The 54,761-nt window shown below is 65.9% G+C and carries 59 protein-coding genes (2 of these 59 cut by a window edge); 31 read left to right on the top strand and 28 right to left on the bottom strand.

What is annotated here, in order from left to right; genetic code table 11:
* On the bottom strand, window positions 1-672 hold the 5' portion of the coding sequence (tpiA, locus tag AN936_RS07460) for a triose-phosphate isomerase (RefSeq protein WP_054587591.1). The gene continues 78 nt to the left of window position 1, outside the view; the window shows 672 of its 750 coding nt (coding positions 1-672); it begins with the start codon at window positions 670-672; its stop codon lies off the left edge, out of view.
* Window positions 673-849: 177 nt separating this feature from the next.
* On the opposite strand from tpiA, the gene AN936_RS07455 reads away from it, so the two are divergent.
* The 8 genes from AN936_RS07455 (at window position 850) to lexA (ending at window position 9,096) form a co-directional block, all read left to right on the top strand.
* Complete coding sequence (locus AN936_RS07455) at window positions 850-2,790, top strand: peptidylprolyl isomerase (protein WP_054587590.1); 1,941 nt, start codon at window positions 850-852, stop codon at window positions 2,788-2,790.
* Between the two features lie 13 nt (window positions 2,791-2,803).
* Entirely contained in the window at window positions 2,804-4,315 is a 1,512-nt protein-coding gene (locus tag AN936_RS07450; protein WP_173585684.1) for an anthranilate synthase component I family protein, read from the top strand.
* Between the two features lie 6 nt (window positions 4,316-4,321).
* Window positions 4,322-4,912 carry an anthranilate synthase component II gene (locus AN936_RS07445; RefSeq protein ID WP_054587588.1) on the top strand — a complete coding sequence of 197 codons (591 nt, stop codon included), beginning with the start codon at window positions 4,322-4,324 and terminating at the stop codon, window positions 4,910-4,912.
* Entirely contained in the window at window positions 4,909-5,907 is a 999-nt protein-coding gene (gene trpD, locus AN936_RS07440; protein WP_054587587.1) for an anthranilate phosphoribosyltransferase, read from the top strand. The genes AN936_RS07445 and trpD overlap by 4 nt, the downstream gene beginning before the upstream one ends.
* The gene (gene trpC / locus AN936_RS07435; protein WP_054587586.1) at window positions 5,904-6,698 is read left to right on the top strand and encodes an indole-3-glycerol phosphate synthase TrpC; all 795 of its coding nucleotides are present in this window, start codon (window positions 5,904-5,906) and stop codon (window positions 6,696-6,698) included. Before trpD ends, trpC begins: the two co-directional genes overlap by 4 nt.
* Complete coding sequence (gene moaC / locus AN936_RS07430; protein WP_054587585.1) at window positions 6,695-7,165, top strand: cyclic pyranopterin monophosphate synthase MoaC; 471 nt, start codon at window positions 6,695-6,697, stop codon at window positions 7,163-7,165. Before trpC ends, moaC begins: the two co-directional genes overlap by 4 nt.
* Window positions 7,162-8,352 (top strand): molybdopterin molybdotransferase MoeA, encoded by a 1,191-nt coding sequence (locus AN936_RS07425; protein ID WP_054587584.1) that lies wholly within the window; start codon window positions 7,162-7,164, stop codon window positions 8,350-8,352. The genes moaC and AN936_RS07425 overlap by 4 nt, the downstream gene beginning before the upstream one ends.
* Window positions 8,353-8,418: 66 nt before the next feature.
* On the top strand, window positions 8,419-9,096 hold the full coding sequence (lexA, locus tag AN936_RS07420; RefSeq protein ID WP_054587583.1) for a transcriptional repressor LexA: 678 nt from the start codon (window positions 8,419-8,421) through the stop codon (window positions 9,094-9,096).
* On the opposite strand, the gene AN936_RS07415 is transcribed toward lexA, so the two are convergent.
* On the bottom strand, window positions 9,050-11,209 hold the full coding sequence (locus tag AN936_RS07415; protein ID WP_054587582.1) for a ComEC/Rec2 family competence protein: 2,160 nt from the start codon (window positions 11,207-11,209) through the stop codon (window positions 9,050-9,052). The two genes, lexA and AN936_RS07415, sit on opposite strands and share 47 nt — an antisense overlap.
* A gap of 68 nt (window positions 11,210-11,277) precedes the next feature.
* Between AN936_RS07415 and gltX the strand changes: the two genes are divergently transcribed.
* Together gltX and AN936_RS07405 are read left to right on the top strand one after the other, a co-directional pair.
* Window positions 11,278-12,732, top strand: a complete 1,455-nt coding sequence (gltX, locus tag AN936_RS07410; RefSeq protein ID WP_054587581.1) for a glutamate--tRNA ligase — start codon at window positions 11,278-11,280, stop codon at window positions 12,730-12,732.
* A 36-nt stretch (window positions 12,733-12,768) separates the two neighbouring features.
* Window positions 12,769-14,052: a citrate synthase gene (locus AN936_RS07405; RefSeq protein WP_054587580.1), complete on the top strand. Its 1,284-nt coding sequence runs from the start codon at window positions 12,769-12,771 to the stop codon at window positions 14,050-14,052.
* A gap of 58 nt (window positions 14,053-14,110) precedes the next feature.
* Here the strand turns inward: AN936_RS07405 and AN936_RS07400 are convergent, their stop codons facing one another.
* Genes AN936_RS07400 through AN936_RS07390 form a run of 3 tightly spaced genes read right to left on the bottom strand, consistent with a single transcriptional unit; the run spans window position 14,111 to window position 17,694 of the window.
* Window positions 14,111-15,484, bottom strand: a complete 1,374-nt coding sequence (locus tag AN936_RS07400) for a sensor histidine kinase (RefSeq protein ID WP_054587579.1) — start codon at window positions 15,482-15,484, stop codon at window positions 14,111-14,113.
* The gene (locus tag AN936_RS07395) at window positions 15,481-16,422 is read right to left on the bottom strand and encodes a hypothetical protein (protein WP_054587578.1); all 942 of its coding nucleotides are present in this window, start codon (window positions 16,420-16,422) and stop codon (window positions 15,481-15,483) included. The genes AN936_RS07400 and AN936_RS07395 overlap by 4 nt, the downstream gene beginning before the upstream one ends.
* Window positions 16,423-16,482: 60 nt before the next feature.
* Window positions 16,483-17,694 carry a hypothetical protein gene (locus AN936_RS07390; protein WP_054590155.1) on the bottom strand — a complete coding sequence of 404 codons (1,212 nt, stop codon included), beginning with the start codon at window positions 17,692-17,694 and terminating at the stop codon, window positions 16,483-16,485.
* Between the two features lie 360 nt (window positions 17,695-18,054).
* On the opposite strand from AN936_RS07390, the gene gyrA reads away from it, so the two are divergent.
* Together gyrA and AN936_RS07380 are read left to right on the top strand one after the other, a co-directional pair.
* Window positions 18,055-20,769, top strand: coding sequence for a DNA gyrase subunit A (gene gyrA / locus AN936_RS07385; RefSeq protein ID WP_149037621.1), 2,715 nt, complete (start codon window positions 18,055-18,057; stop codon window positions 20,767-20,769).
* Entirely contained in the window at window positions 20,766-21,074 is a 309-nt protein-coding gene (locus tag AN936_RS07380) for a DUF952 domain-containing protein (protein WP_054587576.1), read from the top strand. Before gyrA ends, AN936_RS07380 begins: the two co-directional genes overlap by 4 nt.
* 12 nt (window positions 21,075-21,086) lie before the next feature.
* Here the strand turns inward: AN936_RS07380 and AN936_RS07375 are convergent, their stop codons facing one another.
* From AN936_RS07375 to AN936_RS07365, 3 genes are all read right to left on the bottom strand, one after another.
* Entirely contained in the window at window positions 21,087-21,875 is a 789-nt protein-coding gene (locus AN936_RS07375; RefSeq protein ID WP_054587575.1) for a hypothetical protein, read from the bottom strand.
* A gap of 53 nt (window positions 21,876-21,928) precedes the next feature.
* Window positions 21,929-22,489, bottom strand: coding sequence for a peroxiredoxin (locus AN936_RS07370; RefSeq protein WP_054587574.1), 561 nt, complete (start codon window positions 22,487-22,489; stop codon window positions 21,929-21,931).
* A gap of 146 nt (window positions 22,490-22,635) precedes the next feature.
* Window positions 22,636-23,019 carry a glycine zipper 2TM domain-containing protein gene (locus AN936_RS07365; protein WP_054587573.1) on the bottom strand — a complete coding sequence of 128 codons (384 nt, stop codon included), beginning with the start codon at window positions 23,017-23,019 and terminating at the stop codon, window positions 22,636-22,638.
* A gap of 164 nt (window positions 23,020-23,183) precedes the next feature.
* Here AN936_RS07365 and AN936_RS07360 point away from each other — a divergent pair, with 164 nt between their 5' ends.
* Together AN936_RS07360 and AN936_RS07355 are read left to right on the top strand one after the other, a co-directional pair.
* Entirely contained in the window at window positions 23,184-24,026 is an 843-nt protein-coding gene (locus AN936_RS07360; protein WP_054587572.1) for a TauD/TfdA dioxygenase family protein, read from the top strand.
* Between the two features lie 220 nt (window positions 24,027-24,246).
* Complete coding sequence (locus AN936_RS07355; protein ID WP_054587571.1) at window positions 24,247-24,708, top strand: host attachment family protein; 462 nt, start codon at window positions 24,247-24,249, stop codon at window positions 24,706-24,708.
* Here the strand turns inward: AN936_RS07355 and AN936_RS07350 are convergent, their stop codons facing one another.
* A complete protein-coding gene (locus AN936_RS07350) occupies window positions 24,709-25,380 on the bottom strand; it encodes a lysoplasmalogenase family protein (RefSeq protein ID WP_054587570.1) in 672 nt (223 codons plus the stop codon).
* A gap of 73 nt (window positions 25,381-25,453) precedes the next feature.
* Here AN936_RS07350 and trmFO point away from each other — a divergent pair, with 73 nt between their 5' ends.
* A complete protein-coding gene (gene trmFO, locus AN936_RS07345) occupies window positions 25,454-26,803 on the top strand; it encodes a methylenetetrahydrofolate--tRNA-(uracil(54)-C(5))-methyltransferase (FADH(2)-oxidizing) TrmFO (RefSeq protein ID WP_149037772.1) in 1,350 nt (449 codons plus the stop codon).
* Between the two features lie 64 nt (window positions 26,804-26,867).
* Here the strand turns inward: trmFO and AN936_RS07340 are convergent, their stop codons facing one another.
* Window positions 26,868-27,335, bottom strand: coding sequence for an EF-hand domain-containing protein (locus tag AN936_RS07340; protein ID WP_054590154.1), 468 nt, complete (start codon window positions 27,333-27,335; stop codon window positions 26,868-26,870).
* Between the two features lie 136 nt (window positions 27,336-27,471).
* Between AN936_RS07340 and AN936_RS07335 the strand changes: the two genes are divergently transcribed.
* Window positions 27,472-28,377: a hydrogen peroxide-inducible genes activator gene (locus AN936_RS07335; protein ID WP_054587568.1), complete on the top strand. Its 906-nt coding sequence runs from the start codon at window positions 27,472-27,474 to the stop codon at window positions 28,375-28,377.
* On the opposite strand, the gene AN936_RS07330 is transcribed toward AN936_RS07335, so the two are convergent.
* From AN936_RS07330 to pgsA, 3 genes are read right to left on the bottom strand one after another with little or no spacing between them, the layout of a single operon-like run.
* Window positions 28,378-28,818 (bottom strand): molybdenum cofactor biosynthesis protein MoaE, encoded by a 441-nt coding sequence (locus AN936_RS07330; protein ID WP_054587567.1) that lies wholly within the window; start codon window positions 28,816-28,818, stop codon window positions 28,378-28,380.
* Window positions 28,815-29,072: a molybdopterin converting factor subunit 1 gene (gene moaD / locus AN936_RS07325; protein ID WP_054587566.1), complete on the bottom strand. Its 258-nt coding sequence runs from the start codon at window positions 29,070-29,072 to the stop codon at window positions 28,815-28,817. Before moaD ends, AN936_RS07330 begins: the two co-directional genes overlap by 4 nt.
* 3 nt (window positions 29,073-29,075) lie before the next feature.
* On the bottom strand, window positions 29,076-29,648 hold the full coding sequence (gene pgsA, locus AN936_RS07320; RefSeq protein ID WP_054587565.1) for a CDP-diacylglycerol--glycerol-3-phosphate 3-phosphatidyltransferase: 573 nt from the start codon (window positions 29,646-29,648) through the stop codon (window positions 29,076-29,078).
* Between the two features lie 147 nt (window positions 29,649-29,795).
* Between pgsA and AN936_RS07315 the strand changes: the two genes are divergently transcribed.
* Entirely contained in the window at window positions 29,796-31,067 is a 1,272-nt protein-coding gene (locus tag AN936_RS07315) for an MFS transporter (protein WP_054587564.1), read from the top strand.
* Between the two features lie 9 nt (window positions 31,068-31,076).
* Here AN936_RS07315 and AN936_RS07310 read toward each other — a convergent pair whose 3' ends face one another.
* The 3 genes from AN936_RS07310 to nadC all read right to left on the bottom strand — a co-directional run bounded on the left by AN936_RS07310 (window position 31,077) and on the right by nadC (window position 32,939).
* Entirely contained in the window at window positions 31,077-31,301 is a 225-nt protein-coding gene (locus tag AN936_RS07310; protein WP_054587563.1) for a hypothetical protein, read from the bottom strand.
* An 83-nt stretch (window positions 31,302-31,384) separates the two neighbouring features.
* A complete protein-coding gene (locus AN936_RS07305; RefSeq protein ID WP_234715772.1) occupies window positions 31,385-31,972 on the bottom strand; it encodes a ribonuclease T2 family protein in 588 nt (195 codons plus the stop codon).
* Between the two features lie 118 nt (window positions 31,973-32,090).
* On the bottom strand, window positions 32,091-32,939 hold the full coding sequence (gene nadC / locus AN936_RS07300; RefSeq protein WP_054587561.1) for a carboxylating nicotinate-nucleotide diphosphorylase: 849 nt from the start codon (window positions 32,937-32,939) through the stop codon (window positions 32,091-32,093).
* 106 nt (window positions 32,940-33,045) lie between these two features.
* Between nadC and AN936_RS07295 the strand changes: the two genes are divergently transcribed.
* Window positions 33,046-34,170 (top strand): NAD(P)H-dependent flavin oxidoreductase, encoded by a 1,125-nt coding sequence (locus AN936_RS07295; protein WP_054587560.1) that lies wholly within the window; start codon window positions 33,046-33,048, stop codon window positions 34,168-34,170.
* 35 nt (window positions 34,171-34,205) lie between these two features.
* On the opposite strand, the gene AN936_RS07290 is transcribed toward AN936_RS07295, so the two are convergent.
* Entirely contained in the window at window positions 34,206-34,655 is a 450-nt protein-coding gene (locus tag AN936_RS07290; RefSeq protein ID WP_054587559.1) for a peptidylprolyl isomerase, read from the bottom strand.
* A gap of 179 nt (window positions 34,656-34,834) precedes the next feature.
* Between AN936_RS07290 and mgtE the strand changes: the two genes are divergently transcribed.
* Both mgtE and AN936_RS07280 read left to right on the top strand, forming a co-directional pair.
* Window positions 34,835-36,292, top strand: a complete 1,458-nt coding sequence (gene mgtE, locus AN936_RS07285; protein WP_173585646.1) for a magnesium transporter — start codon at window positions 34,835-34,837, stop codon at window positions 36,290-36,292.
* Window positions 36,293-36,520: 228 nt separating this feature from the next.
* Window positions 36,521-36,649 carry an entericidin A/B family lipoprotein gene (locus AN936_RS07280; protein ID WP_054587558.1) on the top strand — a complete coding sequence of 43 codons (129 nt, stop codon included), beginning with the start codon at window positions 36,521-36,523 and terminating at the stop codon, window positions 36,647-36,649.
* A 20-nt stretch (window positions 36,650-36,669) separates the two neighbouring features.
* On the opposite strand, the gene tatC is transcribed toward AN936_RS07280, so the two are convergent.
* From tatC to AN936_RS07235, 9 genes are all read right to left on the bottom strand, one after another.
* Window positions 36,670-37,425 (bottom strand): twin-arginine translocase subunit TatC, encoded by a 756-nt coding sequence (gene tatC, locus AN936_RS07275; protein ID WP_054590152.1) that lies wholly within the window; start codon window positions 37,423-37,425, stop codon window positions 36,670-36,672.
* Window positions 37,426-37,472: 47 nt separating this feature from the next.
* The gene (gene tatB, locus AN936_RS07270; protein WP_054587557.1) at window positions 37,473-37,871 is read right to left on the bottom strand and encodes a Sec-independent protein translocase protein TatB; all 399 of its coding nucleotides are present in this window, start codon (window positions 37,869-37,871) and stop codon (window positions 37,473-37,475) included.
* A 32-nt stretch (window positions 37,872-37,903) separates the two neighbouring features.
* Entirely contained in the window at window positions 37,904-38,134 is a 231-nt protein-coding gene (locus tag AN936_RS07265) for a twin-arginine translocase TatA/TatE family subunit (RefSeq protein ID WP_054587556.1), read from the bottom strand.
* A 25-nt stretch (window positions 38,135-38,159) separates the two neighbouring features.
* The gene (gene scpB / locus AN936_RS07260) at window positions 38,160-38,759 is read right to left on the bottom strand and encodes an SMC-Scp complex subunit ScpB (protein ID WP_054587555.1); all 600 of its coding nucleotides are present in this window, start codon (window positions 38,757-38,759) and stop codon (window positions 38,160-38,162) included.
* A complete protein-coding gene (locus AN936_RS07255) occupies window positions 38,756-39,523 on the bottom strand; it encodes a segregation and condensation protein A (protein WP_054587554.1) in 768 nt (255 codons plus the stop codon). Before AN936_RS07255 ends, scpB begins: the two co-directional genes overlap by 4 nt.
* Entirely contained in the window at window positions 39,523-40,530 is a 1,008-nt protein-coding gene (gene nagZ, locus AN936_RS07250) for a beta-N-acetylhexosaminidase (protein WP_054587553.1), read from the bottom strand. The genes AN936_RS07255 and nagZ overlap by 1 nt, the downstream gene beginning before the upstream one ends.
* A gap of 108 nt (window positions 40,531-40,638) precedes the next feature.
* On the bottom strand, window positions 40,639-41,418 hold the full coding sequence (locus AN936_RS07245; RefSeq protein ID WP_054587552.1) for an SPOR domain-containing protein: 780 nt from the start codon (window positions 41,416-41,418) through the stop codon (window positions 40,639-40,641).
* Window positions 41,418-43,145 (bottom strand): arginine--tRNA ligase, encoded by a 1,728-nt coding sequence (argS, locus tag AN936_RS07240; RefSeq protein WP_054587551.1) that lies wholly within the window; start codon window positions 43,143-43,145, stop codon window positions 41,418-41,420. The genes AN936_RS07245 and argS overlap by 1 nt, the downstream gene beginning before the upstream one ends.
* Window positions 43,146-43,284: 139 nt before the next feature.
* Window positions 43,285-43,896, bottom strand: coding sequence for a hypothetical protein (locus AN936_RS07235; protein ID WP_234715771.1), 612 nt, complete (start codon window positions 43,894-43,896; stop codon window positions 43,285-43,287).
* Between AN936_RS07235 and AN936_RS25040 the strand changes: the two genes are divergently transcribed.
* From AN936_RS25040 to rnhA, 4 genes are read left to right on the top strand one after another with little or no spacing between them, the layout of a single operon-like run.
* On the top strand, window positions 43,895-44,107 hold the full coding sequence (locus tag AN936_RS25040) for a hypothetical protein (protein WP_162491087.1): 213 nt from the start codon (window positions 43,895-43,897) through the stop codon (window positions 44,105-44,107). The two genes, AN936_RS07235 and AN936_RS25040, sit on opposite strands and share 2 nt — an antisense overlap.
* 11 nt (window positions 44,108-44,118) lie before the next feature.
* Entirely contained in the window at window positions 44,119-45,105 is a 987-nt protein-coding gene (ispH, locus tag AN936_RS07230) for a 4-hydroxy-3-methylbut-2-enyl diphosphate reductase (protein WP_054587549.1), read from the top strand.
* Window positions 45,105-46,064, top strand: a complete 960-nt coding sequence (gene thrB / locus AN936_RS07225) for a homoserine kinase (RefSeq protein ID WP_054587548.1) — start codon at window positions 45,105-45,107, stop codon at window positions 46,062-46,064. Before ispH ends, thrB begins: the two co-directional genes overlap by 1 nt.
* On the top strand, window positions 46,061-46,519 hold the full coding sequence (gene rnhA / locus AN936_RS07220) for a ribonuclease HI (RefSeq protein WP_054587547.1): 459 nt from the start codon (window positions 46,061-46,063) through the stop codon (window positions 46,517-46,519). Before thrB ends, rnhA begins: the two co-directional genes overlap by 4 nt.
* Before the next feature lie 17 nt (window positions 46,520-46,536).
* On the opposite strand, the gene AN936_RS24070 is transcribed toward rnhA, so the two are convergent.
* Window positions 46,537-46,713 carry a YegP family protein gene (locus tag AN936_RS24070; protein ID WP_084758231.1) on the bottom strand — a complete coding sequence of 59 codons (177 nt, stop codon included), beginning with the start codon at window positions 46,711-46,713 and terminating at the stop codon, window positions 46,537-46,539.
* Between the two features lie 75 nt (window positions 46,714-46,788).
* The gene (locus tag AN936_RS07215; RefSeq protein ID WP_054590151.1) at window positions 46,789-47,919 is read right to left on the bottom strand and encodes an NAD(P)/FAD-dependent oxidoreductase; all 1,131 of its coding nucleotides are present in this window, start codon (window positions 47,917-47,919) and stop codon (window positions 46,789-46,791) included.
* Between the two features lie 95 nt (window positions 47,920-48,014).
* On the opposite strand from AN936_RS07215, the gene AN936_RS07210 reads away from it, so the two are divergent.
* The 7 genes from AN936_RS07210 to AN936_RS07180 all read left to right on the top strand — a co-directional run.
* Window positions 48,015-48,503 (top strand): A24 family peptidase, encoded by a 489-nt coding sequence (locus tag AN936_RS07210; protein ID WP_054587546.1) that lies wholly within the window; start codon window positions 48,015-48,017, stop codon window positions 48,501-48,503.
* Between the two features lie 48 nt (window positions 48,504-48,551).
* Entirely contained in the window at window positions 48,552-49,592 is a 1,041-nt protein-coding gene (gene cpaB / locus AN936_RS07205; RefSeq protein WP_054587545.1) for a Flp pilus assembly protein CpaB, read from the top strand.
* 1 nt (window position 49,593) lies between these two features.
* On the top strand, window positions 49,594-51,081 hold the full coding sequence (locus tag AN936_RS07200; RefSeq protein WP_054587544.1) for a type II and III secretion system protein family protein: 1,488 nt from the start codon (window positions 49,594-49,596) through the stop codon (window positions 51,079-51,081).
* Window positions 51,082-51,106: 25 nt separating this feature from the next.
* Window positions 51,107-51,760, top strand: coding sequence for a CpaD family pilus assembly protein (locus AN936_RS07195; protein WP_054587543.1), 654 nt, complete (start codon window positions 51,107-51,109; stop codon window positions 51,758-51,760).
* Window positions 51,757-53,031 carry a pilus assembly protein CpaE gene (locus tag AN936_RS07190; protein ID WP_054587542.1) on the top strand — a complete coding sequence of 425 codons (1,275 nt, stop codon included), beginning with the start codon at window positions 51,757-51,759 and terminating at the stop codon, window positions 53,029-53,031. Before AN936_RS07195 ends, AN936_RS07190 begins: the two co-directional genes overlap by 4 nt.
* Before the next feature lie 66 nt (window positions 53,032-53,097).
* The gene (locus AN936_RS07185) at window positions 53,098-54,069 is read left to right on the top strand and encodes a type II secretion system F family protein (protein WP_054587541.1); all 972 of its coding nucleotides are present in this window, start codon (window positions 53,098-53,100) and stop codon (window positions 54,067-54,069) included.
* Window positions 54,070-54,082: 13 nt separating this feature from the next.
* Window positions 54,083-54,761: the 5' portion of a type II secretion system F family protein gene (locus AN936_RS07180; RefSeq protein WP_054587540.1), read on the top strand. Its footprint extends 365 nt past the window's final position; 679 of the gene's 1,044 nt are visible here — the first part of the coding sequence; it begins with the start codon at window positions 54,083-54,085; the stop codon falls past the right edge of the window.

Below are 54,761 nucleotides of genomic sequence, written 5' to 3'. Positions count from 1 at the left end.
GTCGACATCGGCCGCGCCGAGCAGTTCGGCGGCGTTCTCGCCATTGACCGAGCCGCCATAAAGCAGGCGCATTTCCTGTGCCGCGTCACCGAAACGCGCCGCCAGCGCCCCGCGGATCGCGCCGTGCATCGCCTCGACGTCGCCGACGGTCGGGACAAGCCCGGTGCCGATCGCCCAGATCGGCTCATAGGCGATTGCGAGCCGGTCGGCGTCGAACGCGTCGGGAACCGAGCCCGCGATCTGCGCCAGCACATGGTCGATGGCCCCGCCCGATTCGCGGACCTCGCGCGGTTCGCCGACACACAGGATGACAGCCAGCCCCGCAGCCAGCGCAGCTTCGGCCTTGGCGCGCACATCCTCGTCGCTTTCGCCGAATCCGTCGCGCCGTTCGCTATGGCCGACGATGGTCAGGCTGGCGCCCGCATCGACCAGCATCGGCGCCGCGACCGATCCGGTGAAAGCGCCCGACGCGGCGCTGTGGCAGTCCTGCCCGCCGACTGCCGCGCCGGGTACCGCCGCGACCATGGCGCCGATCAGCGTGAACGGCGGACAGATGGCGACATCGACGCCGTCGTGCGCCTTTGCTGCGGCGAAAATCGCCTGCGCCTCGCCGATCGCGGCCGCCAGCCCGTTCATCTTCCAGTTGCCGACCACATATTTGCGCCGCGCCATCGTGCCGCTCCTTGCTTGGATCAAATGTGCCTCGCGCCCTAGCGGTCATCGTGGGGGAGTGGCAAGCGGGGTCGGCGCCTGCGAAAACCCCCTTTCCCGCCTTGATGCCGCGCCGCCTCCCGCCTAAAGCAACGCGCAACCGCGCCCCGTGCGCCCCGCCGAAAGAACGCCCGCTTCATGATCACCGCCATTCGCCGCCTCTTCGGATCCACCGTCGGCAAAGCCATCGCGCTCGGCTTCGTCGTCCTCGTCGGCGTCGCCTTCGCGCTCGGCGATGTGACCGGCAACTCGACCTTCGGCGGACTCGGCGGCGCCAATGTCGCCAAGGTCGGCGACACCGAAATCGGCGTCGGCGAACTGCGCGCGCGCGTTCAACAGGCGTATAACCGGGCGCGGCAGGACCAGCCGGGACTGACGCGCGAGGCCTTCGTCGAATCGGGCGCGCTCGACGGCATATTGAAGCAGTTGATCAACGACGCTGCGGTCCGCCAGCTTGCACGCGACCTCGGTTTCGGGGTCAGCAAGCGGCTGATCGACGCACAGATCGCCGATGCCTTCTCGGGCGTGTCGGGCAGCTTCGACCAGAAGCGCTACGAAGCCTATCTTGCCGAGAGCGGCCTCAACGAGAACCAGATTCGCGGCGAAATCGAAACGTTGCTGCTCAGCCAGCAACTCGCGAAACCGATCGGGGGAATCCCCGCCGTCGCCCCGGGCATGGCCAAACCCTATGCGGTGCTGCCGCTCGAACAGCGGCACGGACAGGCGACCTTCATCCCCGCCAGCCCCTTTGCGCCGACCGCCGATCCGGGCGACGCCGTGCTGCAGAAATATCTTGCACAGCATAAGGCGCGCTTCACCGTCCCCGAGCGGCGCGTCATCCAATATGCGCTGTTCGATCGCAGCGCGGTGCCGGTTCCCGCGGTGACCGAGGCCGAAATCGCCAAGGTCTACAAGGACAACGCCGCCAATTTCGCTGCGACCGAGACGCGGCGCTTCGCGCAGGTGATCGTCCCCGACCAAGCCGCCGCCAATGCCCTCGTGGCCAAGGTCCGCGGCGGCACCCCGCTCGCCGCCGCCGCGCAGGCCGCCGGTCTTTCGGCCTCGACGACGGGCGAGCTGACCCAGACCGCCTATGCCGCGACGACCACGGCGGCAGCGGCGAAAGCCGCCTTTGCCGCGAAGCGCGGCGATGTCCTCGGTCCGACGCAGACCGGCCTTGGCTGGGCAATCGCGCGGGTCGAGAGCGTTACCGCCAATCCGGCGCGCAGCCTTGCCGACGCGACCCCCGAAATCCGCACCGAACTCGAAAAGAACAAGGCGAACGAGGCGATCGTCGATTATTATAACGCGATCCAGGACGCCGTGAACGGCGGCGCGTCGATCGAGGAAGTCGCCGCCGACCGCAAGCTCCAGCTCGTCGAAACCCCGGCGCTGCTGCCGAGCGGCCGCGCCCCGGCGCAGCCCGCCTTCACCCTGCCGCCCGAAATGGCGCCGATGATCGCCCAGGCCTTCCTCGGCAGCGGCGAAGGCGAAGGCGAAATCGCGACGCTGGTCGAGAATGAGAAATTCGCCGTCTTTGCGGTGAAATCGATCACCGCTGCGGCGCCGCCGCCCTTCGCGCAGATCCGCGGCGACCTGCTCGCCGACTGGCGCTTTGCCGAGGGGCAAAAGGTGGCGCGCGACAAGGCCCGTGGCATCGTCAAGGCGGTCGAAGGCGGAAAATCACTCGCCGAGGCGGTGAGTGCCGCCGGCCCGAACATCGGCAATGTCCAGACGATCGGCGGCCGCCGCGGCGACCTCGACCGCGATGGCAAGGGCGCACCGCCCGAACTCGCGCTGTTGTTCTCGATGGCCAAGGGCACGGTCAAGACGCTCGAAATCCCGGGCAACCGCGGCTGGATGGTGATCGCGCTCAACGAAGTGAACCGGCCCGACATCAAGTCGGTCGACCCGCGCGCCGCCGCCTATATCGCGCGCCCGCTCGGCGCCGCTTTCGGCAACGAACTCGTCGAACAGCTCGTCGCCGAGGCGAAGCGCCGCGCCGGGGTGACGATCAACAAGCAACTGGTCGACCAGCTCCGCCGCGAACTTACCGGCACGGCGCCGGTCGCCGAATAAGGCGGCGCGGGTGCTGGAGGGCAGAGCCGCCGCGCTCGAAGCGCTGGCGCAGGGCCGCGGCGCGGTCGTGTGGCAGCGGCTGATCGCCGATATCGAAACGCCGGTATCGGCGGCGATCAAGCTCATCGAACCGGGGCGCGGCGACTGGGTGCTCGAATCGGTCGAGGGCGGCGAAACCCGCGGCCGCTACAGCATGATCGGCCTCGACCCCGACCTGCTGCTCGAAGCGCGCGGCGACACGGCGCGGATCAACCGCGACTGGCGCCGCGACAAGGAGGCGTTCGAGCCGGTCGCGGCCGGCGCGCTGCAGGCACTGCGCGACCTCGTTGCCGAATGCCGCTTCGACGTGCCCGAAGGCTTGCCGAAGGCGCTGACCACTCTCGTCGGCTTCTTCGCCTATGAAACCATCGGCCTCGTGGAGCGCATCCCGCGGGCGCCCGGCGCCGGGCTCGGCCTGCCCGACATGGTCTTCGTGCGCCCGACGACGATCCTCGTCTTCGACCGCCTCGCCGACGAACTTTTCCTGATCGCGCCGCTCTGGCCCGATCCGGCGGCGCCGATCGACCGGATGATCGATGCCGCACAGGAACGGCTCGACGATATCGCGGCGCGGCTGGCCAGCGCCAGCGCGCACGCCGACCGCGCGGCGACGGATGCCGTGCCCGGCGACATCGTTCCGATACCCGCGACGACGCCCGGCGACTATGCCGCCATGGTCGCCACTGCGAAGGATTATATCGCCGCGGGCGATATCTTTCAGGTCGTGCTGTCGCAGCGCTTTTCGACGCCGTTCGATTTGCCGCCCTTCGATCTTTACCGCGCGCTGCGGCGGATCAATCCTTCGCCCTTCCTCTATTTCCTCGACCTGCCGGGCTTTGCGCTGATCGGTTCGTCGCCCGAGATTCTTGTCCGCGTGCGCGACGGCGAAATCACCATCCGGCCTATCGCCGGCACCCGCCCGCGCGGCAAGACCAGCGCCGAGGATCTCGAAAACCGCGAATCGCTGCTCGCCGATCCCAAGGAACGCGCCGAGCATCTGATGCTGCTCGACCTCGGCCGCAACGACGTCGGCCGCGCCGCCACCGGCGGCAGCGTCGTCGTGACCGACAGCTATACGGTCGAATTCTACAGCCACGTCATGCACATCGTCTCGAACGTCATCGGCCGCATCGCGGCGGGCAAGGACGCGATCGACGCGCTGTTCGCGGGCTTCCCGGCCGGAACGGTCAGCGGCGCGCCCAAGGTTCGCGCCTGCCAGATCATCGCCGAACTCGAAGCCGACGCGCGCGGCCCTTATGCCGGCGGCGTCGGCTATTTCGCCCCCGACGGCAATATGGATAGCTGCATCGTGCTGCGCACCGCGATCGTCAAGGACGGCGAAATGCACGTCCAGGCCGGCGCCGGCATCGTCGCCGACAGCGAGGCAGCCTATGAACAGCGCGAATGCGAAGCCAAAGCCGGCGCGCTGTTTGCTGCGGCGCGCGAGGCGGTGCGGCTTGCCGGAACACCGGGATACGGGCAGTAAAAGACCATGATCCTCGTCATCGACAATTACGACAGCTTCACCTTCAACCTCGTTCATTATCTGATCGAGCTGGGGGCAGAGGTGCGCGTCGAGCGGAACGACGCGCTGACCGCCGCGGCCGCATTGGCCAGCGGCGCCGATGCGATCCTGATCTCGCCCGGCCCATGCACGCCCAATGAGGCGGGGATCAGCCTCGATCTCGTCGCCGCCTGCGCCGACGCCGCGCGGCCGCTGCTCGGCGTCTGCCTCGGCCATCAGGCGATCGGCCAGCATTTCGGCGGCACCGTCCAGCGCGGTCACCTGATGCACGGCAAGACGTCGCCGGTCTGCCACGACGGCAGCGGGCTGTTCACCGGCCTGCCCTCGCCGCTCACCGCGACGCGCTATCACAGCCTCGAGGTCGTCGACATCCCGGCCAGCCTCGTCATCAATGCGACGAGCGACGATGGCGCCATCATGGGCTTCCGCCACACCGACCTCCCGATCCACGGCGTCCAGTTCCACCCCGAAAGCATCGCGACCGAACATGGCCATGCGATGCTCGCCAATTTCCTGAGGATCGCAGGACTGCCGGTCGGCGAGCGGCAGGCGGCATGAGCCGCTTCGGTCCCTTTCCCGATCCTTCGGCGCTGCTCGATCACGACGAAGCGGCCGATGCCTTCGCGACGATGCTCGATGGCGGCGCGACCGACGAACAGGTGACCGAATTTCTGATCGCCCTCTCCGATCGCGGCGAAACCATGGTCGAAATCGCCGCCGCCGCGCAGGCGATGCGCAACCGGCTGATCCCCGTCGCAGCGCCCGCCGGCGCGATCGACGTTTGCGGCACCGGCGGCGACGGCCATCATACGCTCAACGTCTCGACCGCCGTGTCGATTGTTGTTGCCGCATGCGAAGTTCCCGTCGCAAAGCACGGAAATCGGGCCGCTTCCTCGAAGTCCGGCGCCGCCGATACGCTGGAAGCGCTTGGCCTCGACATGGAGCGCGCCGACCGGCAGGCCGAGGCGCAACTCGCCGATCTCGGCATCTGTTTCCTCTTCGCCGGGACGCGTCACCCCGCAATGAAGCGCATCATGCCGATCCGCAAGGCGATCGGGCGGCGGACGATCTTCAACCTCATGGGTCCGCTCGCCAACCCCGCGCGCGTCACGCGCCAGCTCATCGGCATCGCCCGTCCCGCCTATGTTCCCGTCTATGCCGAGGCGCTGCACCGGCTCGGCACCGACCATTCGCGCGTCATTTCGGGCGACGAGGGGCTCGACGAGCTATCGCTGGCGGGGGGCAACGAGGTCGCGGTGATCACGCCCGAGGGTGTCCGGATGCAACGCAGCGAGGCGGCCGATGCCGGTCTTCCGCCGCGATCGCTCGACGAGATTCGCGGCGGCGACGCGGCCTATAACGCGAAGGCGCTGCGCGCCCTGCTGCAAGGCGAATCCGGCGCCTATCGCGACGCCGTACTCTATAACGCCGCCGAAGCGCTTGTCGTCGCCGGCGCCGCCGACACGTTGCTCGAAGGTGTCGAGGAGGCTGCCGAGTCGATCGACAAGGGCCTTGCCAACGCGCTGCTCAATTGCTGGATCGCCTATAAATGAACAAGCTCACCCAGATACTTGCCACCAAGGCCGAAGAGGTCGCCGCGCGCCGCGCGGTGCGCTCCCTCGCCGATCTCGATGCGATCGACGCGGGTCCCGTCCGCGGTTTTGCCGCCGCGCTGCAGGCGAAAATCGACGCCGGCGGCTTTGGCCTGATCGCTGAAATCAAGAAAGCCTCGCCATCCAAAGGACTGATCCGGGAGGATTTTAATCCGGCGGATCATGCGCGCCAATATGGGGCCGGGGGCGCTGCCTGTCTGTCGGTGCTGACCGATGCGCCCTATTTTCAGGGGCACGAGGATTATCTGGTCGCCGCGCGCGCCGCCTGTACTCTGCCCGCGCTGCGCAAGGATTTCATGATCGATCCCTGGCAGGTCGCCGAGGCACGCGCGATCGGCGCCGATGCGATCCTGATTATCGTCGCCGCACTCAATGATGGCGTCATGCAGGACATCGAGGCGGCAGCGGTCGAGCGCGGCATGGACGTGCTCGTCGAAGTCCATGACGAAGCCGAACTCGAGCGTGCTTTGGGCAGGCTGACGTCGCGGCTGATCGGCGTCAACAACCGCGACCTCCGCACCTTCGAAACCGACCTCGGCGTCACCGAACGCCTTGCGAAACTGGTCCCGCCGGACACCTTGCTCGTCGGTGAAAGCGGCATCGCCAGCCATGCCGATTGCGAACGGCTGGCCGCCAGCGGCGCCAGGAGCTTCCTCGTCGGCGAAAGCCTGATGCGCCAGCCCGACGTCACGGCAGCAACGAAAGCGCTGCTCACCGGAGTGGCGGCATGACCCGCCCGACGCATCTCGACGAAAAGGGTGCGGCGCATATGGTCGATGTCGGCGGCAAGGCGGCAACCGGACGCCGCGCGGTGGCAGGCGGGCGTATCGCCATGTCGGCGGAGGCGCTCGATGCCATCCGCAGCGGCAACGCGCCGAAAGGCGACGTGCTGTCGACCGCGCGCATCGCCGGCATCATGGCGGCGAAACGCACCGCCGACCTCATCCCGCTTTGCCACCCGATCGCGCTGACACAGGTCAGCGTCGAATTCGAATGGGAGGAAGACGGCATTTCGGTGCGCGCGGTCGCGGCGACGACCGGGCCGACGGGGGTCGAGATGGAGGCGCTCACCGCCGCATCGGTGGCGCTGCTGACCCTTTACGACATGGCCAAGGCGCTCGACCGCGCGATGACCCTCGGCGACATCCGCCTGCTCGAAAAGAGCGGTGGCCGCTCGGGCGACTGGCGCGCCGGATGAGCGGCTTGCTGCCGGTCGAGGAAGCGCAGGCGCGCCTGCTCGCGCTCCGCACCCCCTTGGCGGCAGAAAATATCGCGGTTTCCGCGTCGCTTGGACGCTATCTTTCGCAAGATGTCTTCGCATCGCGCGACCAGCCTGCGGCGGCGCTGTCGGCGATGGACGGCTATGCGATCCGTTTTGCCGACATGCCGGGACCGTGGACAATTACCGGCGAAATCGCTGCCGGCGCTGCCCCGGACCGGACCGTCGGCCCCGGCGAGGCGATGCGAATCTTCACCGGCGCCATGCTTCCGGGCGGTGCCGACACGGTGATCCTCCAGGAAGATGTTGCGGCAGCGGGCGTGGCACTGGCGCTAACCGGCGACGGCCCCGGCGCGCGGGGGCGCCATATCCGCGAACGCGCCGGCGATTTCGCCGCCGGCACGCGCCTGCTCGCCCCCGGAACGCGTATGGGCGCCGGCGCAATCGCCGCCGCGATCATGGGCGGCGCGGGCGAGGTTCGCGTCGGATCGCGGCCGCGCGTCGCGATCCTGACCACTGGTGACGAGCTTGTCGCGCCGGGCCGCACGCTCGCGCCGGGCCAGATCCCGAACAGCAACGGCGCGATGCTCGCGGCGATGCTCGCCGCCGTTCCCGCCGACGTCGCCCTGCCGCTCCATATGCGCGACGACCGAATGTCGATTGCCAGTGCAATCAAGGAGTTGGCGCGACACCATGACGTCATCGTCACCGTCGGCGGCGCATCCGTGGGCGACCATGACCATGTTCGCGGCGCCCTCGACGACGCCGGCGGCCGGCTCGATTTCTGGAAGATCGCGATGCGGCCGGGCAAACCGCTGATCGCCGGTGCGATAGGCGAGGCGCTGCTGCTCGGGCTGCCCGGCAACCCCGGCTCGGCCTTCGTCACCGCGACGCTCTTCCTGCTGCCGTTGATCCGCCATCTTGCAGGCGCAGCAAATCCGCTCCCCGCAATCCGCCAGGCACCGCTCGACGCAGCGCTTGCCGCCGGTGGGGCGCGCCGGGATTATCTGCGCGCACGGGTCGACGGCGGCGCTCTCCATATGTTCGACAGCCAGGACAGCGGCCAGACTGTCCCGCTGATCGAGGCCGACGCGTTGCTGATCCGCGAAATCGGTGCGCCCCCGCGCGCGGCGGGCGCGATCGCCGATTATATCGCCATCGCTTGACAAGTTCCGGTATGTTCCACTATCGTTCTCATTATGTCCGGTTCTGGTCCTGACGGAGAATGATCGATGTTGACCGCCAAGCAGCATGAACTGCTTCACTTCATCCAGCAAAAGCTCGACGCGAGCGGCATTTCGCCGTCGTTCGAGGAGATGAAGGAGGCGCTGGGACTGAAATCCAAGTCGGGCATCCACCGACTGATCAGCGCCCTCGAGGAACGCGGCTTCCTGCGCCGCCTTCCCAACCGGGCCCGCGCCCTCGAAGTGGTAAAGCTGCCTGAAACGGCAAAGGCGGCGCCGACGCGTGAAAATGTCGTGCCGTTGCGCAAGAGCCCGCCGGCGATGCGGCTGATCGCCGCGAACGACATCATCGAGGTGCCGCTGCATGGCAAGATCGCCGCAGGCGTGCCGATCGAGGCGTTCGAGGATCACAATAATCTAGCGGTTCCCGCCGCGCTGCTCGGCGCGGGCGAACATTATGCGCTCGAGGTTTCGGGCGATTCCATGGTGGAAGCCGGAATTTTCGACGGCGACTATGCGCTGATCCAGAAGGCGAGCACCGCACGCGAGGGCGATATCGTCGTCGCGCTCGTCGACGGGCAGGATGCGACGCTCAAATATTTCCGCCGCGAAGGCCAGATGATCCGGCTCGATCCGGCGAACAGCGCCTATGAGCCGCAACGTTACCCCGCCGAGCGGGTCATCGTGCAAGGACGCCTGTCGGGACTGCTTCGTCGTTACCACTGACCTGCCGGGGCCGGCGCCACGGATGTGCGTCACCGGCATTCAGGCTGGTGATCGCGCGTGGCTCCTCGCCTAGGTAGAGTGCCAGCCCGCCGGTTTCGGCGAGGCTGTCACGGTCGATCGTAAGCCAGCGTGCGACACATTCGCGCGGCAACCAGCGATCACTGATGACCACATCGGCGGCAGCGCAGGCCTCAGCCATGTCGGCGCCGTCGATCCGGTCGCGGCCGCGCGAGGCAAGGATGACACGTCCCGTATCGCCTTCCCCTTGCCGCCAGCGGCAGAAATCGCGGTTGCACGTCACATGCTCCAAGTCAGCGAGGGCGACCAGCGGCGTATCGATTCCCGCCGCTTCGGACAGCGAATCGCGGATGAAATCGCCCGCACGATCGCGCAGCAGGGCATAGCTACCGCCGGGTACCGCCACCGCGATATGGCGCCCGTCGCCGGTCACCAAGATGTCGGGCCGCGGCTGCACGAGCAGCGCAGCGACGCCGATGACAAGCGGCACGAGTCCAGCCAGCCGCCACGACGTCCGCCACAGGAGCAGCCATAACCCGCCGAAAACGACGAGCGCGAAGCCCCATGGCGGAAAGGACGGCAAGGTCGCGACCGCGCCCGGCGCATCGGCGACGCCGTGCGCGAGCAGGATCAGCAGCGCGAGCGCCTTTTCGGCGACCCACCAGAAGGGCGCGCCGAGCCCGACGCTGTCGAACAGCAACGCCAGCGCTTCGGCGGGCATGATGACGAAGGTCGTGAGCGGGATCGCGACGACATTGGCGAGCGCGCCGTAAAGCCCCGCCTTGTGAAAATGGAACAAGGCGATGGGCGCCAGTGCGATTTCGACAACAAAACCGGTAATCAGCAGCCCGGCAACACCGCGGCCGGCGTGGACGATCCAGCGTTCGTCGCGCCGTTCGAGGAAGCGGCGCATCCGCGGGCTTTCGTGTAGCGCGATGATCGCGGTGACCGCCGCAAAGCTGAGCTGGAAGCTTGGCCCCGCGAGCGCCTCGGGCCGCCAGACGAGCACGATCAGCGCCCCCGCCGCGACCAACCGCAATGTCAGCGCCTCGCGCCCCAGCAGGAACGCTGCGAGAACGAGCAGCGCCGCGACGCACGAGCGGATCGTCGGCACCTCGGCGCCGCTGAGCCATGTATAGCCAACCCCCGCTAGCGCCGCGCCCCCGGCTGCTGCCGTAAGCACGACGCCGCGCAGCGCCAGCCGCGGGCTCAGCGCGAGCAGCCGGATAAGCAGGAACATGGTGAAGCCGACGACTGCGGTCACATGCAGCCCGCTGATCGACAGCAGATGCGCGAGGCCGCTACGCCGCATTGCTTCCGAATCCGCCTCGCTGATCGCGCCCTGATCGCCGGTGACCAGCGCCGCAGCGATGCCGCCCGCCGATCCTTCGACCTGCTGCTGGATATGTCCGCTAAGCCGCATGCGCAGCGGCGGGGTGCTCTCGGCCGCCCCCGACGCGCGGGCGACGTCGCCGAGCACCGTCCCCACCGCACCGATCCCGTCGAACCAGGCGCGCCGGGCGAAATCATATCCGCCCGGCAGGCTGGCAGGCGGCGGCGGCATCAGCCGTGCCCGCACCGCGACCAGCTCACCGCCCGCGAGTCCCGCTGCCTGTTCGCTGCGTAATGTCAGGCGGAGGCGCGGCGGCATATCGGCGCGATGTTGCGGCCGCGCGAGGATACGCACCTGTCCGCGCGCCGGCAGCGGCTCGACCCGTTCGACCCGCATCGAAAATTCGGTGGTGATCGGCTGCGCCAGCACCGGCGCCGCGACCCATGTCGCACGCACCCAGACGAGGAGCAGGCCCAGCGCCATCACCGCGCACCCGATCGCGAGCATTCGCCCGAGCCGCCGCTGCCAGCCGATCAGCAACCCCGCGAGCAGCCCGCCGCCGAGCGACAACAACAGTCCGATCCAGTGCGCCGCCGCCGGAAGCGCGAACCACGCCGCGATCCCCGCCCCGAACGCAACCGGCAGCCACAATCCGATGCGCTCGCGCTCGGCCTCCAGCCGCGCCTCGATATTCGCTAGCAGCCGCGCCCGGCCACCCGCCCATCGGCCATCAAACGGCGTTTGAAGCTGCCTTGTCGCCATGCTAGGGGCTCCCCCGACCCCGTCCCCGCACCTGTCCGGGGGCGGCAGAGTGAGTGAAAGAGGCCGTAGTGGCAACCGAAAACCAGACCGATCCGAACGAAGCCACCGGCGCCGCCGTCGTGACGCGCTTCGCGCCCTCGCCGACCGGCTATCTCCATATCGGCGGCGCGCGCACCGCGCTTTTCAACTGGCTGTTTGCGCGCCATCATGGCGGCAAATTCCTGCTCCGTATCGAGGACACCGACCGCGCCCGTTCGACCGACGCCGCGATCGACGCAATCCTCGACGGGATGCAGTGGCTCGATCTGGACTGGGACGGCGAGACGGTGTTCCAGTTTGCCCGCGCCCCGCGCCACGCCGAGGTCGCTGCCGAATTGCTCGCAAAGGGCGACGCCTACCGCTGCTATCTGACGCAGGACGAGCTCGCCGCGATGCGCGCCGAAGCGCAGGAAAAGCGCTTGCCCTTCCGCGTCCGCAGCCCTTGGCGCGACCGCGACGACGGCGATCCCGCCGCCCCGCACGTCGTCCGCCTGCGCGCGCCGCAGGACGGAGAGGTGACGATCCACGACAAGGTGCAGGGCGCAGTCACCGTCCAGAATGCCGAACTCGACGATTTCGTCCTGCTGCGCAGCGACGGCACCCCGACCTATATGCTCAGCGTCGTCGTCGACGACAACGACATGGGCATCACCCATGTCATCCGCGGCGACGACCATCTCAACAACGCCTTCCGCCAGCTCGCACTGATCCGCGCGATGGGCTGGCGCGAGCCCGTCTACGCCCATGTTCCGCTGATCCACGGGGCCGACGGCGCCAAGCTGTCGAAGCGCCACGGCGCGCTCGGCGTCGATGCCTATCGCGACGAAATGGGCTATCTGCCCGAGGCGGTGAACAATTACCTCCTCCGCCTCGGCTGGGGGCATGGCGACGACGAGATCATCGGCCGCGATCAGGCCGTACAATGGTTCGACCTCGACCATGTCGGCCGCTCGCCGTCGCGCTTCGATTTCAAGAAGCTCGAAAACCTCAACGGCCATTATCTTCGCGAAGCCGACGATGCGCGGCTGGCCGGCCTCGTCGCGCCGCGCGTCGAAAAGCTCATCGACCGCGCACTCGATACCGCCGAGCGCGATTTGCTCGTTCGCGCAATGAATTCGCTCAAACCACGCGCAAAAACGATCGACGAAATCGCCGACGGCGCAACTTTCTTGTTCCAGGGCGACCCGTTGCCAGTGGACGAAAAGGCGGCAGAGGTGCTAAGGGCCTCGCCCGAAGGCCTGCTGGCCGCTGTGACGAAGCGGCTGCGCGAGCTGGACAATTGGACGACAGAAGAGCTGGATGCCGCCGTGCGCGCCGAAGCCGAAGCCGCCGGACTGGGGCTCGGAAAACTCGCGCAGCCCCTACGCGCTGCACTAACCGGCCGGACCGTTTCCCCGGGAATTTTCGACGTGCTGCTGTTGCTCGGACGCGATGTCAGTCTGGCGCGGCTTGACGCAGCGCAACATTTTCCGGCAGGGGCGTAGCCACACTACTCCCGCCGACAGAACAGGGAAATACATATGACCGACACTGCAAAAATCACGCTGGGCGACAAGACCGTCGACAGCCCTGTCCTGTCAGGCACCGTCGGACCCGACGTCGTCGATATCCGCAAATTCTACGCCCAGACCGGCGCCTTCACCTACGACCCGGGCTTCACCTCGACCGCGAGCTGCGAATCGCAGATCACCTATATCGACGGCGACGAAGGCGTGCTCCTGCATCGCGGCTACCCGATCGGCGAACTCGCCGAACATTCGAGCTTCATGGAGGTCTGCTACCTGCTGCTGAACGGCGAATTGCCGAACGCCGATGAACTGACGAATTTCGATAATACGATCACCCGCCACACGATGCTGCACGAGCAGCTCTCGACCTTCTATCGCGGTTTCCGCCGCGACGCGCACCCGATGGCAATCATGTGCGGCGTCGTCGGTGCGCTGTCGGCCTTTTATCACGACTCGACCGAAATCCACGACCCGCACCAGCGCATGATCGCCAGCCATCGGCTGATCGCCAAGATGCCGACGATCGCGGCGATGGCGTATAAATATTCGGTCGGCCAGCCCTTCGTCTATCCCGACAACAAGCTCTCCTACACCGGCAATTTCCTGCGCATGACCTTCGGCGTCCCGGCGGAGGAATATGAGGTCGTGCCCGCCGTCGAACGCGCGCTCGACCGCATTTTCATTCTCCACGCCGACCATGAACAGAATGCGTCGACCTCGACCGTCCGCCTCGCGGGTTCGTCGGGCGCCAATCCGTTCGCATGCATCGCCGCCGGCATCGCTTGCCTCTGGGGCCCGGCGCATGGCGGCGCAAACGAAGCGGCGCTCAACATGCTGCGCGAAATCGGCCGTCCCGAGCGCATCCCGGAATATATCGCACGCGCCAAGGACAAGGACGATCCGTTCCGCCTGATGGGCTTCGGCCACCGCGTCTACAAGAATTACGACCCGCGCGCGACGGTGATGCAGAAGACGGTACGCGAAGTGTTCGACGCGTTGAAGGTCAACGACCCGGTCTTCGAAGTCGCGCTGCAGCTCGAGGAAATGGCGCTCAACGACAGCTATTTCGTCGAAAAGAAGCTGTTCCCGAACGTCGATTTCTATTCGGGCGTGATCTTGTCGGCGATCGGCTTCCCGACGACGATGTTCACCGCGCTCTTCGCCCTCGCCCGCACCGTCGGCTGGGTCGCGCAGTGGAATGAAATGATCTCGGACCCCGCACAGAAAATCGGCCGCCCGCGTCAGCTTTACACCGGCCCGGCCCAACGCGCTTATCTGCCGGTCGACAAGCGCTAAGCGCTGATGCTGCTAAATTGCAGAGCGGCGGCACAGGAAACTGTGCCGCCGTTTCGATTCAGGCGTCGCGCGCCGGCAGGCTCAAGGTGAAGCGCGCGCCCTGCCCCGGCGCGCTGTCGACGGTGAGTTCGCCGTCCATCGCCCGCGCGAGGCGGCGCGCGATATAGAGGCCGAGCCCCGAACCGCCGCTGTCGGTCCGCCCCAACCGCTCGAACTTTTCGAACACCACCGCCTGCTGGTCGGCGTCGATGCCTTGCCCCTGATCGGCAACGGTGACCATCGCCCGATCGCCATCGCGGTCAACGCGAATCCAGATCTGCGAATGGTCGGGCGAATAGCGGATTGCATTCCCGAGCAGGTTCAAAAGCACTTGCAGGACGCGGCGGAACTCGCCCGTTGCCGGCATTTTGTCATCGACGCGCGGGGCGTCGATGCGGATGCTCTTTTCCTCGGCCTTCATGCCGAGCAGGCCAACCGCGCGCCGGGCCAGGTCGCCAAGGTCGATTTCGTCGGCCGCCGCCTTGAACCCCGGTCGTTCGATATTCTGGAGATCCGCGAGATCGTCGACGAGTCCGAGCAGATGGCGCCCGGCATGTGCAATATCGCCCGCATAGCGCGCATAATCGGCGCGGATCGGACCGTCGAACTGGCCCGATATTGTTTCCGCCGTCGCGATGATGCGGCTGAGTGGGCCGCGCAGCGCACCATCGATCCGGCGCCCGAATTGCGGGTCGGACAAGGGCAGCGATCCGAAAGCCGGGTCCACCAGCGTCGCCGTTTGCGGCACTTCGGCCGCCGCCTCGGCGAGCTGCGCAACGCCGCGAAATCCCGTAAACCGCCCCGTCGCGTCGAACAGCGCATCGCCCGCCAGCGTCATCGCGATCCGCGACGTCGGACCATCGGCACGGACGCGCTGGGTATCGAAACGCGATTGCCTCGCCAGCGCACGCAGGACCGGAAAATGGCCGTCATCGTCGGGCTGGAGTTCGAACAGTTCGGACAGCGAGCATCCTTCCCACCCGGCAGGGACAGGCGGCGCCTGGGCGCTGGCGCGCAGCGCGATCATCCGCAGTTGCTGGTCGCATTCCCATGCCCAGCCCTGCAGCGCGAGCGCGATGTCGGCGATTGCCGGAGCCTGCGGGTGCGATACCGGACGCGTCCGCCAGTCGCTGATTTCGAGGCTGGCACCATCGGCATCGGGGATGATGCGAACGAGCGCGTGGACGTCGCTGTGATCGTCTGCGGCATAGAGCGGGCGGCTGATATCGCGCTGTAGGCGCTGCGCGAGCGCGACCAGCCGCGCGAGGTGCGGCAGCGCCAGCGGCTTGTCGAGCCCGGCGCCGGCGCGTTGCTGCAATCGCAGGAGCGGACCGTCGGCGCTGACCAGCGCGCCCGAACGGTCGATCCGGCCGCGGACGACCCGCGCGCTCATGCGCGCCGCTCCGGCGAATAATCGTCCTCGGCTACGCCGCCGGCCACCGCGCGATCGGCCAGCATCGACAGCGATGCCTCAAGCGGCGCCAGCGCGGTGCGATCGACGCGCAGCGGGGCGAGTAACGACGGGAGGGCCGCCGCCTCCGCTGCGAGCAGCGCCAGCGCCATGTCGCCATAGGGGCGGCGATGTGCGGCCGCCGCAAGTGCGATGACGGTCGGCCAGTCGTGGCGCGCAATCGCGATCGTCACCGCTTCGGGCAAACGCGCGGCGTCGGCCGCGAGAATGTCGTGATAGGTGCGTGCGGCCCGATCGATCCCGGCTTCTTCGGCCTGTCGCGCAAGCGCGGCGCGTACCGCTTCGCCCAGCCTCTCGGCGAGGCTGTCGGTCTTCCCCGTCTGTACGAGCCGCCAGGCCGCGATATCGAGGAGCAGCGCGCGAAAGAGGTCGGCGTCGAGATCGGCGACCGCAATGCCCGGATTTCCTAGCGCGTCGAAACGGCGCCGGTCGGCGATCTGCAAAGCCAGAAAGGCGCTTTCGACTTCGGACAGCGGTGCGCCGGCAACCGGCAGTTCGATCGCGCCGTCGGCGCCTTCGCTTTCGTCGTCCGCCATCTGCAGCGACCCCGCACGCTGCGCCGCCTGTTCGCGCCAGCGATGCTCCTCCGCCCGCGCGAAACAGGCGACAGCAAAGCGATCCGCGCCGGGCAATCCGCTGCGCAGCCAGTCCTGCCACAGCGCGCCCTGATCGATGCCCGTGTCGAGCCGGGCGGCGGCGTCGGCCACCAGCCGGCGCGCAATCCCGAGCGACAGCGCGCGTTGTTCTTCGGTCAGGCGGCCCATCGCGGGCGCCGCGAAATATTGTGCAAGTTCGTGCAGGCGCGCCGACAAGGTCGGCGACGGCAGGTCGATGCCGGGCGAGGAGAATGAATCAACCATGCGCGCCCGCCAATAACAGTTTGGCGTTAATGCGCTCTAAACCTTGAAGCACATTGTTTTTCAAGCATCCGGGCGTCGTGCAAGGCGCACCCACAGCAATATCTGGATCAGCGCCAGCAATGGGAGGATCGCGAACATCAGCGGTGCAAAGCCAAAGAGCAGCGCGGGCGAAAGCATGATCCACGCCTGATCGGCATCGGGGAGCAGCCAGTGAAAGCGCCGCCGTTCGCCCGAATCCTCGTAAACCCAGCGCGCCAGCAGGATCGCGGCGGCAAGGCAGGGCGCCAGCGCCGCCTCGGAAAACAGCGGCATCATGTGCGCGGGGCCGGCGAGCGAAAGTAGCCACGGAAAGATCGCGAGGAGGACCAAGGCAAAGGTCCGGATCACCTCTCGCACCCGGTCCTGCGCGGCGCTTTCGGCGCGGAACGCCGACAGGAAGCGCATCGCAGTAAGGCCAAAGCCGCCGAGGATTGCGACGAGCGCTCCGGCGGCGGCAAGGCCGCTCGCCGCGAGCAACGCGACGATGACCCAGAGCAGAGCGGTTACATAGGGGAGGTATCGCGCCGTCGTCGGCGATTTGACGAGCAAGGGCCCCGCGAGCCGGATCAGCGGCATCATGACCGCCGAGCGCCCCAGCCCCATGCCGCCATATTCGACCTGCTGCAGGCTCGACTGTTCGATCAGCGCTGCGGTCGGTCGGTCGACGACGATCGCGATCTCGCCCTGTTCGAACAGCGCTGGTTCGCAATAGAGCCGCCGCGCGCCCGCCTGCACCGCAAGGCGCAGCAGGGTGAGCATCATGTCCCATTCGCCGGGCATGCTCGCCAGTTCGGCGACCATCGGTGGCGAGATGCAGGCCAGCCCGCCCCAGCGCCGCGTCGCATCGATCCGCTCGAACCCTTGTGTCAGCACCGTATCGCCGGTCACGAGGATCGCGGGCGAACCGGGACGCGCGATCGCGGCATAATGGGTGCCGCCAGCGCGCAAACCGTCGGCGACGAGGATGATCCGGTCGTCATCCTCGACGAGCGCCATCAGGTCGGCGGCCGCACGCACCGGCGTGACCTTCATCCCGCGGCGGCGGATGCGATCGCAGGTTGCGAGCAATTCGGCGGGCACCGCGCCGACCGCGACGGCGATATGCGTGACCCCGACATCGGCGAGGCGCGCCGCCTGCCGCTCGATCAGCGTCTCACCGGCAACGGTGACGAGCGCGCGCAATCCGCCGTCGGGCAGCATTTCACCGGCGCCGACGAGCGCGATCAGGGTCACCGGCGCCCCCCAGGCAGGCAATAGATCATCGCTGGTCAGCTTTAGGCGCAGAGGCGCGATTGGCAAGCGGCCTTTCCCGTCCCCGGGCAGCCGCAACGTCGATATCCGGGCGGGCATTCCCGGTCCCTGCATTTGCCCGCAAAAAAGGGATCGGCCAATCCGCTTCAGCCGACGCCACGACGTCATTTTATATCATTGAAAAACAGGGCCAAATCCTTGGCTCCCGGCCTCTTTTGAAAGGACAAAAAATATCACGGAAAACGACCGAATCGCTGGCCTTTCGTACCCCCATGGGCTAGGCAAAAAGCATCTCCCGATAAGCAGAAAAAAGGCCGGGTCTTGACCGAAGAAAATACGCCTATGCAACCGTCCGACGACGGGGTTTCGCCGATCAATATCGTCGACGAAATGAAGACCTCGTATCTCGATTATGCGATGAGCGTGATCGTCAGCCGCGCGCTGCCCGACGTGCGCGACGGCTTGAAACCGGTGCATCGCCGCATCCTCTACGCCGCGCAGGAAGGCGGCTTCGTCCCCGGCCGCCCGTACAAGAAATCGGCGAAGATCGTCGGCGACGTGATGGGTAACTACCACCCGCATGGCGACAGCGCGATCTACGACGCGCTCGCGCGTATGACGCAGGACTGGTCGCTCCGCGTGCCGTTGATCGACGGTCAGGGCAATTTTGGCTCGATGGACCCCGATCCGCCGGCGTCGATGCGTTATACCGAAGCGCGCCTCGCCAAGACCGCGATGGTGCTGCTGAACGACCTCGACAAGGACACCGTCGACTTCCAGCCTAACTATGACGCGAGCCGCGACGAGCCCACCGTGCTCCCGGCTCGTTTCCCCAACCTGCTCGTCAACGGTGCGGGCGGCATCGCGGTCGGCATGGCGACCAACATCCCGCCGCACAATTTGGGCGAAGTGATCGACGCGACGCTCGCGATGATCGACCGCCAGCTTGCCGGCGGCGCCGACATCACGCTCGAGGAGTTGATGGCGATCGTCCCCGGTCCCGACTTCCCGACCGGCGCGATGATGCTCGGTCAGGGCGGCGCCCGCAACGCCTATGCCACCGGCCGCGGTTCGATCATGATGCGCGCGACGCATATCATCGAAGAAGGCAGGAACGACCGCCAATCGATTGTATTGACTTCCATTCCCTTCCAGGTCGGCAAGTCTGGCCTCGTCGAGAAGATTGCCGAGGCCGCACGCGACAAGCGTATCGAGGGCGTCGCCGACATCCGCGACGAATCGAACCGCGAGGGCGTCCGCGTCGTCATCGAGCTGAAGCGCGACGCGACCGCCGAGGTCGTCCTCAACCAGCTCTGGCGCCACACCCCGGCGCAGTCGAGCTTCCCCGCCAACATGCTCGCGATCCGCGGCGGCCGCCCCGAAATGCTCGGGCTGAAGGACATTCTTTCCGCCTTTATCACGTTCCGCGAGGAAGTGATCACCCGCCGCTGCAAGTTCGAACTCGCGAAGGCGCGCGACCGCGCGCATATCTTGCTCGGCCTTGTTGTCGCGGTCAGCAATCTCGACGAAGTCGTCCGCATCATCCGTGGGTCGAACTCGCCCGCGGCGGCCCGCGAAGCCTTGCTCGCACGCGAATGGCCGATCGGCGAAATCGCCCCCTACATCCGCCTCGTCGAAGCGATCGAGGGCGAGATGGAGGAGAGCGCGACCTATCGCCTGTCCGAAGTGCAGGTGAAGGCGATCCTCGACCTCCGGCTCCACCGCCTCACCGCGCTCGGCCGCGATGAAATCGGTAAGGAACTCGGTGAGTTGGCGACCGAAATTGAAGAACTGCTTTCGATCCTCGCCGACCGTGTGAAGCTCTATGGCGTGATGCGCGAAGAGCTGGTCGCGGTGCGCGACGAATTTGCGACGCCGCGCAAGACGCTCGTCGCTCCCGCTGCCGACGGCATCGACGACGAGGATCTGATCGAACGCGAGGAGATGGTCGTCACTGTTACCCTCGACGGCTATATCAAGCGCACCCCGCTCGAAACCTTCCGCGCCCAGCGCCGCGGCGGCAAGGGCCGCGCCGGCATGGCGACGAAGGACGAGGATGTCGTCACCAATCTGTTCGTCACCTCGACGCACACGCCGGTGCTGTTCTTCTCGACCGCGGGCAAGGTCTACCGCATGAAGGTGTGGCGCCTGCCCGAGGGCGGGCCGGCGACGCGCGGCCGTCCGATGATCAACCTGCTGCCGCTCGCGCAGGGCGAAACCATCTCGACCGTGCTCCCGCTGCCCGAGGACGAAGCCGAATGGGGCAAGCTGCACGTCATGTTTGCAACCGCAAAGGGCAATGTGCGTCGTAACAGCATGGACGCCTTCACCAACGTGCCCTCGAACGGCAAGATCGCGATGAAGTTCGAGGGCGAGGATGAGGACGACCGGCTGATCGGCGTCGCGCTGCTCGACGAAAGCGACGATGTCCTGCTCGCGACGCGGCAGGGCAAGGCGATCCGCTTCGCCGGCGACGATGTCCGCGAGTTCCAGAGCCGCAATTCGACCGGTGTCCGCGGCATGCGGCTTGCCGACGGCGACGAGGTCATCTCGCTCTCGATCCTCCACAAGGTCGGCACGACCAGCGACGAGCGCGAAGCCTATCTCCGCGCCGCGCCATGGAAGGATAATGAGAACGAGCCGACGCTGCCCGCCGACCGCATGGCAGAGCTTGCGGCGCGCGAGGAGTTCATCCTCACCGTCTGCGCCAACGGCTATGGCAAGCTGTCGTCGGCCTATGAATATCGCCGCACCGGCCGCGGCGGTCAGGGGATCACCAACATCGACAATATCGGCCGCAACGGCCCGGTTGTCGCCAGTTTCCCGGCTACCAAGGAACATCAACTGATGCTGGTGACCGATCAGGCGAAGCTGATCCGCATGGGGCTCGATTCGATGCGCGTCATCGGCCGTGGCAGCGCGGGCGTGCGCCTGTTCGATGTCGCCAAGGACGAACATGTCGTCTCGGCCGCGCTGATCGAGGAAGGCGACGAGGACGAAGGCGAAGCCGCCGAAACCGCTACCGAAGCGCCCGAAGCGGAAGCATCGCCCGAATGACCGCCGCGACGGCCTTCAAGGTGCTGACCCAGCAACAATGGGCCGATTTCGAACGCGAGCGCGTGTTCCGCGGCGCGCCGGTGGATATCGCCGACGGCTATATCCACCTGTCGACCGCCGAGCAGCTCGAAGCCACGATCGCGAAGCATTTCGCGGGGCAAAGCTGCCTGATGATCGCCGAGGTGGACTTGGTCCAGCTCGCCGATGCGGTCCGCTGGGAAGAAGCGCGCGGCGGCGAACTGTTCCCGCACATCTATGCGGAACTGCCGATCCACGCCGTGGTGAGCTTGCAAAAGCGCGACTGAGCGCCGCGCTTTTCAGCCTCCGCCCGCTCGCCGTCCGACGCCGTAGTCGATCCGGATTCGCACCCAGGCACCCACCATCGACTGTCCGCCGACGCGCGGCGGCCGGACCCTGAACTGCCAGGCCGCGGCGAGCACCGCGCGTGTGATCTGCGATCCGTTCGGATATTCGTCGAGCCCGACACAATCCTCGACGCGATAATCGGGCGCTGTCCGGCAAGCGATCAGGCCCCAGCCCGGCCCGCTGGCGGTCGACAAATAGCCGCGCAACTCGCCATCGCTCGGTTCGCGATACCAGGCCGCAGCATAGAGGGCCTCGCCGTTGGGAGCGGTGCCCACCCGTTCGCTATCGCGGTAGGCGGACGAGCCCCCGGTGTTGGGCGGGCCAACCGGCCCGTCTCGCATACGAACGCCGATGGCGGGCTTCGTCTGCGGCGGCTGCGGCTGGGCTGGTGCCGGCAGTATCGGGGCCGCCTTGGGCTCGGCTACGGGCGGCGGCGGCAGAGGTGGCGATGGAGCCGCCTCGGGCGCGGGTAGCGGCGACGATGCTGGTTCTTTGGTCCGCTCCAGCTTCTGACCGGCAGGCTCGCTGGCGTCCTCCGAAATCTCGCTCGCCTCAAGGCTCACCACGCTGATGGGAACCTCTCTTTGATCGGGCTCCTTCAATACGCCAAAGGTCAGCAGCATGAGCAGCAAAAGCGCCGGAATGAGCACCGCCAGACCGATGGCGAGCGCGCGGCGTCCCGCCCCAATGTTGAGCGGTTCGGCATCGTAAAGGGTTGGAACAGGGCTCAGCTGAAGCAATCTTTATCAATGAAACGCCGGTCAACGCGCCTTCGCGCCGCTCGCGCGGTGAGTTAGCGCCGCTTCGCGTTCCACGCCCGCACCGCGGCCATCGTCTTTTCGACATGCGCCTGCGGCTTGTTGTCGGTGTAGCTGAGCAGGATCGTTCCGTTCGGGGCAATCACATAGGATGTCCGGTTCGACAGCATCGTGCCGTCGGGGCGCTGCATCGTCGCGTCATATTTCGCCGCCACCTTGGCGCCGGGATCGGCAGCGACGGCAAACTTGTCGCGGCATTCCGAGCGCGAAAACTCCGCGACGCGGTCAATATTGCCCGCGGTAACGCCGATGACGCGCGCGCCGAGCTGGTTGAAACGGTTGTTCGATTCGGCAAACAGATGCGCTTCCACCGTGCAGCCGGGCGTGAAGGCGGCGGGAAAGAAGTAGAGGACGACCGGCCCGCCGCGCAACGTCTGCTTGAGCGACAGGCTGAACTCCTTGCCGCCCTGCGCGGCGGTCAGGGTAAAATCGGGCGCCTTGGCGCCCGGTTGAAGCGCGGCGATGCTCGTTGGCGCGGCGACCGCAAGCGACAAACCAAGGCCGAGCGCCATAGCAACCTTCATCGCGAATTTCATCTCCGGCCTCCACCGCTGCGGCGGACCATCTTCCGCCGCGACCATCTCTACCGCCATATTGGCCGATGCGGCACAAAAATATGCCGGGGCCGGCTCAGACCCTGCGCGATCGCATAGCCTGGCGCCGGCCCCGGATCAAAGCCGGATCAGCAGCGGCGGCCGCCGCGATCAATCTCGCGGCCGATCAGCGCGCCGGCGGCCCCGCCAATAATCGTGCCCGGCAGGCGGTCGCCATAACGGTCGACCTCGCGGCCAAGCAGCGCGCCCGCGGCGCCACCGACGATCAGGCCGGTCGTACCGCTGCCGCGACGGCAGTTATAGTAGCGGCGGTCGCGGTAATGGCTGCGCCGGTAGTCGCGGCGGTAATCACGCCGATAGTCGCGCCGGTAATCGCGATAACGGTCATGGCCGCGGTCGCTGTAATAGCTATGCCGGTGGTGGCGGTCGCGCGCATCGGCTTCGGCGGGCAGCGCGGCGAGCGCGCTGGCGCCGATCAGCACCGTCAACGCCAGTCTCTTGAACAGTAACATCTGTCTTCTCCGTGTTGGTCCCCGTCGATCAAATTAGGTCGGCAAAGATGGCGCGTGGCTGAATTGATCATGCCCGCAGACGCCGGACGCATCGGCTCGACCAGCTTTCGGGGCATTCCGTCGCGCCGATTGACGTCGCGTCCCAAGCAGCGCAGCATCGCGCCATGACGATCAGCATCATCCCCAGCGGCCAGGCCTGCGGCGCCCGTGTGACCGGCGTCGACCTCACCCGGCCGCTTCCGCCCGAAACCGTCGCCGAGATCCGAACGGCATGGCTCGAGCACCATGTCCTGGCGTTCCACGACCAGAAGATGAGCGACGACGATCTCGAACGCTTCACCGGTTATTTCGGCGGTTTCGGCGACGATCCGTTCATCCGTCCGATCCCCGGCCGCGAGCATGTCATTGCCGTAAAGCGCCGGGCCGACGAAACAGCGCCGCTGTTCGCCGAAAACTGGCATAGCGACTGGAGCTTTCAGGCGCGGCCGCCCGCGGGCACCTGCCTGTTCGGGATTACCATCCCGCCGGTCGGCGGCAACACCGAATTTGCCAATCAGCACGCGGCGCTCGACGCGATGCCCGCCGACCTCCGCGCCCGCGTCGAGGGATTGCAAGCCATTCACAGCGCCCGCGCCGGCTATGCGCCGCAGGGCATGTACGGCGCCAAGGACAAAAATCGCAGCATGGACATCCGCTCCGGCGACGAAGCGCTCGAAACACAGCTCCATCCCTTCATCCGCGACCATCCCGAAACCGGCCGCAAGGGGCTGTTCGGGTGCGCGGGCTATATCATCGGCTTCGACGGGCTCGACGATAGCGAGGCCCTGCCTTTGCTCTACGAACTGATTCAATGGCAGGGACGCGAGGAATTTCGCTACAGCCACATATGGGAACCCGACATGCTCGTCATGTGGGACAATCGCTCGGTCCTCCACCGCGCGACCGGCGGCTACGACGGCTATGACCGCCTGCTCCACCGCACGACGATCGCGGCGTGGGACGGGTAGAAGCTGGCAGCAGCCTTGGGGTGGGGAGCGGAGGTTGCTTTCCACATTTTCGTCACCCCGGACTTGATCCGGGGCCCATGACTTCGACGCGGCAGTGGATCCCGGATCAAGTCCGGGATGACGAAGAAATGTCCGCTACCGGCCGAAAACTGACCAACCGCATCTGCCCCGAAACTTCGCCCCTTCCCCATGCGTTGCTCCGGGTAGAAGGAGCACGATCATGACCCTGCCCAACGATACTCTCGTCCTCGTCGCCGACGGCCGCAAGGCGCTGTTTCTGCGCAATCAGGGCGACGAGCAGCAGATCGACCTGCGCACCGCATCGCACCGTACCCGCGAGGATCGCAAGGATAGCGATATCAAGACCGACGCCGCGGGCCAGTCGCCGGCCCCGGCAGGTACCGGTCTGCCCGGCGGCACGATGGGCGAAACCGATTTCCACCAGCAGGAAGAAGACCGTTTCGCGCGCGAGCTTGCCGACAAGGTAAATGCGATGGCACTGGCCGGCGAATTCGACGATCTGGTCGTCATTGCTCCCGCGCGCACGATGGGCGAGCTTCGCCCGCTGTGGCACAAGGAAGTAACCGCGCGCCTCGCGGGCGAGCATGTCAAGGAAATGACCGACCGGCCGATCCCCGATATCGAAGCGCTGCTCGTCGGCGAAGCCGCGCCGCCCTCCTGATCAGGCCCGCGCTTCCTGGGCGAGCGTGCTGACGACACCCCATGCGATCAGTGCCTGCCCCGCGAAATAGAGCGGCCAGACAAACCATAGCGTAATATCTTTCGAGAGCGCTCCTCCCTCGCCGGAGAAGATGAACAGGTCGCTGGCGAGAAAGAGCATCGCGCCGATGCCGGTGCGATAGCGCGGAAAGCGGCTGGCCCACGCGGTTGCAGCCATCGCGGCGACTATCGCAGTATAGCCGACCGCGGCGCCCATGAGGCCGGCCTCGGCATTTTTCGCAAGCCCCCAGGCGATGACCAGCGCCAGCGGCACCACGGCCGTGGCCAGCAGCTTTTGCGACCCGGTCATGCGGGCGCGCCGATTGCGGAAATACAAGGCGATGGCGATCAGATGGCCGACGGCGAAGGCCGCGGCGCCAGGCATCATCCCGACCGCGTCGAGTAGAAAGTCGCCCAGCGCGCCGAAGCCGAGCGTCGCGGCGATCATCCAGCCATCGCGGTTTCGTGCATTGACGGCCGCCCAAGCGGCGAGGAACGCCACCCCCGTCGTCTTCCAGACCCAGATTGCCGGACCGTCGAGCCGCAAAAGGACCGCAACGAAGAAACTGATCCCGCCGGCCAGAGCCAGCCACCACAGCCACCGCGCCCGATCCCAACCGTGTTTGCCGCCCATCGCCCACCCTTTGCATCTTGCCCCCAACCCGCCTAGTGCGCGGGGGACGAACCGCAAGTCAACGATTAGGATAATAGTGGCGCACGACATTCATATCATCGGCGGCGGCCTAGCGGGCTCCGAAGCCGCCTGGCAACTCGCCGAGGCAGGTTATAATGTGCGCCTCTCCGAAATGCGCGGGGGCGGCGATATGACCCCGGCGCATCAGGGCGACACGCTCGCCGAAATGGTGTGCTCGAACAGCTTTCGCAGCGACGACGGCGACAGCAACGCGGTCGGCCTGCTCCACCGCGAGATGCGCACGCTCGGTTCGATCATCATGCGAGAGGCGGACGCCACGAAAGTTCCCGCGGGTTCGGCGCTTGCGGTCGACCGTGACCTTTTCTCGGGCGGCGTCACCAATGCGCTCGCGAACCACCCGAATGTCACCATCGTCCGCGAACGCATCGACACGCTGCCATCGGAAGGCTTGACGATCGTCGCCACCGGCCCGCTCACCGCCGCGGCCCTCGCCGCCAGCATCGGCGAAGCCACCGGCAAGGATGCGCTCGCCTTTTTCGACGCCATCGCGCCCATCGTCTACCGCGACAGCATAGACATGGACATCGCGTGGATGGCGAGCCGCTGGGACAAGGTCGGGCCGATCGGCGACGGCAAGGATTATATCAACTGCCCGATGGACAAGGAGCAATATCACGCCTTCGTCCAGGGACTCGTTGACGGCGACAAGACCGAGTTCAAGGACTGGGAAAAGGACACGCCTTACTTCGAGGGCTGCATGCCGATCGAGGTGATGGCCGAGCGCGGTCCCGAAACGCTGCGCTTCGGCCCGATGAAGGGCGTCGGGCTCGACAATCCGCGCACCGGGCGCTGGCCTTATGCGGTCGTCCAGCTCCGTCAGGATAATGCGCTTGGCACGCTGTGGAACATGGTCGGATTCCAGACCAAGCTGAAGCATGCCGCGCAGGTCGAACTGTTCCGCACCATCCCCGGTCTCGAAAAGGCCGAGTTTGCGCGCCTCGGCGGCCTGCATCGCAACAGCTTCATCCGCTCGCCCGAGCTGCTCGACGCGCAACTGCGCCTCAAATCGGCTCCGCATATCCGCTTCGCGGGGCAGATCACCGGCTGCGAGGGCTATGTCGAAAGCGCCGCCATCGGCCTTGTCGCCGCGCGTTTCGCCATCGCCGAGCTTGGCGGCCGCACCCTGCCCCCGCCGCCGCCCGAAACCGCGCTCGGCGCGCTGCTCGGTCATATTACCGGCGGCGCCGATGCCGCGACCTACCAGCCGATGAACGTCAATTTCGGCCTGTTTCCACCGCTCGCCGAGGATGTCCGCAAGAAGGACCGCAAGCTCGGCTACACGCAGCGCGCGGGGACGGCGTTGGCAGAGTGGATGAAGGCTGCACAGGGAGTTCTCGCTTAAAGTGATCCCCGGCGAAAGCCGGGGCCCACGCCTTCTGGGCCCCGGCTTTCGCCGGACATCCCGATCAGCAGCTACATTTCGGCTTCGCCGCCGGCTTCGGCGCCGTTGTCGCGAACTCGCTCCGCGTCAGATCGCCCGACCGGTCGCCGTCGGCCCTGGCGAAACGCTCGCCCGTCGCTGACGCCCATTCCTCGAAGGTCAGCAGATTGTTGCCGTCCTTGTCGAGCTTGCGAAAGGCCGCGGTGCGCGTCGACATCATCTCAACCCGGCTGACCCGGTCGTTGCGGTCGCGATCGTAACGGTTGAAGCGGCGCTCCTCGCGCGACGCCTCTTTCGCGGCGGGCAAGGCTGGTGGCGCGGGACCACGCTTCGGCGCGTTCGCCCCCGCAACGGGGATAGCGGGCAGCGCCGGCGGCGGTTCGGGCAGCACCTCTTCATCGGCAAGCTGGCTATAGCCCTTCCACATGAACAGCCCGCCGGTGAGCAACAAGGCACTCGCCACGCCGCCGATCAGAAATCGGGAAACCGCCATCCATCCCTCCGCGCCCATCGATCGGGCTGATTATCATGTCGCGGCAGACCGTCGCAATAAACGCCGCCATTTTGGCCGCGAATTTTTAATCGATAAAGCTGTTCAAGATCAGACCATCCATAGCTATATTCGATCAATGCAAAACTACCTGCCCTCGCTCAAGCAGATGCAATATCTCGTCGCGTTGCACGAGCACGGCCATTTCGGGCGTGCCGCCGATGCATGCAACGTGACGCAATCCACGCTGTCGGCGGGCATTCGCGAACTCGAAACGCTGCTCGGCCAGACGCTCGTCGAACGTACGCGCCGCGTCGTCCGCTTCACCATGCTCGGCAATGCGATCGTCGACAAGGCGCACCGCGTGCTGCGCGAAGCCGAAGAGCTCGCCGATATGGCGGCGGCCGCTGCCGCGCCGCTCGTCGGCGAACTCAGGATGAGCGTCATCCCGACGATCGCGCCCTTCCTCCTCCCCGGCCTGCTGCCGCGGCTGCGCAAGGAACGCCCGTCGCTCAAGCTGTTCCTCCGCGAGGAGCCGAGCGCGCAGGCCTGCGAATCGCTACATCACGGCGCGGTCGACTGCGTGCTGCTCGCGCTTCCCTATGCGTGCGGCGACGTCGAGGCGGAAAATCTGTTCGACGACGCGCTGTTCGTCGCCTTCCCCGGCGACCAGAGCGAGGACCTGCCGGCGATGGTCAGCGCCGACCAGATCGACCCCGCGCAGATGCTGATGCTGGAGGACGGCCATTGCCTGAAGGATCATGTGCTCGCCGCGTGCAACCGCCCCGAACTGCGCGCCGGGGCGCGGATGATGGGAACATCGCTCCACACGCTGGTGCAGATGGTCGACAACGGGCTCGGCATCACGATGCTGCCGCAAATGGCGATCGAGGCGGGTATCCTCGACCATACCGATATCGACACCCGCCCGCTGGCCTCGGATCACGACTGGCGGACGATCGCGCTGGTGTGGCGCAAGGGCAGCCCGCGCGCCGACGAATTCCGCATGCTCGCCGACATTTTCCGCAAGCACAAGGCGAACTGATCAGTCCCAGCGCTCCGCGCGCGCGTGATCGCCCTCGCGCTGCTCGACCCATTGCACGCGCCCGTCGGCAAAGCTTTCACGCTTCCACAGCATAACGTCGGTCTTCAGACGGTCGATCAGAAATTCGCACGCCGCGAGCGACTCGCCGCGATGCGGGCTGCTGGCGAGGACAAGGACGATCGTCTCGCCCGGCACCATCGCCCCGACCCGGTGGATCAGGGTAAGCGCGCCCAGTTTCCAGCGCGCCGCCGCCTCGGTCGCGAGTTCCTCCAGTCCCGTCGCGGTGAGCACCGGATGATGTTCGAGGAAAAGTTCGGTCAATCCGTCGTCGCCGCGCACCCGGCCGATAAAGCTCGCGCTCGCACCATGCCCGCCCGCATCATGCGCGGCGAGTTCGGCGGCGACATCGATCGCCGCGGCGCCGACCTCGACGCGGATCATCCGCCGGTCACCGGAGGAAAAAGCGCAATCTCGCGCGCATCGCCGAGCGGCGCCGCCGCGCCGACCATCGCCCCGCCGAGCGCGGCACGGATTCGTCCCGGTTCAGCGAAAGCCAGCGCTCCGCGTTCGTCGCGCGCCGCGAGCCAGCCGACGAGATCGCCCACCGTCGCGGCCCCTGCGGGCAGCACGATCTCTTCCTCGGCAACCCCCATCCGCTCGCGCACCCAGGCGAAATAGCTGACCGTCAGCCTCATCCGTCAGTCCATATGCTTGAGGCCGACGCGCAGATAATCCCAGCCGGTGATCAGCGTCAGCACCGCGGCGCCCCACAGCGAGGCGAGCCCGACCAGCTTGATCCACGCCATCGCGGGCAAGGCGCCCGCAAGGATCAGCGCCCCGAAGGCAATGAGCTGGAAGGTCGTCTTCCACTTCGCGAGCTGGGTCACCGGCATCGATACCTGCAGCGTCGCGAGAAACTCGCGCAGCCCCGACACGATGATCTCGCGCAAGAGGATCATCAGCGCGGCGATGACGTGATAGCCCGCAATGTCGCGCGTGAAGACGAGGAGCAGGATGACCGCCGCGATCATGATCTTGTCGGCAATCGGATCAAGAAAAGCCCCCAGCCGCGAGACGATGCCGCGCGAGCGTGCCACATAGCCGTCAAAATAATCGGTCACGCCCATCAGGCAGTAGAGGCCGAACGCGAAGGCATAGTCGATCGGCTTCGGCTGGTGCGATCCTTCGATCACGCCCGGCCACAGCAGGAAGAGCAGGATGGGAACCGCCAGGATCCGCGACAAGGTCAGAAGATTGGGAAGGCTGAGCATGACCCCTGATTCCCGCCGGCGAGGCGAACTGTTTCCAAAATGGCCTTTGACCGCGACAGCCCTACCCGATAAGCCCCCGGGGTCACAACCGCTTTGCCCCTCGGGCGAAACGGTATCGGATAGTTGGTTTACAAGATTGGGTTTTCAATGACCGGTTCCTTCGCGCTGATGAAGCAACGCCGGTTCCTGCCCCTCTTCGCCACCCAGTTCCTCAACGCCTTCAACGACAATTTCTACAAGATGGCGATGGTGATCCTCGTCACCTTCACAATCTACAAGGACCCGGAGACCGAGGCGTGGTTCAACGCGCTGGCGGGCGGGCTGTTCATCCTGCCCTTCTTCCTCTTTTCGGCGCTTGCCGGCCAGCTTGCCGACAGCACCGACAAGACGAAGATGATCCGCCTGATCAAAACGGCCGAAATCTTCATCATGATCGTCGGCGGCATTGGCATCTGGTTCCATATCGTGCCCGTCATGCTGCTCGCGCTCTTCGCGATGGGAATGCACTCGACCTTCTTCGGCCCGATCAAATATGCGATCCTGCCGCAGCATCTGCACGAGGACGAGGTGCTCGCGGGCACCGGCTGGGTCGAGGCGGGGACCTATATCGCGATTCTCGGCGGCAGCATCGTCGGCGGGCTGACGCCGCCGCATTTTGCCATCCCCGGCATCATCCTCGTCGCCATCGTCGGCCGCCTGACCGCCAGCTATGTTCCGGCAGCCCCGCCCGAAAAGGAAGCCGAGGGACTGGTCATCGACCATAATGTCTTTCGTTCGTCATGGCAGATCGTCAATTCGACGATGCACATTCCGCGGCTGTTCCTCGCCATCGTGTCGATCAGCTTCTTCTGGGCGATCGGGGCGATTCTGGCGGCGCAATTCCCGCCGCTGGTCAAGAATGCGCTCGGCGGCGATAACACCGTCGCGACGCTGTTCACCGCGATTTTCTCGGTCGGGGTCGCGATCGGTTCGATCATCGTCAACCGGCTGCTCAAGGGGCATGCCTCGGCGCGCTATTCGCCCGGATCGGTGATCGTCATGGCGTTGTTCGTGCTCGACCTCTGGTGGTCGGTTACCCACTGGGTCCACGCCGACAACACGCTGATGAACTGGCGCGAGTTCCTGTCGCTGACTGCGGGCGACCGCATCATCCTCGACCTGCTCGGCATCGCCATCGCCGGCGGCATGTTCGTCGTACCGCTTTATGCCTTCCTCACCACGACCGTGTCGAAATCGCAGACCGCGCGCACCGTCGCCGCCAACAACATCGTCAATTCGGGCTTCATGGTCGCGGCGACGTTGCTACTCAGCGTGCTGATCGGCGCGGGGCTGACGATCGGCGATACGTTGTTGATGGTCGCCGCCATGTGCCTTGTATCGGCATGGCTCGCGTGGAAGCTCCACAAGGCCTGCGATTGACCCCTGCCGTCAGAGCAGGAACATCATCGTCGCGGTAAAGAAGATCGCGAAACTCTCCAGAAACAGGCGCAGGTCACCGCGCGTCCAGATCGCTTGCGGGGCGCGCTGCACCGCCAGCGCCCGGCGCAATTCGCCCTTCCAGTCGTCGGGCGCGCCGAGGCGCGCAATGGCGAGTTGCCGCGCGCCGTGCGCGCGAACGAGACCCCGAATATCGATGCGATCGTCGCTGTCCATGCAGGCATGCTAGAACAGCGTTAACGATTGGGTAAGGTTAAAAAAGGGTTAACGCGTGCGGCGTTCCATCGCGGGACAAAGCTTCAGCGGGGCAGCGGCCGCACCCGCACCGCGCGCTGGTCGCGGGCGCCGGTCTGGAAGTCTTTGCACCGCTGCGGTCGCATCCGCGGGCCGAGGCATAGCCGCACTTCCTTGAGCCAGCCCTTGTCGTCCGCCGCCACCGCGATCATCGATACGGAAACCCCCTTGTTGGCCGCCGCAAAGGCGCGGCGGATGCTCCCCGCGGTCTGCGGTTTCGCCGCGAGAGCCGCCATGTCGGGAAAGCGCACCGCGCCGAACAATATTTCGGCCGAGCGGAAATAGGCGGCGGGATGCGGGCTCATGCAGGTGCCGTGCTTGGCCCATTCGTGCTGGAGCAGCTGCGCCGACGGCGTCATGCACAGGTGGCGGCGCAGCACCGGCTGCGGCACGATCTTCGCCGGACGGCACCATTGCGGATAGCCCGGATTCGCCGCTTCGGGCCATAGCCCGTGCAGCACCCAGCCGAAACGGCCGTTCCCGCCCGCGCACTGAAACCGGTCGCGCGCATCCTTCGGGTTACGAACCGTCGCGCAATGCTGCGGCGACCAGCTCATACTCAGCAGATATCCGGCGACCGGCGGTTTGCGCACCGGCTCACCGCGCTTTGGCTGTTCCAGTCTCGGAACCGGGATGCGATCGGGAATCTTGCACGCCAATGCCTGCGCGCTGGCGGCGGTGGGCGCGAGAAGCAGCGCTAGTGCAGCGACCTCAGGCCAGCGCAAAATCGAGCCCGATATCGGCCGCAGGCGCCGACTGCGTCAGCCGGCCGACCGAGACATAGGTCACCCTCGTCTCCGCGATCGCGCGGATCGTGTCGAGCCGCACCCCGCCCGACGCCTCGGTCGGCACCCGGCCGGCGACGAGCGCTACCGATTCGCGAAGCGCGGCAAGGTTCATATTGTCGAGCAGCAGATGCGTCGCACCCGCGCCCAACGCCGGTTCGATCTGGTCGACCCGGTCGACCTCGACGATGATATTCGCGATGCCGGCCGCGACCGCGCGCTGCACCGCTTCTTCGACCGATCCCGCGACCGCGACATGATTGTCTTTGATCATTGCGGCGTCCCACAGCCCCATACGATGGTTGGTCGCCCCGCCCATGCGCGTCGCATATTTTTCGAGGATACGAAGCCCGGGGATCGTCTTGCGCGTGTCGAGCAGGATCGCTCCGGTTCCGGCGATCGCGTCGACATATTGGCGGGTCATCGTCGCGATCCCCGACAGATGTTGGACCGTGTTGAGCGCCGATCGCTCGGCGGTCAGCATCGCCCGCGCGTTGCCCGACAGGCGGATGAGGTCGGTGCCCGATTGAACCTCTGCCCCTTCTTCGACGAGAATCCGGATATCCATATCGGGCGCCAGCGCGCGAAAGAAGCGCTCGGCGATCGGCAGTCCGGCGACGGTGATCGCGTCGCGGCTGTCCATCACCCCGGCAAAACGGGCATCGGCGGGGATCGTCGCCATCGAGGTGATGTCGCCCCCCGCCCCCAGATCTTCGGCAAGAGTCGTGCGGACGAAGGCATCGAGGTCGAAGTCGGGGAGTGTGAAATCGGTCATGGAGCCCGCGTTAAACGCTGCTCCACGCAAATCAACTTGACGTTTACGTCAACTGGCGCTGACATGCGCGCTACGCGGCACTTTCGCCAACATCGGAGAGGTCCCAATGCAATCCCCCATCTGCGCGATGCTCGACATCGAGTTTCCGCTGCTCGCCTTCTCGCACTGCCGCGACGTCGTCGTCGCGGTGTCGAAGGCCGGCGGCATGGGCGTGTTCGGCGCCGCGTCGCTACCGCCCGAACGGCTTGAGGAAGAGCTGGCGTGGATCGACGACCATATCGGCGGGCGCCCCTATGGCGTCGACCTGATCGTCCCCAACAGCTTCGCCGGCAAGGGCGAGGAAAAAGGCGCGCTGCCGCCGATTCCCGACGCGCATAACGCCTTCGTCGCCGATCTCCTCGAAAAACACGGTGTCGAGGGCGACAGCCTGGGCGGCGTGAGTTCCAGCCTCGGCGACAATATGAGCGACGCCGGGGCCGCCGCACTGCTCGAGGTCGCGTTCCGCCATCCGATCAAGCTGATCGCCAACGCGCTCGGCGTGCCGCCGCCGCTGATGCTCGAACTCGGCAAGCGGCACAATGTCCCGGTTGCGGCGCTCGTCGGCACGCGCGACCATGCGCTGATGCAGGTGCGCGCCGGCGTCGATATCCTCGTTGTCGCGGGCGGCGAGGCCGGCGGCCATTGCGGCGAGGTCGCGACGATGGTGCTGGTGCCCGAAGTCGCCGCGGCAGTCGCTGCGGTCGGCGCCGACACGCCGATTCTCGCCGCCGGCGGCATCGTCACCGGGCGCCAGATGGCGGCGGCGATGGCGATGGGCGCGCATGGCGCCTGGACCGGATCGGTGTGGCTCACCACCGCCGAGGCCGAAACCAATCCGGTCGTGAAGGACAAAATGCTCGCCGCCTCGTCGCGCGACACGGTGCGCTCGAAAAGCCGCACCGGCAAACCCTCGCGCCAGCTTCGCTCGCCATGGACCGACGCATGGGAAGCCGACGGCGCACCCAAACCGCTGCCGATGCCGCTCCAGTCGCTGGTCAGCGAGCCGGCGCTGCGCAAGGTCGATAAATTGTCCGAGGGCGGCCACGAAGGCGCCAAGGCACTCGCGACCTATTGGGTCGGACAAGGCGTCGGACTGATGAACGAGGCAATGGGCGCCGGGCAGGTCGTGCAGGAATTCAAGGCCGACTGGATCGCCGCCTGCGAACGGCTCAACGGCTTTATCGGCGACTAGCCAAAAAAATCCCCGCCGAAGCGGGGATTTTCCATTCAGCCAACAGTCGCCTTGACGATCTTGCCGGGCTCGCGCGGCGGTTCGCCCTTGGGCAGCGCGTCTACATTTTCCATGCCTTCGGTCACTTCGCCCCAGACGGTGTACTGGTTGTCGAGGAAGCGCGCGTCCTCGAAGCAGATGAAGAACTGGCTGTTCGCGCTGTTCGGGTTCTGCGCGCGCGCCATCGAGCAGACGCCGCGGACGTGCGGCTCGCTGCTGAATTCCTGCGGCAGGTCGGGAAGCTTGCTGCCGCCCATGCCGGTGCCCGTCGGATCGCCGCCCTGCGCCATGAAGCCTGGGATCACGCGATGAAAGACGACATCGTCGTAGAAACCTTCGCTGGCGAGCTGGGTGATACGCTCGACATGCTTGGGCGCCAGATCGGGGCGCAGGCGGATGACGACATCGCCGGTCGACAGCGACAGGGTGAGGGTCTGATCGGACATGAAATGCTCCTGTGGAAGGGGGAGTTGACGTTGGCCGTGCCATAGCGGGCGATAGCGGCAATGCCACGCATTAATTGCCGGGGCCGCCGCGCTCGACATTGCGTTATCGAGGCGGCGAGCCTAGGGGAAGGCACGGCCCGCCGGGCGCTTTGCCGGCACAAGACAGGGAGCACCGCGCGATGGACAAACGCGAAGATTCCCTGCCCCCCGAAGACACGCTGGTCACCGACGATCGCGAAGTAGACCGCGATTCCGCGGCGCGCGAACCCGAAACCGAACTCGACGAGGACGACCGGCTGAAACCCGAATTCGTCCGCGACGTCATCGAGCTTGCGGAAGCGGGCGAAGGCGAAGCAGCGCGCGAACGGATCGGCCGCCTCCACCCGGCCGATATCGCCGACCTCTTCGAACTCGCGCGCGCCGACGAGCGCCCGATGCTCGCCGCCGTACTCGGCGACATGCTGTCGGCCGACGTGCTGGCGGAAATGAACGATTATGTGCGCGAAGAGCTGATTGATCTTCTCGCGCCGGAGCAAGTGGCCGAACTGGCATCCGAACTCGATACCGACGACGCGGTCGCGATCATCGAGGACATGGAGGCCGACGAACAGCAGGCGGTCCTCGAGGCGATGGAGCCCGAGGATCGCGCCGCGATCGAGGACGCCCTATCCTTCCCCGAGGAATCGGCCGGCCGCCTGATGCAGCGCGACCTCGTCGCGGTGCCCGAACATGTCACCGTCGGCGACGTCATCGACCGGCTGCGCGAAGACACCGACCTGACCAGCGATTTCTGGGAAATCTTCGTCGTCGACCCGATGCATAAGCCGGTCGGCACCTGCCAGCTCAGCTGGATCCTGCGGACCCCGCGCGACATCGCGATCAGCGATGTCATGAAGCGCGAACAGACGCTGATTCCGATCGACATGGATCAGGAAGAGGTTGCGCTGCGCTTCCAGAAATATGCGCTGATCTCGGCGGCGGTCGTCGACAAGGCCGGCCGGCTCGTCGGCATGATCACTGTCGATGACATCGTCCACATCATCCAGGAAGAGGCCGGCGAGGATATTCTGCGCCTGTCGGGCGCCGGCGACGGCGACATCAATGAACCGATCCGCGAAACCTACAGCGCGCGCGTGCGCTGGCTGGTCGCCAACCTCGGCACCGCGCTCGTCGCCTCGACGATTGTCGGGCTGTTCGGCGGCGCGATCGAACATATGGTCGCGCTGGCGGCGCTGATGCCGATCGTCGCCGGGGTCGGCGGCAATGCGGGAACGCAGACGCTCGCGGTGACCGTGCGCGCGCTGGCGATGAACCAGCTTACCGATTCGAACAGCTGGCGCGCGGTATTCCGCGAGATGAAGATCGCGCTGCTCAACGGCGGCACGATCGCGCTGATCGCAGGGACCGCGACCGCGCTGTGGTTCGGCAACCCGGCGCTCGGCGGGGTGATCGCGGCGGCGATGATCGTCAACATCTTCGTCGCGGGGGTCGCGGGGGTCGCCATCCCTCTGCTCCTCGACCGGCTCGATCAGGATCCGGCGGTCGCGAGTTCGATCTTTGTCACCATGACCACGGATTCGATGGGTTTTCTGGCCTTCCTCGGCCTTGCCGTGCTCAGCGGGCTCACCACCCTCTGATAGCCAAGCGGCTGGAATCCAAGCGATTCAAAAGGCTCACAAAAAAAAGTGCATCACCCGCATTTTTTTCGGGAACTTATCCGCCGTTTTGCTCGTTTCCCATTCGAGCAGCGATCATCGCCCCCCCGCAGCGCTGCTCAGCAACATTGGCCCGGCCCGCATTCCCTCCCCCCCCTCGAAGCGTGCCGGGCCATTTTGCATTCTGAAACGACAACGAGGTGAAGAACGATGGCAAATGTTCGCGCAATTGTCCTGGTGTTGATGGCAAGCTTTCTGGTCGCTGGCTGCAATACCGTTAAGGGAGCTGGCCGTGACATCGAGTCGGTCGGTCAGGCTGGCAGCGATGCCATCGACTGACGGGTTCTGATCCGCTTACCCTAAACCTCTTCGAGAGGTTCGACAGGCGCCGCTTCGGCGCCTGTTTTGCGTCGGCGCTGGGTGAACCAGATCGCGAAGAGCGACAGTTCGTAAAGGAACACCAGCGGCACCGCGAGCAGCAGCTGGCTCAGGATATCAGGCGGCGTGAACACTGCCGCGATCGCGAAGGCGGCGACGATCATGTAACGCCGCGCCGAAACGAGCTGTTCGCGCGTTACAAGCCCGGAGCGCTCGATCAGCATCAACAGGATCGGCAGCAGGAAGGCGATCCCGAACGCCATGATGAACTGCATGATGAAGCTCAGGTAATTGCCGACCGAGGGCAGCGCTTCCTGCGTAATCCCGCCGACATTCCCCTGATAACCGAGCAGGAATTTGAGCGCGATCGGAATGGTGATGTAATAGGCGAAGCTCGCACCGATCGCGAACAGCACCGGCGTCGCCAGAATGAAGGGCAGCAGCGCCTTCTTCTCCTGCCGATAGAGGCCCGGGGCAATGAACTTCCAGAGCTGGTTCGCGATCACCGGAAAGGCGATCATCATCGCGGCGAATAGCGCCACCTTGATCTCGACGAAGAACGCCTCGAAGAGCTGGGTATAAATGAGCTTGCCCTGCCCGGCACGGACGAGCGGCTGGACGAGGATGCCGAAGATCGGCTTGGCGAAATAGAGGCAGACACCGAAAGCGACACCGATCGCCAGCAGCGACTTCAGCAACCGCGAGCGCAACTCGATCAGGTGATCGAGAAGCGGCATCTTGCCGCCGGCGCCATCCTCATCGGCGGTGACGGGCGTCTCGACAGTCACGGCAGCGGCCCGTCTTTGGGCGGAATGGCATGCGTTTCGACGGGTTCAACGGTTTCGGGTTTTGTCGCCGCGGCCGCCTCATCGGCGTCGCCCGCGTTTTCATCCGAGGATGTCTGCTTTGTCGCTGCGGTCTTCGGCTCCGGGGTGTTTACGTCGATGCGCGGAAATTCGCGCATGATCGCCTCATTCTGCTCGCGCCATTGCTTTTCGAGCTCTTCGAGCTCGGCTTCGCGCATCATCGTGTCGAGCCCGGACCGGAAATGGCGCGCCATCCCGCGTGCCTTGCCCATCCATTTGCCGACAAAGCGCATCGCCTTGGGCAAGTCCTTGGGACCGATGACGACCAAGGCCACCACCACGACGAGCAGCAACTCGGTGGGCGCAACATCGAACATCGTCTAAAATACCCCCGGCGCGCGAACGGCGATCAGAGCTTGTCGTGCTCGTTGGTCGGCGTCGACATCGGGGTCGTATCGGGCGCACGCTGGCCCTCGATATGCTTCGGCGGCACGGGCGCGTCATCGTCGGCCATGCCCTTCTTGAAGCTTTTGATGCCCTTGGCGACATCGCCCATCATGTCCGAAAAACGGCCCTTGCCGAACAGCAGCAGGACGAGAATCCCGACCACCAGCCAGTGCCAGATGCTGAAGCTACCCATCTCAAATTCTCCTTGAGCGGCCCATCTAGGCCTCTTCGCCGTCTTTTACTAGGTCCAGCTCTCCTATCGCTTCCTCGAAAGCGAGGTCGACCGGGTCGAGCAGACCCGCCGCACGCAAATCCTCGATTCCCGGCAGGTCCTTGCGGCTGGTGAGGCCGAAATGTTGCAGGAAAGCGTCGGTCGTCTTGTAGATCAGCGGCCGCCCCGGCACCTCGCGCCGTCCCGCGGGCGCGATCCATTCGGCCTCCATCAGCACGTCGAGCGTGCCTTTCGACGTCTGGACGCCGCGGATCGCCTCGATCTCAGCGCGACTCACCGGTTCGTGATAGGCGACGATCGCCAGCACTTCCGACGCCGCGCGCGACAGTTTCCGCGGATCGTCGCGCTCGCGGCGGAGCAGATGCGCCAGATCGGCAGGGGTCTGGAAATGCCAATGTCCGCCGCGCTCGACCAGTTCGATCCCGCTGCCGGCATGGCGCGCGGCGATGGTCTGGATGATCCCCCGAATCTCGCCCGGCGTCTTTTCGTCGCCCAGCCGTCCCGCGACCTGCCGCGCGTCGAGCGGTTCGTCGCTGGCGAACAGCATCGCTTCTATCGCGCGTTCGAGATCGTCGATCGGGTTCATGCGGATGCGGCCTTCAGGTAAAGCGGTTCGAACGCGCCGTCCTGCCTGAGGTCGACGCGGCCCTGCCGCGCGAGTTCGAGGGCCGCCACGAAACTCGACGCAATTGCCGAGCGGCGCAAGGGCCCCTGATAGTCGGGCGGCAGGAAATCGGAAAGTTCGGCCCAGTCGAGCTTCACCCCGATCAACCGCTGGAGATGGTGGAGCGCGGCGTCGAGTGTGACCACCGGCCGCCGCGCAACCATATGGACGACGGGTTCGGTGCGCAGCTTGACCTGACCATAGGCGGAGAGGAGATCATAGAGGCTGGCGTCCCAACGGCGGAGCTTCACATCGTGAAGGCCCTCGGGCTTCGGACGCAGGAAAACATCGCGGCCGACGCGGTCGCGCGCCAGCAACCGCGCCGCCGCCTCGCGCATCGCGGCCAGCCGCTGGAGCCGAAGCTGCAACCGCAGCGCGAGCTCGTCGGGCGACGGGTCTTCGGCCGGATCCTTGGGCAGCAGCAGGGCGGATTTCAGATAGGCGAGCCATGCCGCCATCACCAGATAATCGGCCGCGACCTCCAGCTTCGCGCGCATTTCGGCGATGAAGGCCAGATATTGTTCGACCAGCGCGAGGATCGAAATCTGCCGGAGGTCGACCTTCTGGCTGCGCGCCAGAGTAAGCAGGAGGTCGAGCGGGCCTTCCCAGCTATCGAGACTGAGCTGCAGCGCATCTTCGCGCTCCGCCGTCGGTGCCACTTCGAAATCGAGCGGCAGTTCTTCCATCAGGCGACGGCCAGCAAGGCGTCGCGCTGATCGACCAGCGTCGCGAACTGTCGCGGATCATGCGCTCCGGCAATGCGGTCCATCGCGCCTTCGAGGCGCGCGAGCGATATCATGCTGATCGGGTCGAGCGCCTTGGCGATGCCGATCATATCGTCCATCTTGCCCCAGCAATTGAGCGCGATGTCGCATCCCGCCGCAATCGCGTCGGCAGCGCGCGACGGCACGTCGCCCGAGAGCGCCTTCATGTCGAGATCGTCGGTCATCAGCAGGCCATGGAATCCGATCCGCTGGCGGATCACGCTGTCGATGATCAACGGCGACAATGTCGCAGGGCGATCCGGATCCCACGCTTCGAACACGACATGGCAGGTCATCGCCATTGCCGCATCGCGCAGCGCCGCAAAAGGCGCGAGGTCGGTCTGCAGGTCGCGGTCGAGCGCCGAAACAACGGGCAAGGCCTCGTGCGAATCGGCCATCGCGCGCCCATGCCCCGGAATATGCTTGACGATCCCGACGACGCCGCCGGCCTGCAGGCCGCTGAGGATCGCGCGGCCGAGCGCCGCGACGCGCATCGGCTCGCTGCCGAGCGCGCGGTCGCCGATGACATCGCTCGCGCCCGGCTGGCGGACGTCGAGGAGCGGCAGGCAATCGACGGTGATCCCGACTTCCGCCAGCATGACGGCCAGCGCCATCGCGTTGAGCCGCGCCGCCTCGATCGCGCTCGCGGGCGCGCGCTCATACAGTGCGTCGAACGCGGCACCACTCGGGAAATCGGGCCATTCGGGCGATTTCATCCGCGCGACGCGCCCGCCTTCCTGATCGATCAGGATCGGCAGGTTGCTGCGCCCGTCGAGCGACCGAAGGTCGTCGGTCAACCGCCGCAATTGCTCGCGATTTTCGATGTTGCGCCCAAACAGGATATAGCCCGCGGGGTCGCTGTCGCGGAAAAAGGCGCGTTCGTTATCGGTCAGGGTCAGGCCCGACAGGCCAAAGATCGCCGGTATCATCGTGCGTCAACCTCCATCGGCTGGCACCCCCTCGTGCGCCATCCAATGCGCGCATGATGGCACGGCCCGGTTACCGAACCAATGAGTGCTGCGGCCAAGCGGGCCGAATCAGCGGACGATGACGCAATTTTCGCCGGCAACACGCAATTTCCCGCACAGATTCGCGGCGTTGGCGGCCGAACCTGCCGAAACGCGCAAGCGATAAACCTTGTTGTCGCCCACCGTCGCCGGCGACACCGACTTGCCGAGGTCGGCCAGATAGGCGAACCGTTTCGACAGGTTGGTCCACGCCTTGGCGGCGGCCGCCTCGCTGCTGAACGCGCCGAGCTGGATCATCGCGCCGCCCGAAGCGGCGGGCGCATCCTTGGCAACCGCATCGGCGGTCTTGACCGAGGTCGCCGCCGGCTTGCCCTTGTCCGTCGAAGCCGCCTTCGCGGCTTCGGCCTTGGCCGCTACATCCTTGTCGGCCGCCGCCTTTTTCGCCGCTTTTGCCGCAGCCGCGCGCTCTTCGGGGGTCACCGCGGGCTCTTCGGGCATACGGCTCGGATCGACCTTGCCACCGGGCAAGACGCCCTCGCTGGCGGCAAAACTCGCATCGCCTTCGCCTTCGAAGGTCTTGGCGGCGTCATTTTTGGGCACAACCTTATAATCGCCCTGCTGCGCCGCGATCAGTTCGCCCTGCCCGCGCGCGCCGCCGTTCTGGAACCACCAGAGACCGCCGAGCACCGCGCCGATCAGCAGCAAACCGCCGAGCACCATGACCAGCAGGCGTACCGGCGATACCTCGCCATCCTCGTCATATTCGTCGGCGGCTTCGAGCCAGGGCAGCCGGTCCTCGTCTTCCAGCCCCAGTCCGGCGTCCCCCTGCCCCTTGCTGTCGTCGGCCATCAAACCATCTCCTCGAGCGCCTCGACCCCCATCAGGTGCAGCCCGTTCCGGATGACTTGCCCGATTCCATCGGCCAAATAAAGCCGCGTCGCAGTCAATTCGGGATCGTCGGCGATGATCACCCGCGCCTCGGGCTTGTCGTTGCCCATATTCCACCACGCGTGGAAGGCCGCGGCGACCTCGCCCAGATAGAAAGCGATGCGGTGCGGTTCGCGCGCCGAGGCGGCCGATTCGACGATTCGCGGGAATTGCGCGAGCAGCTTGACGAGGCCGAGTTCATACTCGTCGAGCCGCGCCGGGTTCGGCGCCGCGGCAGCGATGCCGGCATCGGCGAGCTTGCGCTTCAGCGACGCGATCCGCGCATGCGCGTACTGGACATAGAAGACCGGATTGTCGCGCGACGCCTCGACCACCTTGGCGAAGTCGAAATCCATCTGCGCATCGGCCTTGCGCGTCAGCATGGTGAAGCGCACCGCATCCTTGCCGACCTCGTCGACGATATCGGCGAGGGTGACGAAATTGCCCGCGCGCTTCGACATCTTGAAAGGCTCGCCATTCTTGAGCAGCCGGACCATCTGGACCAGCTTGACGTCGAACTTCTTCTCGCCGCCGGTCAGCGCCGCGACCGCTGCCTTGATCCGCTTCACTGTCCCGGCATGGTCGGCGCCCCAGATGTCGATCAGTTCGTCGGCATCCTGACTTTTCTGGAAGTGATAGGCGAGGTCGGCGCCGAAATAGGTCCAGCTACCGTCGGATTTCTTGATCGGCCGGTCCTGATCGTCGCCGAACTTGGTCGACCGGAACAGCGGCAGTTCGACCGGCTCCCAATCCTCGGGCGTTTCGCCCTTCGGCGCCTCGAGCACCCCGTCATAGACGAGGTCGTGCGCGCGCAGCCATTTTTCCGCGTCGGCGGGCTTGCCCGCCGCCTGTAGTTCGGCTTCCGACGAAAACAGGTCGTGATGGATGCCCAGCTTCGCGAGGTCGGCGCGGATCATGTCCATCATCGCGCTCACCGCCTCGGCGCGGAACAGGCTGAGCCACGCGCTTTCTGGCGCGTTGACGAAGCGGTCGCCATATTCGACCGCCAATTTGCCGGCGACAGGGATCAGATAGTCGCCGGGATAGAGCCCCTCGGGGATCGCGCCGATATCCTCGCCGAGCGCTTCGCGGTACCGCATGTGCACCGACCGCGCGAGCACATCGACCTGCGCCCCGGCATCGTTCACATAATATTCGCGGATGACCTTGTGCCCGGCATATTCGAGCAGCGCAGCGAGCGCATCGCCGACGACCGCGCCGCGGCAATGGCCGACGTGCATCGGCCCGGTGGGGTTCGCCGAGACATATTCGACATTGACGCGCCGCCCGGCGCCCATCGCCGAGCGGCCGTAATCACCGCCCTGATCGTGGATCAGCGCCAGCTCGCCGCGCCAGCTGTCGTCGGCGAGGCGCAAATTTATGAAGCCCGGCCCGGCGACACTCGCCTCGGTGACTTCATCGAGCGCGCCCAGTTCGGCGACGAGCAACTCCGCAAGCGCGCGCGGGTTCATTCCCGCCGGCTTGGCGAGCACCATTGCTGCGTTGGTCGCGACATCGCCATGCGCGGGATCGCGCGGCGGCTCGACGCTCACCGCGCTGCGGTCGAGCCCCGCAGGCACGGCATTTTTTGCGGCAAGCGCGTCGAGCGCGACGCCGATATGGTCGGAAAAACGGCTGAACAGGGTCACGGCGGATCCTAATCTTCAAATGGAGTGAAGCATTGCGTGCGCCCTAACGCAGCTTGCGCAACGCGAAAAGCCCTGCGCCGCCGGAAAGCGCCGCAGGGAGCATCGGCGAACGGGCGCAGAAAAAGCGCCGCCGCGCCTCTTATCGTCGGACGTTATATTCGAGCTGTTCCTGCGTCAGCTGGAAGCCGACGAGCAATTCGAAGCTGGCGCGCTGCACCGCCGCGCGCACTTCGGGGACGCTCAGCGGGTCGATCGCGGCGTCCTGATCGCCCGCCTTACGCTTGCGCGTGATGCGTTCCATGATATCGGCGGGCAGCGTCGCGGCGGCGCGGTCGACATAGGCCGACGCCTGGCCGCGCCCGGTACCGCGCGTCTGCCCGTCGGCAAAGGTGATCGCGACATTGCCGAGCCGCTTGGCGACGACGACGGTCCCGCCCTGCACGACGGTTGCGAAATAAGGCAGGGTCACGGTCCGAGCGGGGCCGGCATCGCGGCGCGTCGCGACGACGTCGAAATTTGCGAGTTGATAGACCTTCTCGCCCTCGTCGTTGCACTGCGGCGTCACATTGGTGATCATCGCGACGACATCGATCGCGCTCGCGTCGCGGCTGGTCGCGGGATCGAACAGGGTGATGTCGCCCGTCTGCAGCGGCACCGCCACCGATGGGCAGGCGCTGCGCGTCGAGGTAATGCCGACGCCGCCGGAAACGTCGATCTCATTATCCTTCGCACAGCCCGCCACCGTTGCCATGGCAGCCGTTCCGCACAGCAGGGCCAGGAACTTGCGGGACGAAGGCGAAATGGACATCATGATGAACGGGCTTTCCAAACTGGCGCGCCAAAGTGATTCAGGTGCGTCGGAACTATTGTCCGAAGCGTCATGCGCGCCGCTTCTTATCGGTGCGATGAACGCGGCGCAACACGGACGAAGCCGCTTTACCGCGATAGTCGTGCTGCGCTAGAGCGCCGGCATATGAATGCACCGCATAATTTTGCGCCCCGAAGCGATGGCGAAACGGCAGAACTCAAGGTTTTGATCGCGGCGCCGCGTGGTTTTTGCGCCGGGGTCGACCGCGCGATCCGCATCGTCGAACTGGCGATCGAGCGCTTCGGCGCGCCGGTTTATGTTCGGCACGAGATCGTCCACAATCGCTATGTCGTCGAAACGCTGAAAGCCAAGGGCGCTATTTTCGTCGAATCGCTCGATCAAGTTCCGGACGGCGTTCCGGTCGTTTTCAGCGCCCACGGCGTCCCCAAGGCCGTGCCGGCCAAGGCCGAAATGCGCGGGCTTGACTATATCGACGCGACCTGTCCTTTGGTATCGAAAGTCCACCGTCAGGCCGAGCGGGCGAACGAAGCGGGGCGTCATATCATCTTTATTGGCCATGCCGGCCACCCCGAGGTCGTCGGAACGCTGGGCCAGCTTCCCGATGGAACGATGACTTTGGTCGAATCGGTCGACGATGTTACCGCGCTCGAGCCCGCCGACCCGGACAAATTGTCGTTCCTCACTCAGACGACGCTGTCGGTCGACGATACGCTCGACATCGTCGCGGCGCTGCAGCACCGCTTTCCCTCGATCGCGGGCCCCCGCGGCGAGGATATCTGCTATGCGACCTCGAACCGTCAGCAGGCGGTCAAGGCGATCGCCGGCCAGTGCGACCGGGTGATCGTGATCGGGGCGCCCAACAGCTCGAACAGCGTCCGCCTCGTCGAGGTCGCCGAGCGGATGGGCACCCCCGCCCATCTTGTGCAGCGCGGCGACGACGTCGACCCCGCGTGGCTGCACGATATCGGCACGCTCGGAGTCACAGCCGGCGCCAGCGCCCCCGAGGAACTGGTCCGCGAAGTGATCGACGCCATCGCGGCGCACCGGACGATCGTCGAGGACGTCGTCGTCACCGCCGAGGAAAACATGATCTTCAAACTGCCCCGCGGGCTCGAACCGGCACCGAACTAATGGCCGTTTATACCGAGGTCGATCCCGACGATCTGGCCGCTCTCGTCGCCCGCTACGACATCGGCACTGTCCTGTCGTGCAAGGGCATTGCCGAAGGGGTCGAGAACAGCAATTTCCTGCTCGAAACGACCGGCGGACGGTTCATTCTGACGCTTTACGAAAAGCGGGTGCAGGCGAGCGACCTGCCCTTCTTCGTCGACCTGCTCGGGCACCTTGCCGATCAGGGCTGCCCGGTCCCCGCGATGATCCGCGACCGCAACGGCGAAGCGATCCAGCAGATCTCGGGCCGTGCCGCGTGCATCATCCAGTTTCTGTCGGGCATATCGCTGACCCATCCGACGCCCGACCAGTGCGAAGCGGCGGGTGCGGCGCTCGGCGCCATGCACCGCGCGGTCGCCAGCTTTCCCGGCGGACGCGAAAACAGCATGGGACATCTTCACTGGCGCGGCGTCGCCGAGGCCACCGGCGATCTCGATGCGGTGATCCCGGGCTTGCAGACCGTCGTCGATACCGAATTTTCCTGGCTCGATGCGCATTGGCCCGCGGACCTCCCGGCGCATGTCATTCATGCCGATCTGTTTCCCGACAATGTGCTGATGCTCGGCGACCGGGTAACCGGCCTGATCGACTTCTATTTCGCCGCGACCGACTACCGCGCCTACGACGTCGCGGTCACCCACGCATCCTGGGCCTTTTCGGGCGACGGTGCCGAATGCGACCGTTCACTCGCACGAGCGCTGATGCAAGGATATGCCCGTGAAATCGCGCTGACCGACGCAGAAATTGCCGCCCTGCCGCTGCTCGCGCGCGGTGCGTCGCTCCGCTTCCTGCTGACCCGCGCGCACGACTGGGTCCATACCCCGGCCGACGCGCTCGTCACGCGCAAGGACCCGGCCCCCTTCCTCAACCGCTTGCGCCGCTATCAGGCGGCCGACGCCGCCAGCCTGTTCGCCGCATGAGCGACGCGCCGGCAAAGACGGTGATCGTCGCGACCGACGGCGCGTGCAAGGGCAACCCCGGCCCGGGCGGTTGGGGCGCCGTGCTGCGCTGGGGCGACGTCGTCAAGAAGCTGTCGGGCGGCGAACCCGACACCACGAACAACCGCATGGAATTGATGGCCGCGATCGAAGCGCTGGCGGCGCTCAAGCGCCGCTGCCGCGTCGAGCTGTCGACCGACAGCGTCTATGTCCGCGACGGCATCACCAAATGGGTGTTCGGCTGGCAGAAGAACGGCTGGAAGACCGCCGCGAAGAAACCCGTTGCCAACGCCGACCTTTGGCAACGGCTGATCGCCGAGGCGAAACGGCACGACATCGAATGGCTGTGGGTCAAGGGCCACGCCGGACACGGCGACAATGAACTAGCCGACCAGCTTGCCAGCGATGCCGCGCTGGAGGTTGCGCGGGCGCGCTGAACGCCCGCGCAAAACGGTCAGCTTTCATCGCGAACTTCGGCGCCGGGGCCGTTTTTCAGGATCGATTCGATCGCATTCTTCGCCGACGCCTTGCTCGAATAGCCTTCGGTCCAGAAGATCGGTTCGCTGTTGTATTTGAAATAGGCGACGAACTCGCCGGCCTTGTTCTTCTTGATCTCGAAATAATGGGCCATGGAACCTCCGCTGCGGGAGTCGCTCGAACAGCGACCATGGCCGAACTTAGCTCGCCGGAATGCGTGCGCAAGCAGTCACCCGAAACGCGTCGGCGCAAAGGGAACAGGATCGACCGCACCGATCGCGCCTCCGGGGGCGGGCGCACCCAGTTGAGCGGCGAGCAGCGCTGAAATGGCAGGCGCCGTCTGGATGCCCACGCCGCCCTGCCCTGCGCACCAGATGAAGCCCGGTTCACCTACGTCGGCGCCGAAAACCGGCATGCGGTCGGGCGCGAAACTGCGCAGCCCGGCCCATTTGCGTTCGACCGCAGCGACCGGCCAGTCGACCACCGACTGCAACCGGTCGATCGCTAGCGCGACGTCGATCTCGTCGGGTACCGCGTCACAAGCCGCCATCGGCGTTTCGTCGTGCGGGCTCAGCCACACCCGGCCTTCGCTCTCGCCCTTGAAATAGAAATCGCCGCCGACATGGACGACGAGCGGCAGGTCTGCGGATACCGCCACGCCGAGGCGCACCTGCAGGACCGTACGGCGAAGAGGCTGGATCCCGATCGGTGCGACACCGCAAAGCGCCGCCACCTCGTCGGCCCATGCTCCCGCCGCATTGACGACCACCGCCGCACCGATCGTCCCCGCCGCCGTGCGAACCTCCCAGCCGGCGCCGCTACGCCGCCCCGACCGAAGCGGCGCGCGCGTCACGAGCGATGCCCCTGCCCGCTTCGCCGCGCGCAAATAGGCGGCGTGCAGCGCGCCGACATCGATATCGCGGCATGCGGGTTCATAAGCGCCTTCGGTCCACGCCGGCCGCAGGCCAGGTATTTTCGCTGCGACGCTGGCACCCGCGAGCCGCGTCACGTCGACGCCCTGCCCCGAAAATTCGGCGACGAAGGCGTCCACTGCTGCCGCTTCGTCCTGACGCCCGAGGGTCAATGCGGTACGCGGCAACAGGAACCCGCGATCCGAAAATGCCGCCGGCGGATTGTCGAGCAGCGCGAAGGACGCCGCCGACAGCGGCTGCACCCCCGCCCCGCCATAGCTTTCGTGCCAGAATGCCGCCGACCGGCCCGTCGCATGGCGGCCGGGCATATCCTCCGCCTCGATCATAGTGACCCGGCGATACGGCGCAAGCGCCGCGGCGAGGCTGGCGCCGGCGATTCCGGCGCCGACGATCAAGACATCGGTGGACGAAGGCGCGGCGGCGGTCATGGCCGTCCGCATATCGGCTGGTCCGCGGAATGCAAGCCGCGCGGGCCTGTCGGCATGGTTACTCTTTGGTAAGCCATGGTTGCTAGAGGAAATGCATGGAAAACGGCTCGCTCGCTCTTGCCCTGATGGCCTTGCTGGCCGCGTTGATGATTGCCGCCGCGATCAGCGATCTTCGCTCGCGGACAATCTCCAACGGCCTCAACGCAGCGATGGCGCTGCTCGCCATTCCGTTCTGGATTGCGATCGGCCTGCCCGTCTGGCCCGATGTGCCGATCCAGTTCGGCGCCGCCTTTGCAGTATTTCTGGCCTTCGTCGGCCTGTTCGCGATCGGCGCGATGGGCGGCGGCGACGTCAAGATGATCGGTGCCGTGATGCTTTGGGTGCCGCTGCCCCTGTTCATGCCGACGTTGACCGTCATGGCGATCGGGGGCGGCATCCTGTCGGCCGTCATGCTCGTGCAGATGAAAATACGCCGGTCGCAAGGCCCGGTCGAAGTGCCTTACGGGGTCGCGATCGCGGCCGCAGGGCTTTGGGTGCTTCACCAACAATATCTTAACCAGTTTCAGTCTATCGGTTCGACCTGAGGGTAAGCACCGCCGCGTCCGGTGGGTGTTAGGAGGCGAAAAATCGTCATGGATACGCGAAAGATAATGCTGATCGTCGGCGCGCTGGTCATTGCGATCGGTGCGGCGTTCGGGGTCAACCTGATGATGCGGGGATCATCGACACCGGAGGCTCGCGCCGCCGCTGCACCGGAAATCAACGGTCCGATGATCCTCGTCGCAACGCGGCAGCTTCCGGTGGGGACGATCGTCGGCCCCGACAGCTTCCGTTTCCAGCCGTGGCCGAAGGAACTGGTCGAGAAGGCCTATTTCCTGAAGGACAAGACCGACGTGAACACGCTGGTCGGTACCGTGGTCCGCTATCCCATCACTGCCGGCCAGCCGGTCACGCAGGGCGCACTCGTCCATCCCGACGACCGCGGCTTCCTTGCTGCTGCGCTTGGCCCGGGCATGCGCGCGGTCACCGTCAAGGTGTCGCAGGAACAGGGCGTCGCCGGCTTCGTCTTTCCGGGCGACCGCGTCGATGTGGTCCTTGCCCAGGAAATCGAGATCAAGGAAGGCAGCTCCTATCCTGACTCGCAGCTCTACACGGCCGAGACGATCGTTCGCAACGTTCGCGTCCTCGCCACCGACCAGCGCTACAATGCCGAGGACGAGACCGGCAAGACCCCGGTCAACACCTTCGGCTCGGTGACGCTCGAGGCGACGCCGGAGATCGCCGAAAAAATCGCCGTCGCGCAGAATATGGGCAAATTGTCGCTCGCGCTGCGCCCGCTGGCCGAAAGCGCCGGCGACCTCGACGCCGCGATTGCATCGGGCGAAATCAACGTCCCGGCAAAGGGCGGCACCGCCGCCGAGAAGAAGATGCTGGCCGAAGCGGCCGCCCGCCCGACCTCGGGCCGGGGCTCGGCAACGACCGGCGGCGACGTTTCGCGCTTCTGGGTTCCTGTCAGCGGCCGCGTCCAGGCACCGCCGCGCCAGCAGCAGCAGTCATATGGCGGCGGCATGCCGTCGGCAACGGGATTTGCCGCACCGGCGGCACCCCGCGGCCCTGTCGTCCGCGTGACCCGCGGCGGCCAGGTCACCGAAGTTCCGGTGGGGGGTAAGTAAGATGAACAGCAAAGCCAATTTCTTGGGCACGGCGCTGGCGCGCACCCTGGCCATCGGCCTCGTTGCAGCCACGCTGATCTCCGCTCCGGCCCAGCAGGCGTCGGCACAGGCGGTCCAGAATGCGAGCAGCAGCATCGACCTGTCGGTCGGCCGCGGCCGCCTGATCAGCCTCCCCGCCGCGATGACCGACGTGTTCGTCGCCGACGACAAGGTCGCCGACGTGCAGGTCCGTTCGAGCCGCCAGCTGTATGTCTTCGGTAAGGCGCCCGGCGAAACGAGCGTCTATGCCACCGACGCCAGCGGCCGGGTCGTCTATTCGACCGTCGCCCGCGTCGGCAACAATATCGAGACGATCGACCAGATGCTGTCGCTCGCGATGCCCGAGGCATCGATTTCGGCGAACACGATGAACGGCCTCGTGCTGCTCACCGGGACGGTCCAGTCGCCCGACGACGCCGCCGAAGCCGAACGGCTGGTCCAGGCTTTCGTCGGCGAGCAGACCAAGGTCGTCTCGCGCCTTCGCACCGCGACGCCGCTGCAGGTCAACCTGCAGGTCCGCATCGCCGAAGTGAACCGTTCGCTCGTCAAGGAAATCAGCGGCAACCTGCTGACCCGCGACATGACCGGCGGCTTCCTCGGCGGCGTGTTCAACGGACGCACGCCCGGCCAGATCCTGTATCCGGGCGAAGGCGATCCGGTGGTGCCGCCCGGGGTCAAGCGCTATATCATCAACACGCCGAGCGGGACGCGGAGCCTTGCCGGCGCCGGCCGCCTGTTCGGGATGGACCTCATCGCATCGCTCGACCTTGGCGAACGTTCGGGCATGGTCGCGACGCTGGCGCAGCCGAACCTCACCGCGATTTCGGGCGAAACCGCCGACTTCCTCGCGGGCGGCGAATTCCCGATCCCGATCCCCGGCAACTTCGCCGGCACGACGATCGAATACCGGAAATATGGTGTCAGCCTCGCTTATACGCCGACGGTGCTGTCGAACGGCCGCATCAGCCTGCGCGTCCGTCCCGAAGTGTCGGAACTGTCGACCGAAGGCGCGATCGAGATGGAAGGTTTCCAGATCCCTGCGCTGACGATCCGCCGTGCGGAAACGACGGTCGAGCTCGGGTCTGGCGAAAGCTTCATGATCGCCGGCCTGATGAACAACCGCTCGATCGGCGCGATCGACAAGCTGCCCGGTCTCGGCGACGTGCCCGTCCTCGGCATGTTGTTCAAATCGGACAGCTTCCGCCGCGGCGAGACCGAACTGGTGATCGTCGTGACGCCCTATCTGGTCAATCCGGTGTCGGCGAACGAGATCAAGCTGCCGACCGACGCCTTCCAGGCGCCGAACGATCTTGGACGGCTGCTGCTCGGACAGGAAAGCAACGGTGTGACTGGTGGCGACCGGCCGAAACCGCGCCTCGACACCTCGGTGGGTGACGCCGACCGCCTGCGCGGCAGCGACGAAGTGTCGCCCGGCTTCAGCATCAAGTGACGCGCTGGTTTTCAGGAGCAAAGTGATGAAAAAAATCGCAACTTGGACGGTCCTGGCGCTGGCCACCTCGCTCGCCGGCTGTGCTGGCAGCGCAGGCAGCAACACCAGCCTCGAATCGGTGCATCAGCCGGTCGTTCGCAACGCCATCTATCAATTCGACGTCGCTGCTTCGAACGGCGAACTGCCGCCCAGCGAACAGGGCCGCCTTCAGGGCTGGCTCGACACGATGGGCGCGCGCTACGGCGACCGGATCGCGATCGAGGACCCCTCGGCCTATGGTTCGTCGGGGGCCCAGGCGGTGATCCGTTCGATGGTCGAACGGCGCGGCCTGCTGATGAGCAGCGACGTTCCCGTCACGACCGGCGCCGTGCCGCCCGGCTATCTGCGCGTGGTGATCACCCGTGCCTCGGCCAGCGTCGCGGGTTGCCCCGACTGGGCGACCAAATATTCGGTCAACATCAAAAACGCGACCTCGTCGAACTACGGCTGCGCCACGAACAGCAACCTCGCTTCGATGGTCGCCGATCCGAACGATCTGATCAAGGGCACCAGCGAGGAACGGAATGACCCCGCCGCCGCGACGCGTGCGATCAAGACCTATCGCGAAAAGCCGCAGACCGGCGCCGGCGAGTTGCGCGGCCAGTCCACGAGCAACAGCAACGGGGGAGGCAGCCAGTGAACGCTCCGTTCAAAGCCGCGGGTCTTCGCGATCCGTTCAACGCATTTGTCTGCGACGACGACACGCTGGAGCTGATCCGCGTTGCCGCCGGCGACATGGGCTGGTCGATCGAAAAGTGCAACAAGGGCGGCCTGCGCAATGCCGTCCAGTCGCTGTCGGTATCGGCGAGCCCGAACATCCTGTTCGTCGACATGTCGGAATCGGGTGACCCGATCAACGACATCAACGCGCTGGCCGAAGTGTGCGAACCCGGCACGGTCGTCATCGCGGCCGGTCAGGTCAACGATGTCCGCCTCTACCGCGACCTCCTGTCCAGCGGCATCCAGGATTATCTCCTGAAACCGCTGTCGCTCGACCAGGTTCGCGAATCGCTGACCAACGCGCAGGCGATGCTCAGCGCGCCGAAGCACGCCGACATGCTCGATGCCAAACCGCATCACATGATAGCGGTGGTCGGCGTTCGTGGCGGCGCAGGCGCGTCGCTCGTCGCGACGTCGCTCGCCTGGGCGATGAGCACGCAGGCCGATCGCCAGACGGCGCTGCTCGACCTCGACGTCCATTTCGGAACCGGCGCATTGACGCTCGATCTCGAACCGGGCCGCGGCCTGATCGACGCGATCGACAACCCCAGCCGTATCGACGGACTGTTCATCGAACGCGCGATGGTGCGCGCGTCGGACAAGCTCAGCCTGCTGTCGGCCGAAGCGCCGATCCACCAGCCGGTGATGACCGATGGCTCGGCCTTCTTCCAGCTCGAAGAGGAACTGCGGGGCGCGTTCGAGATGACGATCGTCGACCTCCCGCGGCAGGTGCTGATCCCCTTCCCGCATCTCGTTTCGGAAGTCGGCACCATCCTGCTGGTCAGCGACGTGACGCTCGCTTCGGCGCGCGATACGATCCGTCTGCTCTCGTGGTTCAAGCAGAATGTTCCGGGCGCGCGCGTTCTGCTCGTCGCGAACAAGTTCCAGACCGCGATCGGCGAACTGTCGCGCAAGGAGTTCGAATCGTCGATCGAACGTCCGATCGACATCGTCATCCCCTTCGATCCGAAACTGGTGAGCCAGTCGGCAAAGCTCGGCAAATCCTATGCCGAGATCTGCAAGGGCACCAAGGCGGGTCAGGTCTGGACGAATCTGATGCGGCTGGCGCTCGATGCGGCCGACGAGGAAGCCGAGGAAGCTCCCGTCGCCAAAAAGGCGAAGGCGGGCGGCTCGCTGCTCGGCAAGCTGGGCGGCATCGGCGGCATGATGGCCAAGAAGGGCGCGAAGTAAGGACGATGCCGGCCGGCGCTCGCTGGCCGGCCTTGCCCCGTTGACCGAAGCGGACAAAGTCAGACCATGAACCTGTCAGTCATCCTCATCATCGCCGCCGCCTTCCTGGCTTTTGCCGTGCTGGTCATCCTGCTCGGCGGCCCGTCGGTCGGCAAAGCGAAGTCGCGGCGCCTGTCGATGGTCAAGGACCGGCACGCCAACTCGACCGAGGCGGTCGTCGCAGCGCAGATGCGCAAGACCATTCAGGCGGCCGGCGGGCAAGGAAATGCAAACATCTCCAGCCTGATGCCGCGCCGCGAGCAGATGGAATTGCGGCTGCGCCGCACCGGCAAGGGCTGGACCGTCAGCCAGTACATGCTCGGTTCGATGGCCGCGTTCGTGATCGTGACTGGCATGCTGCTTGTTTTTCGTTCGCCGCCGCTGCTGGCCGCCATGATCGGGCTGCTGGCGGGGCTGGGCCTTCCCTATATGATCGTCGGCCGGCTGATCAACAAGCGTCTGAAACAGTTTAACGCGCGTTTTCCCGATGCGATCGACCTGCTCGTCCGCGGCCTGAAATCCGGCCTGCCGGTCACCGAAACCTTCCAGGTCGTCAGCCAGGAACTCCCGGGTCCCGTCGGCGAGGAATTCAAGGGCGTGATCGAGCGCATCCGCATCGGCAACACCATGGAGGCCGCGCTGCAGGAATCGGCGGACATGCTGGGAACCCCCGAGTTCCAGTTTTTCTGCATCACCATCGCGATCCAGCGCGAAACGGGCGGCAACCTTGCCGAAACGCTGGCCAATCTGTCGGACGTGCTGCGCAAGCGCGCGCAGATGAAGCTGAAGATCCGGGCCATGTCGTCGGAAGCGAAGGCATCGGCCTATATCGTCGGTTCGCTGCCCTTCTTCGTCTTTGGCATCGTGTGGATGATGAACCCCGAATATCTCCAGGGCTTCTTTTTCGAACCGCGTCTGATGATCGCCGGTCTCGGGGGGCTCGTGTGGATGAGCATCGGGGTGTTCATCATGGCCAAAATGATCAACTTCGAAATCTGAGGAGGCATACAAGATGAACAGCAGCCTTCTCCTCACCGCCTTCACCGGTGCCCAGCGCGGCCCGACCCTGCTGGGCGTCGATGTCATCTGGGCCTCGACGCTGCTCGCCGCGGTCGGCGTGTTCGCCGTAATCGTCGCGATCTATGGCGCGATGACGGTCCGCGATCCGATGGCGAAGCGCGTCAAGGCGCTCAACGATCGCCGTGAACAACTCAAGGCCGGCGTCACCGCATCGACGACGAAGCGCCGCGCGCGGCTGGTTCGCAAGAATCAGACCGCGGACAAGATGCGCACCTTCCTCGGCAAGCTGCAGGTGCTGCAGGACGAGCAGATCAAGGATGTGCAGCAGAAGCTGGCGCAGGCCGGCATCCGGTCGAAGGACCTCGCAGTCACCGTCATTTTCGGACGCCTTGTCCTGCCGATCGTATTCGGCGGCCTTGCGGCCTTCCTGATCTATGGCGTCGAAATGTGGCCCGATCTGACGCCCTTCAAAAGCGCCGCCGGCGTGATGGGGGCATTGCTGCTCGGCTACAAGGCGCCCGATCTGTTCGTCGACAACAAGCGCACCAAGCGCACCGACGCGATCCGCAAGGGCCTTCCCGACGCGCTCGACCTGCTCGTCATCTGCGCCGAAGCCGGTCTGACCGTCGACTCCGCCTTTTCACGCGTATCGAAAGAACTCGGACGCGCTT

The sequence above is a fragment of the Sphingopyxis macrogoltabida genome (assembly GCF_001307295.1).
Taxonomy (GTDB): Bacteria; Pseudomonadota; Alphaproteobacteria; order Sphingomonadales; family Sphingomonadaceae; genus Sphingopyxis; species Sphingopyxis macrogoltabida_B.
Note: the sequence above shows the minus strand (reverse complement) of the source record. Positions and strands in the feature narration are given on the sequence as shown.

What these genes read in the sequence shown, in the direction of transcription:
- AN936_RS07455 (WP_054587590.1), top strand. Translation starts at nt 850, where the DNA reads ATGATCACCGCCATTCGCCGCCTCTTCGGATCCACCGTCGGCAAAGCC.
- AN936_RS07445 (WP_054587588.1), top strand. Translation starts at nt 4,322, where the DNA reads ATGATCCTCGTCATCGACAATTACGACAGCTTCACCTTCAACCTCGTT.
- trpD (WP_054587587.1), top strand. Translation starts at nt 4,909, where the DNA reads ATGAGCCGCTTCGGTCCCTTTCCCGATCCTTCGGCGCTGCTCGATCAC.
- trpC (WP_054587586.1), top strand. Translation starts at nt 5,904, where the DNA reads ATGAACAAGCTCACCCAGATACTTGCCACCAAGGCCGAAGAGGTCGCC.
- moaC (WP_054587585.1), top strand. Translation starts at nt 6,695, where the DNA reads ATGACCCGCCCGACGCATCTCGACGAAAAGGGTGCGGCGCATATGGTC.
- AN936_RS07425 (WP_054587584.1), top strand. Translation starts at nt 7,162, where the DNA reads ATGAGCGGCTTGCTGCCGGTCGAGGAAGCGCAGGCGCGCCTGCTCGCG.
- lexA (WP_054587583.1), top strand. Translation starts at nt 8,419, where the DNA reads ATGTTGACCGCCAAGCAGCATGAACTGCTTCACTTCATCCAGCAAAAG.
- AN936_RS07415 (WP_054587582.1), bottom strand. Translation starts at nt 11,209, where the DNA reads ATGGCGACAAGGCAGCTTCAAACGCCGTTTGATGGCCGATGGGCGGGT.
- AN936_RS07405 (WP_054587580.1), top strand. Translation starts at nt 12,769, where the DNA reads ATGACCGACACTGCAAAAATCACGCTGGGCGACAAGACCGTCGACAGC.
- AN936_RS07400 (WP_054587579.1), bottom strand. Translation starts at nt 15,484, where the DNA reads ATGAGCGCGCGGGTCGTCCGCGGCCGGATCGACCGTTCGGGCGCGCTG.
- AN936_RS07395 (WP_054587578.1), bottom strand. Translation starts at nt 16,422, where the DNA reads ATGGTTGATTCATTCTCCTCGCCCGGCATCGACCTGCCGTCGCCGACC.
- gyrA (WP_149037621.1), top strand. Translation starts at nt 18,055, where the DNA reads ATGCAACCGTCCGACGACGGGGTTTCGCCGATCAATATCGTCGACGAA.
- AN936_RS07380 (WP_054587576.1), top strand. Translation starts at nt 20,766, where the DNA reads ATGACCGCCGCGACGGCCTTCAAGGTGCTGACCCAGCAACAATGGGCC.
- AN936_RS07370 (WP_054587574.1), bottom strand. Translation starts at nt 22,489, where the DNA reads ATGAAATTCGCGATGAAGGTTGCTATGGCGCTCGGCCTTGGTTTGTCG.
- AN936_RS07365 (WP_054587573.1), bottom strand. Translation starts at nt 23,019, where the DNA reads ATGTTACTGTTCAAGAGACTGGCGTTGACGGTGCTGATCGGCGCCAGC.
- AN936_RS07360 (WP_054587572.1), top strand. Translation starts at nt 23,184, where the DNA reads ATGACGATCAGCATCATCCCCAGCGGCCAGGCCTGCGGCGCCCGTGTG.
- AN936_RS07355 (WP_054587571.1), top strand. Translation starts at nt 24,247, where the DNA reads ATGACCCTGCCCAACGATACTCTCGTCCTCGTCGCCGACGGCCGCAAG.
- AN936_RS07350 (WP_054587570.1), bottom strand. Translation starts at nt 25,380, where the DNA reads ATGGGCGGCAAACACGGTTGGGATCGGGCGCGGTGGCTGTGGTGGCTG.
- AN936_RS07340 (WP_054590154.1), bottom strand. Translation starts at nt 27,335, where the DNA reads ATGGCGGTTTCCCGATTTCTGATCGGCGGCGTGGCGAGTGCCTTGTTG.
- AN936_RS07335 (WP_054587568.1), top strand. Translation starts at nt 27,472, where the DNA reads ATGCAAAACTACCTGCCCTCGCTCAAGCAGATGCAATATCTCGTCGCG.
- AN936_RS07330 (WP_054587567.1), bottom strand. Translation starts at nt 28,818, where the DNA reads ATGATCCGCGTCGAGGTCGGCGCCGCGGCGATCGATGTCGCCGCCGAA.
- moaD (WP_054587566.1), bottom strand. Translation starts at nt 29,072, where the DNA reads ATGAGGCTGACGGTCAGCTATTTCGCCTGGGTGCGCGAGCGGATGGGG.
- pgsA (WP_054587565.1), bottom strand. Translation starts at nt 29,648, where the DNA reads ATGCTCAGCCTTCCCAATCTTCTGACCTTGTCGCGGATCCTGGCGGTT.
- AN936_RS07315 (WP_054587564.1), top strand. Translation starts at nt 29,796, where the DNA reads ATGACCGGTTCCTTCGCGCTGATGAAGCAACGCCGGTTCCTGCCCCTC.
- AN936_RS07310 (WP_054587563.1), bottom strand. Translation starts at nt 31,301, where the DNA reads ATGGACAGCGACGATCGCATCGATATTCGGGGTCTCGTTCGCGCGCAC.
- nadC (WP_054587561.1), bottom strand. Translation starts at nt 32,939, where the DNA reads ATGACCGATTTCACACTCCCCGACTTCGACCTCGATGCCTTCGTCCGC.
- AN936_RS07295 (WP_054587560.1), top strand. Translation starts at nt 33,046, where the DNA reads ATGCAATCCCCCATCTGCGCGATGCTCGACATCGAGTTTCCGCTGCTC.
- AN936_RS07290 (WP_054587559.1), bottom strand. Translation starts at nt 34,655, where the DNA reads ATGTCCGATCAGACCCTCACCCTGTCGCTGTCGACCGGCGATGTCGTC.
- mgtE (WP_173585646.1), top strand. Translation starts at nt 34,835, where the DNA reads ATGGACAAACGCGAAGATTCCCTGCCCCCCGAAGACACGCTGGTCACC.
- AN936_RS07280 (WP_054587558.1), top strand. Translation starts at nt 36,521, where the DNA reads ATGGCAAATGTTCGCGCAATTGTCCTGGTGTTGATGGCAAGCTTTCTG.
- tatC (WP_054590152.1), bottom strand. Translation starts at nt 37,425, where the DNA reads ATGCCGCTTCTCGATCACCTGATCGAGTTGCGCTCGCGGTTGCTGAAG.
- tatB (WP_054587557.1), bottom strand. Translation starts at nt 37,871, where the DNA reads ATGTTCGATGTTGCGCCCACCGAGTTGCTGCTCGTCGTGGTGGTGGCC.
- AN936_RS07265 (WP_054587556.1), bottom strand. Translation starts at nt 38,134, where the DNA reads ATGGGTAGCTTCAGCATCTGGCACTGGCTGGTGGTCGGGATTCTCGTC.
- scpB (WP_054587555.1), bottom strand. Translation starts at nt 38,759, where the DNA reads ATGAACCCGATCGACGATCTCGAACGCGCGATAGAAGCGATGCTGTTC.
- AN936_RS07255 (WP_054587554.1), bottom strand. Translation starts at nt 39,523, where the DNA reads ATGGAAGAACTGCCGCTCGATTTCGAAGTGGCACCGACGGCGGAGCGC.
- nagZ (WP_054587553.1), bottom strand. Translation starts at nt 40,530, where the DNA reads ATGATACCGGCGATCTTTGGCCTGTCGGGCCTGACCCTGACCGATAAC.
- AN936_RS07245 (WP_054587552.1), bottom strand. Translation starts at nt 41,418, where the DNA reads ATGGCCGACGACAGCAAGGGGCAGGGGGACGCCGGACTGGGGCTGGAA.
- AN936_RS25040 (WP_162491087.1), top strand. Translation starts at nt 43,895, where the DNA reads ATGGCAGCCGTTCCGCACAGCAGGGCCAGGAACTTGCGGGACGAAGGC.
- AN936_RS07235 (WP_234715771.1), bottom strand. Translation starts at nt 43,896, where the DNA reads ATGGCAACGGTGGCGGGCTGTGCGAAGGATAATGAGATCGACGTTTCC.
- ispH (WP_054587549.1), top strand. Translation starts at nt 44,119, where the DNA reads ATGAATGCACCGCATAATTTTGCGCCCCGAAGCGATGGCGAAACGGCA.
- thrB (WP_054587548.1), top strand. Translation starts at nt 45,105, where the DNA reads ATGGCCGTTTATACCGAGGTCGATCCCGACGATCTGGCCGCTCTCGTC.
- rnhA (WP_054587547.1), top strand. Translation starts at nt 46,061, where the DNA reads ATGAGCGACGCGCCGGCAAAGACGGTGATCGTCGCGACCGACGGCGCG.
- AN936_RS24070 (WP_084758231.1), bottom strand. Translation starts at nt 46,713, where the DNA reads ATGGCCCATTATTTCGAGATCAAGAAGAACAAGGCCGGCGAGTTCGTC.
- AN936_RS07215 (WP_054590151.1), bottom strand. Translation starts at nt 47,919, where the DNA reads ATGACCGCCGCCGCGCCTTCGTCCACCGATGTCTTGATCGTCGGCGCC.
- AN936_RS07210 (WP_054587546.1), top strand. Translation starts at nt 48,015, where the DNA reads ATGGAAAACGGCTCGCTCGCTCTTGCCCTGATGGCCTTGCTGGCCGCG.
- cpaB (WP_054587545.1), top strand. Translation starts at nt 48,552, where the DNA reads ATGGATACGCGAAAGATAATGCTGATCGTCGGCGCGCTGGTCATTGCG.
- AN936_RS07200 (WP_054587544.1), top strand. Translation starts at nt 49,594, where the DNA reads ATGAACAGCAAAGCCAATTTCTTGGGCACGGCGCTGGCGCGCACCCTG.
- AN936_RS07195 (WP_054587543.1), top strand. Translation starts at nt 51,107, where the DNA reads ATGAAAAAAATCGCAACTTGGACGGTCCTGGCGCTGGCCACCTCGCTC.
- AN936_RS07185 (WP_054587541.1), top strand. Translation starts at nt 53,098, where the DNA reads ATGAACCTGTCAGTCATCCTCATCATCGCCGCCGCCTTCCTGGCTTTT.